Annotated in this window: 41 protein-coding genes (1 of these 41 only partly in view); 12 read left to right on the top strand and 29 right to left on the bottom strand. The window is 40.5% G+C overall.

The window, feature by feature from the left end; genetic code table 11:
* Positions 1-96: 96 nt before the first annotated feature.
* From RM553_RS05330 to RM553_RS05320, 3 genes are all read left to right on the top strand, one after another.
* Positions 97-474, top strand: coding sequence for a GxxExxY protein (locus RM553_RS05330; protein ID WP_311533925.1), 378 nt, complete (start codon positions 97-99; stop codon positions 472-474).
* A 273-nt stretch (positions 475-747) separates the two neighbouring features.
* On the top strand, positions 748-2,088 hold the full coding sequence (dgt, locus tag RM553_RS05325) for a dGTP triphosphohydrolase (RefSeq protein WP_311533924.1): 1,341 nt from the start codon (positions 748-750) through the stop codon (positions 2,086-2,088).
* A gap of 26 nt (positions 2,089-2,114) precedes the next feature.
* The gene (locus RM553_RS05320; protein ID WP_311533923.1) at positions 2,115-2,711 is read left to right on the top strand and encodes a TMEM175 family protein; all 597 of its coding nucleotides are present in this window, start codon (positions 2,115-2,117) and stop codon (positions 2,709-2,711) included.
* Here RM553_RS05320 and RM553_RS05315 read toward each other — a convergent pair.
* Positions 2,708-3,715, bottom strand: coding sequence for a DUF3078 domain-containing protein (locus RM553_RS05315; RefSeq protein WP_311533922.1), 1,008 nt, complete (start codon positions 3,713-3,715; stop codon positions 2,708-2,710). The two genes, RM553_RS05320 and RM553_RS05315, sit on opposite strands and share 4 nt — an antisense overlap.
* A 36-nt stretch (positions 3,716-3,751) precedes the next feature.
* Complete coding sequence (locus tag RM553_RS05310; protein WP_311533921.1) at positions 3,752-5,521, bottom strand: 1-deoxy-D-xylulose-5-phosphate synthase; 1,770 nt, start codon at positions 5,519-5,521, stop codon at positions 3,752-3,754.
* A gap of 160 nt (positions 5,522-5,681) precedes the next feature.
* Here RM553_RS05310 and RM553_RS05305 point away from each other — a divergent pair, with 160 nt between their 5' ends.
* The 6 genes from RM553_RS05305 (at position 5,682) to RM553_RS05280 (ending at position 18,210) form a co-directional block, all read left to right on the top strand.
* Positions 5,682-6,131, top strand: a complete 450-nt coding sequence (locus RM553_RS05305; RefSeq protein ID WP_311533920.1) for a nucleoside deaminase — start codon at positions 5,682-5,684, stop codon at positions 6,129-6,131.
* Positions 6,132-6,210: 79 nt separating this feature from the next.
* The gene (locus RM553_RS05300; protein ID WP_311533919.1) at positions 6,211-8,328 is read left to right on the top strand and encodes a thioredoxin domain-containing protein; all 2,118 of its coding nucleotides are present in this window, start codon (positions 6,211-6,213) and stop codon (positions 8,326-8,328) included.
* Positions 8,329-8,898: 570 nt separating this feature from the next.
* Positions 8,899-12,036, top strand: a complete 3,138-nt coding sequence (locus RM553_RS05295) for a SusC/RagA family TonB-linked outer membrane protein (protein WP_311533918.1) — start codon at positions 8,899-8,901, stop codon at positions 12,034-12,036.
* A gap of 9 nt (positions 12,037-12,045) precedes the next feature.
* The gene (locus tag RM553_RS05290) at positions 12,046-13,764 is read left to right on the top strand and encodes a RagB/SusD family nutrient uptake outer membrane protein (protein ID WP_311533917.1); all 1,719 of its coding nucleotides are present in this window, start codon (positions 12,046-12,048) and stop codon (positions 13,762-13,764) included.
* A gap of 92 nt (positions 13,765-13,856) precedes the next feature.
* Entirely contained in the window at positions 13,857-17,252 is a 3,396-nt protein-coding gene (locus RM553_RS05285) for a VCBS repeat-containing protein (protein WP_311533916.1), read from the top strand.
* An 88-nt stretch (positions 17,253-17,340) separates the two neighbouring features.
* Positions 17,341-18,210, top strand: a complete 870-nt coding sequence (locus tag RM553_RS05280; protein ID WP_311533915.1) for a sugar phosphate isomerase/epimerase family protein — start codon at positions 17,341-17,343, stop codon at positions 18,208-18,210.
* Between the two features lie 173 nt (positions 18,211-18,383).
* Here RM553_RS05280 and RM553_RS05275 read toward each other — a convergent pair whose 3' ends face one another.
* The 8 genes from RM553_RS05275 to RM553_RS05240 form a co-directional block, all read right to left on the bottom strand.
* Positions 18,384-19,262, bottom strand: a complete 879-nt coding sequence (locus tag RM553_RS05275; protein ID WP_311533914.1) for a glycoside hydrolase family 16 protein — start codon at positions 19,260-19,262, stop codon at positions 18,384-18,386.
* Positions 19,263-19,536: 274 nt separating this feature from the next.
* Positions 19,537-20,307 carry a glycoside hydrolase family 16 protein gene (locus RM553_RS05270; protein WP_311533913.1) on the bottom strand — a complete coding sequence of 257 codons (771 nt, stop codon included), beginning with the start codon at positions 20,305-20,307 and terminating at the stop codon, positions 19,537-19,539.
* 146 nt (positions 20,308-20,453) lie between these two features.
* The gene (gene bglX / locus RM553_RS05265; protein ID WP_311533912.1) at positions 20,454-22,733 is read right to left on the bottom strand and encodes a beta-glucosidase BglX; all 2,280 of its coding nucleotides are present in this window, start codon (positions 22,731-22,733) and stop codon (positions 20,454-20,456) included.
* A gap of 101 nt (positions 22,734-22,834) precedes the next feature.
* On the bottom strand, positions 22,835-24,499 hold the full coding sequence (locus RM553_RS05260; RefSeq protein WP_311533911.1) for a family 16 glycosylhydrolase: 1,665 nt from the start codon (positions 24,497-24,499) through the stop codon (positions 22,835-22,837).
* 11 nt (positions 24,500-24,510) lie between these two features.
* Positions 24,511-26,562 (bottom strand): PKD domain-containing protein, encoded by a 2,052-nt coding sequence (locus RM553_RS05255; RefSeq protein WP_311533910.1) that lies wholly within the window; start codon positions 26,560-26,562, stop codon positions 24,511-24,513.
* A 29-nt stretch (positions 26,563-26,591) separates the two neighbouring features.
* Positions 26,592-28,127 (bottom strand): RagB/SusD family nutrient uptake outer membrane protein, encoded by a 1,536-nt coding sequence (locus RM553_RS05250; RefSeq protein WP_311533909.1) that lies wholly within the window; start codon positions 28,125-28,127, stop codon positions 26,592-26,594.
* Between the two features lie 27 nt (positions 28,128-28,154).
* Positions 28,155-31,265: a SusC/RagA family TonB-linked outer membrane protein gene (locus RM553_RS05245; RefSeq protein ID WP_311533908.1), complete on the bottom strand. Its 3,111-nt coding sequence runs from the start codon at positions 31,263-31,265 to the stop codon at positions 28,155-28,157.
* A gap of 242 nt (positions 31,266-31,507) precedes the next feature.
* A complete protein-coding gene (locus tag RM553_RS05240; protein ID WP_311533907.1) occupies positions 31,508-34,300 on the bottom strand; it encodes a triple tyrosine motif-containing protein in 2,793 nt (930 codons plus the stop codon).
* Between the two features lie 220 nt (positions 34,301-34,520).
* Between RM553_RS05240 and RM553_RS05235 the strand changes: the two genes are divergently transcribed.
* Together RM553_RS05235 and RM553_RS05230 are read left to right on the top strand one after the other, a co-directional pair.
* Complete coding sequence (locus tag RM553_RS05235; protein WP_311533906.1) at positions 34,521-38,114, top strand: bifunctional metallophosphoesterase/BamA family protein; 3,594 nt, start codon at positions 34,521-34,523, stop codon at positions 38,112-38,114.
* A gap of 31 nt (positions 38,115-38,145) precedes the next feature.
* Entirely contained in the window at positions 38,146-39,510 is a 1,365-nt protein-coding gene (locus RM553_RS05230) for a mercuric reductase (protein ID WP_311533905.1), read from the top strand.
* Here RM553_RS05230 and RM553_RS05225 read toward each other — a convergent pair.
* The 5 genes from RM553_RS05225 to RM553_RS05205 form a co-directional block, all read right to left on the bottom strand.
* Positions 39,505-40,173 carry a haloacid dehalogenase type II gene (locus RM553_RS05225; RefSeq protein ID WP_311533904.1) on the bottom strand — a complete coding sequence of 223 codons (669 nt, stop codon included), beginning with the start codon at positions 40,171-40,173 and terminating at the stop codon, positions 39,505-39,507. The two genes, RM553_RS05230 and RM553_RS05225, sit on opposite strands and share 6 nt — an antisense overlap.
* On the bottom strand, positions 40,166-40,873 hold the full coding sequence (locus RM553_RS05220; protein WP_311533903.1) for a TIGR04283 family arsenosugar biosynthesis glycosyltransferase: 708 nt from the start codon (positions 40,871-40,873) through the stop codon (positions 40,166-40,168). The genes RM553_RS05225 and RM553_RS05220 overlap by 8 nt, the downstream gene beginning before the upstream one ends.
* Complete coding sequence (locus RM553_RS05215; protein ID WP_311533902.1) at positions 40,870-42,312, bottom strand: dihydrolipoyl dehydrogenase family protein; 1,443 nt, start codon at positions 42,310-42,312, stop codon at positions 40,870-40,872. Before RM553_RS05215 ends, RM553_RS05220 begins: the two co-directional genes overlap by 4 nt.
* A gap of 171 nt (positions 42,313-42,483) precedes the next feature.
* Positions 42,484-43,029 carry a lipid-binding SYLF domain-containing protein gene (locus RM553_RS05210; protein ID WP_311533901.1) on the bottom strand — a complete coding sequence of 182 codons (546 nt, stop codon included), beginning with the start codon at positions 43,027-43,029 and terminating at the stop codon, positions 42,484-42,486.
* Between the two features lie 97 nt (positions 43,030-43,126).
* A complete protein-coding gene (locus tag RM553_RS05205) occupies positions 43,127-43,705 on the bottom strand; it encodes a lipid-binding SYLF domain-containing protein (protein ID WP_311533900.1) in 579 nt (192 codons plus the stop codon).
* 397 nt (positions 43,706-44,102) lie between these two features.
* Here RM553_RS05205 and RM553_RS05200 point away from each other — a divergent pair, with 397 nt between their 5' ends.
* Positions 44,103-44,243, top strand: a complete 141-nt coding sequence (locus RM553_RS05200) for a hypothetical protein (RefSeq protein ID WP_311533899.1) — start codon at positions 44,103-44,105, stop codon at positions 44,241-44,243.
* 491 nt (positions 44,244-44,734) lie between these two features.
* Here RM553_RS05200 and RM553_RS05195 read toward each other — a convergent pair whose 3' ends face one another.
* From RM553_RS05195 to mobB, 14 genes are all read right to left on the bottom strand, one after another.
* A complete protein-coding gene (locus RM553_RS05195; protein WP_311533898.1) occupies positions 44,735-46,906 on the bottom strand; it encodes a peptidase domain-containing ABC transporter in 2,172 nt (723 codons plus the stop codon).
* 225 nt (positions 46,907-47,131) lie between these two features.
* Positions 47,132-47,290 carry a hypothetical protein gene (locus RM553_RS05190; RefSeq protein ID WP_311533897.1) on the bottom strand — a complete coding sequence of 53 codons (159 nt, stop codon included), beginning with the start codon at positions 47,288-47,290 and terminating at the stop codon, positions 47,132-47,134.
* 194 nt (positions 47,291-47,484) lie between these two features.
* On the bottom strand, positions 47,485-47,643 hold the full coding sequence (locus RM553_RS05185; protein WP_311533896.1) for a hypothetical protein: 159 nt from the start codon (positions 47,641-47,643) through the stop codon (positions 47,485-47,487).
* Between the two features lie 20 nt (positions 47,644-47,663).
* On the bottom strand, positions 47,664-47,837 hold the full coding sequence (locus RM553_RS05180) for a hypothetical protein (RefSeq protein ID WP_311533895.1): 174 nt from the start codon (positions 47,835-47,837) through the stop codon (positions 47,664-47,666).
* Between the two features lie 46 nt (positions 47,838-47,883).
* Complete coding sequence (locus tag RM553_RS05175; RefSeq protein ID WP_311533894.1) at positions 47,884-48,243, bottom strand: HTH domain-containing protein; 360 nt, start codon at positions 48,241-48,243, stop codon at positions 47,884-47,886.
* A 37-nt stretch (positions 48,244-48,280) separates the two neighbouring features.
* Positions 48,281-49,426, bottom strand: a complete 1,146-nt coding sequence (locus RM553_RS05170) for an HlyD family secretion protein (RefSeq protein ID WP_311533893.1) — start codon at positions 49,424-49,426, stop codon at positions 48,281-48,283.
* Positions 49,427-50,072: 646 nt separating this feature from the next.
* On the bottom strand, positions 50,073-50,516 hold the full coding sequence (locus RM553_RS05165) for a hypothetical protein (protein ID WP_311533892.1): 444 nt from the start codon (positions 50,514-50,516) through the stop codon (positions 50,073-50,075).
* Positions 50,517-50,922: 406 nt separating this feature from the next.
* A complete protein-coding gene (locus RM553_RS05160) occupies positions 50,923-51,597 on the bottom strand; it encodes a response regulator (RefSeq protein WP_311533891.1) in 675 nt (224 codons plus the stop codon).
* A 4-nt stretch (positions 51,598-51,601) separates the two neighbouring features.
* Positions 51,602-53,524 (bottom strand): tetratricopeptide repeat-containing sensor histidine kinase, encoded by a 1,923-nt coding sequence (locus RM553_RS05155; protein ID WP_311533890.1) that lies wholly within the window; start codon positions 53,522-53,524, stop codon positions 51,602-51,604.
* A 180-nt stretch (positions 53,525-53,704) separates the two neighbouring features.
* Complete coding sequence (locus tag RM553_RS05150) at positions 53,705-53,866, bottom strand: hypothetical protein (RefSeq protein WP_311533889.1); 162 nt, start codon at positions 53,864-53,866, stop codon at positions 53,705-53,707.
* A 234-nt stretch (positions 53,867-54,100) separates the two neighbouring features.
* Positions 54,101-54,829, bottom strand: coding sequence for a LytR/AlgR family response regulator transcription factor (locus RM553_RS05145; RefSeq protein WP_311533888.1), 729 nt, complete (start codon positions 54,827-54,829; stop codon positions 54,101-54,103).
* Positions 54,830-54,901: 72 nt separating this feature from the next.
* The gene (locus RM553_RS05140) at positions 54,902-55,744 is read right to left on the bottom strand and encodes a M57 family metalloprotease (protein ID WP_311533887.1); all 843 of its coding nucleotides are present in this window, start codon (positions 55,742-55,744) and stop codon (positions 54,902-54,904) included.
* A 149-nt stretch (positions 55,745-55,893) separates the two neighbouring features.
* Complete coding sequence (locus RM553_RS05135; RefSeq protein WP_311533886.1) at positions 55,894-57,489, bottom strand: type IV secretory system conjugative DNA transfer family protein; 1,596 nt, start codon at positions 57,487-57,489, stop codon at positions 55,894-55,896.
* A gap of 10 nt (positions 57,490-57,499) precedes the next feature.
* Positions 57,500-57,671, bottom strand: partial view of a MobB family relaxase gene (mobB, locus tag RM553_RS05130; RefSeq protein WP_311533885.1) — the 3' end only. It continues 857 nt past the right edge of the window; only the last 172 of its 1,029 coding nucleotides appear in the window; the start codon falls outside the window, past its right edge; its stop codon occupies positions 57,500-57,502.

Here is a 57,671-nt window from a genome sequence, read left to right as displayed (position 1 = left end):
AATCTGCGGGAAAATAGAAATGAAAAACTTCCTCCCGCAGAAAGCGCAGAGGAGCGCAGAAAAGTAGCAGATTTCACAAAGAAATCAATACGCCTCATGAATGAAAATGAGATATCCTATAAAATAAGAGGGGCTATTTTTAAAGTCTATAATGAACTCGGTCCGGGTTTGTTAGAATCTGTTTATGTCGCCGCATTGCAACATGAACTTAGAAAAGAAAATTTAAAAGTCCTTAAGGAAGTTCCTGTTCCTGTATTTTATGACAACGAGAAATTGGAGGTAGGTTTTAGATTGGATTTATTGGTAAACAATAGAGTAATAGTTGAAGTAAAATCTGTTGAAAATTTAGCAGAAGTCCATCATAAGCAAGTGATCACTTATTTAAAATTGACAAATCTAAAACTTGCCATCTTAGTCAATTTCAATGTTAGTAATATATCAGCAGGGATATATAGAAAAGTAAACGGGCTTTAGGAATTGTTTCCCGCAGACTACGCAGATAAGCGCAGAAATTTAATCCGCTTTTCATTAATCAATCTGCGAAAATTAGCGGAATCTGCGGGAAAATAGAAACGAAAAACTTCCTCCCGCAGAAAGCGCAGAGGAGCGCAGAATAATGGGTAGCGTTCCAGGAACTCGTCCGCAGGAAAATTAATAAAAGCTTCCCTTATAATTTTACTATTTTTGGTCTTCGGAATAACATATCTTCCGAACACCTCAATTGTTAACACCTTTACTGAAAATTGAATGAACTGGGAACAACTTTTATCCTTAAAAAGATTTGGAGACACTCATAAAAGGTTAAGAAAGGAACAAGACGAAACCCGGCTTGGCTTTGAAGTAGATTACGACAGGATCATTTTTTCTTCAGCCTTCCGAAGCCTCCAGGATAAAACACAGGTGATCCCGCTTTCCAAAACAGATTTTGTGCACACCCGCTTAACCCACAGCCTGGAAGTTTCGGTTGTGGGAAGGTCCCTGGGCAGGCTTGCCGGGCAGAAAATCCTGGAAAAGCATCCGCACCTTTCCACCATTCATGGGTACCAGATGAACGATTTTGGTGCTATTGTAGCTGCCGCGGCCCTGGCGCATGATATAGGAAACCCGCCTTTTGGACATTCCGGGGAAAAAGCGATTGGCGAATATTTTAGTCATGGTAACGGCAGGCGATTTAAAGATCAATTAGTGCCTTCAGAATACCAGGATCTGGTGAAATTTGAAGGAAATGCCAATGGCTTCAGGATACTTACTGAAAATCGCCCCGGCATCAACGGTGGATTGCGGCTCTCTTATGCCACTCTTGGCGCCTTTATGAAATACCCCAAAGGCTCCCTTCCGCATAAACCAACAGCAAATATCGGCGACAAAAAGTTTGGATTTTTTCAGACGGAAAAAGAAACTTTTAAGGAGGTGGCAGAAGAGCTGGGGCTAAAGCAAATAAGGACAGGCGAAAATTTGAGTTTTGCCAGGCATCCCTTGGCTTTTCTGGTTGAAGCGGCCGATGATATTTGCTATACTATTATCGATTTTGAAGATGGGATTAACCTTGGCCTGATTGATGAAGAATATGCCCTGGAATACCTCATCAAACTGGTAAAAAACAGTATAAATACTTCCAAATACCACAGCCTGACTTCTACGGCAGACCGGCTTAGTTATTTACGCGCACTCGCCATTAACACCCTTATCACCGAAGCCGTGGAAATTTTTCTTGCCAATGAAGAGGCTATTTTGGCGGGAGACTTCCATAAATCCCTTTTTGATAACAGCAGTTACGAGGCACAAATAAAAGACATTATCAAGATAAGCGTGGAGAAAATATATCAAAGCGAAGAAGTAATCAGTAAGGAAATTGCGGGTTACAAGATGCTTTCCCTTCTGCTGGATACCTATACGCAGGCTTTTCTTCCAGAGGATTCTTCCGACTCTAATTATCATAAGCTGGTAAAAAGTTCGGTCCCGAAATTGCAAATTTCAGAAGATCAGTCCGTTTATGAAAGTCTGCTGCAAATTTGCTCTTATACTGCCTCCCTAACTGACGGTTTTACTGTAGCTTCATTTGAGAAATTTATGGGCCTGCGCATTTAGGGAAGGATTAATTTAATTTCAGATTTATGAAAAAGGGAAGAATGGAGGCCTTTAGCGATGGTGTTCTGGCCATTGTTATTACCATTATGGTTCTTGAAATAAAAGTACCTCATGGAAATAATATTACCAATCTGGAGCCGCTGATTCCCGTATTTCTAAGCTATGTGCTGAGCTTTATCTATATTGGTATTTATTGGAATAATCACCACCACATGATTCATGCTGCAGAGAAGGTTACAGGTGCCGTCCTTTGGGCAAACCTTCATCTTCTCTTCTGGCTCTCCCTTATTCCATTTGTCACCGGTTGGGTGGGAGAAAATCACTTCAGCCCAATCCCAATGGCACTTTATGGGTTTATACTATTTATGGCCGCAGTAGCCTATTTTATACTTCAGCAAATAATAATTCGCAGCCAAGGGAAGAAATCAATCCTCGCAAAAGCTATTGGAAGGGATATAAAAGGCAAGTTATCTACTGTGCTCTATCTTGTTGCAATAGCTTCATGTTTTATTCATCCGCTTATTGCAGGTATCATCTATATTTTGGTTGCGTTAATGTGGCTTATCCCAGATAAAAGAATTGAACGCAGCATGAATGGATCCTATGAAGAGGAACATGTTTAGAATTCATAGACCACTCCCACCCCAAGGGTTTGTTTAAACTGTACCCGTGGGCCAAAAGTTTCCAGGTCTCCGTCATCATCCACATCTTCCTTATATTTTACATCATCGTCATATCGCAGATGGGAGCCTATACTGGCCTTTATAAAATCATTCACCTTCAGATTCACGTTTAATTGCCAGTCTACATCTACATTTCCAAAATTATTCAGATAATCGGAATAAAGACTTAGCCTGTTTTTGACGTTTACATTCTCGAAAACCTCCTTTTCAAAATTACTTGTCACCAAAAAACCAAATTCTGTCCTTACCATTTCGCCTTCTTCCACAATATTGCCTTCTTCATCTCTCACAGCACCGGTAACCCCAAACATTCCTTCATTTGCCAGACGTTGGTCCAGTACAAATGTAGATTTTTGGGTAACTGGCGAAATATACACGGTCAATTCTTCTTCAGGATGGGAATATTCGGCCCCAACCCCAAGGAACAGATAGGCCGGTGCCATGAATTTCGAAATAGGATTAGATTTTTCCGGATATTTATACCCGTTGGAAAATTGCGTGTTAAAATCAAGTTTTGCAGAATAAAACCAGTTGGAAGTAGAATCCGGCCGATATCCAAAAGTAGAACTTAGCAAAAGCTCATCTTCCGTTTTTCGTATTTCCCTGCCTTCCTGGGCATTTAATCCATAACGGATTACCGCGGAATTACTCCATTTGGTAAGTGCTTTTTTATAATTTCTTTCAAAATTACCATGGATTAATGCGGATACGGAATTGTTCCCCCCGCTGTTCCAGTTCACAAAGGCCACCTCGCTAAAATCCAGCCCAACGGCGTTTTCTTCATTCCAGTAAGTAGCCACATCAGTTGAGGCGGTGTCCTGCTGGACCTGAAGCGTATCTATAACTTCTGTCGTATCTATGGCTCTTTTAAAATGAGGAAATTTTGAAGCATAAGTGTTTAGTGAAATTAGGCACAGAAAAAGGCCTATCAAGCTGATTTTCATTTTATTTAAATTCTCGGAATTGCAAAAATATAAATTTTAAAGCATTGAGTTTAATACACTCCTTATATTTTCAACGCTTATTCCGGCAATTTCTTGTAATTCTTTTACAGTTCCATGTTCAATAAATTCATCAGGCACCCCAAGACGCATAATTTCACCCTTATATTTTTTAGCCGAAGCATATTCAAGCACTGCGCTACCAAAACCTCCGGCCATAGCCCCGTCTTCAACAGTAAGGATCTTTTTGTATTCTGAAAAGATCTCCTGAAGCAGAAGTTTGTCCAGGGGTTTTATAAAAATCATATCATAATGCCCAATTTTCCCTTCTTCAGATATTTTTGAAATTGCTTCGGAAACATTCTCTGTCATCTTACCAATGCTCAAAACGGCAATTTCCGAACCTTTGCGCAGGCAGTTCCCTTTCCCGATTTCCATTTGCTGAAAAGGCAATTCCCATTCCGCCGCCACACCACGCCCCCGTGGATACCTGATCGCCAAAGGATGCTTTAGCTGAAGCTGTGCCGTAAATAACAAATTTCGTAACTGGATTTCGTTGGAAGGCGCTGCGATCATCATATTGGGAATACAGCGCAGGTATGGAATATCATATAAGCCATGGTGGGTTGCACCGTCTTCCCCAACCAGGCCGGCCCGATCTATACAAAAAACCACCGGCAAATCCTGCAGGGCCACATCGTGAATTAACTGATCGTATGCCCGTTGGAGGAACGTGGAATAAACAGCACAAAAAACCGTAAAACCCTGCGTGGCCATTCCCGCTGAAAGGGTTACCGCATGTTGCTCGGCTATTCCCACATCAAAAGCCCTTTCAGGAAATGCCTGCATCATATATTTAAGGGAACTACCCGTTGGCATGGCAGGCGTAATTCCTATAATTTTCTCATTCCGCTTCGCCAGTTCAACCAGGGTAAGCCCAAATACATCCTGGTATTTTAAGGGTAAACCTTCCGTATCATAATTGAGGAGCTCTCCTGTATCCGGTTCAAATTTTCCGGGGGCATGATATTTTACCTGGTCCTCTTCCGCTTTTTTAAGGCCTTTCCCTTTTGTGGTAATAACATGTAAAAATTTAGGGCCTTCAATCGCTTTTAATTCATCAAAAACTTCCAGTAAAGCTTTCAGGTCATGTCCGTCTACCGGGCCGTAATATTTAAAATTCAGCGCTTCAATAATATTGTCCTGTGCGGGTTTATGCCCAACCCTAGCTTTGGTGAGGTATTGCTTTAACGCACCTACGCTTGGATCAATCCCTATGGCGTTATCGTTTAAAACCACCAGCAGGTTTGCTTTGGAAACCCCGGCATGGTTAAGCCCTTCAAAAGCCATCCCGCTGGCTATGGAAGCGTCACCAATCACTGCAATATGCTGTTTGTAAACCTCCCCTTTTAACCGGGAAGCAATAGCCATTCCCAGGGCCGCAGAAATTGAAGTGGAAGAATGTCCTGTTCCAAAAGTATCATAAATACTTTCCTGGCGTTTGGGAAACCCGCTTATTCCATTAAGCCTGCGGTTAGTGTCGAAAATATCCTGGCGCCCGGTTAAAATTTTATGTCCGTATGCCTGGTGGCCCACATCCCAAACCAGTAAATCTTGAGGGGTGTTAAAAGCGTAATGCAGGGCAATGGTCAACTCCACCACGCCCAGGCTGGCCCCCAGGTGTCCTTCTTTGGCAGCAACAATATCAATAATAAATTTCCGCAGTTCTGCCGCAAGCGGCTTCAGTTGGTCCTTTGGGAGTTTCCTGAGATCCCCGGGTGAATTTATTTTTTTGAGAAGATCTGCCATATGCTGCATATTTGGATATAAGCGCGTTAAAATAAGCCATACAAAAATAGGAGCAGAAATCGGATTGATAAAGTTATGGCCGGAAAAGAATATTAAAAAAGCAGCCTTTGCTATTAAGCTATAATTTTTACCTTTCCAAAAAGAAATTAAAACCCAGGGTATGCTAACTCCTCTTGATGACGAATTTTTTATGAAAAAAGCTTTGGAAGAAGCCCGCACGGCTTTTGATAAAGGGGAAATCCCTGTGGGAGTGGTGGTGGCGGTAAAAAACAAGATCATTGCGCGCGGCCATAATCTTACCGAAATTTTGAATGATGTTACCGCGCATGCCGAAATGCAGGCCATAACCGCCGCCGCCAATTATTTGGGTGGAAAATACCTGCGGGACTGCACCATGTATGTAACCCTGGAACCCTGCCAGATGTGCGCAGGTGCTTTATACTGGAGCCAGCTTTCCAAACTGGTTTATGCCGCGAACGACCTGCAACGCGGCTACCGCACTATGGGCGCACAGCTGCATCCAAAAACACAAGTAAAATCCGGAATTCTGGAAAAAGAAGCTTCAGAACTGCTGAAACGCTTTTTTGTTCAGAAACGAAATCTGAATTAACAATAAACGTTCTTCTTCATTGCAGCCATTATCTTTATATTTATTCCGAAGAAAACTGCAGGGATATAAATGCGCCGCTATGACTTTTAGACTTCTTACCCTTATTTGCCTGTACCTTTCTGTTATTTTTAGTTTTAGCAGTTGCGCTGAAAAGAAAAATCCTGAAGCAGAAAAGAAACAAAATCGTTTAGCAGAAGCCAGCAGCCCTTATCTTATAGAACATGCCGATAATCCTGTGGACTGGTATGAATGGGGCCCGGAAGCTTTAGAAAAAGCAGAAAAGGAAGACAAGCCCATTATTATAAGCATTGGTTACGCTGCCTGCCACTGGTGCCATGTAATGGAGGAAGAAACTTTTATGGATTCCTCTGTAGCCGCTGTTATGAACAAAAATTTCATCTCTATTAAAGTAGACCGGGAAGAGCGCCCGGATATTGACAATATTTATATGAATGCGGCCCAGCTGTTAAATGGCAGCGGAGGATGGCCCCTGAATGCTGTCGCGCTTCCCAATGGAAAACCCTTTTTTGCCGGCACTTACTTTTCCAACCAGGACTGGAAAAATATACTCCAGGAGATTTCCCGCGCATACAAAGAAAATAAAGCGGAGCTTACAGGAACTGCCGATGCCCTCACAAGGGGAATAAGATCTGTTAACAACCTGCAACAGCTGGAAACCAATACTTCCGTATTTTCAGAAGAAGATTATGTTGCTATAATCCAAAACTGGAAAAATGCCTGGGATCCTGAAAACGGAGGTTACCAAGGCTCCCAAAAATTCCCCCTTCCCGTTGCCTGGGACGCGCTGCTGCAGTACTATTATCTTAGCGGGGATACAGAAACCATGGAGATGCTAAAAACCACTTTAGACCATATGGCCAGGGGTGGGATCTATGACCAGCTGGGAGGTGGTTTTGCCCGTTATACCACAGATACTGACTGGCGATATCCTCATTTTGAGAAAATGCTTTATGATAACGCCCAGTTGATCAGCCTGTATTCCAACGCATATAAAATCACTAAAAAAGAAGAATATAAAAATATTGTTGAAGAAAGTATTGCATTTGTTGAGCGGGAATTGTCAAATTCTGAAGGTGGCTTTTATTCTTCTATTAATGCAGACAGTGAAGGAGAGGAAGGTAAATATTATGTATGGACTTCCGGAGAAATAAAAAATAATCTTTCACCGGCAGAAGCAAAGGTGATTTTGGATTTCTACAATTTTGAAAATTACGGCAACTGGGAAAAAGGAAAAAATATCCTGTTCCGGAGATTTTCTGAAGAAGAATTTTCTGAAAAAAATGGGCTGGATCATAATCAATTTTCTGCCACTCTCGCAAAAGCTGAAGAAAAACTGGAAAAACTGAGAGAAAAGAGAAAAAAGCCAAGCATTGATGATAAAAGCCTTACCTCCTGGAACGCTTTAATGACAGATGCTTACCTGGATGCCTATACTGCCCTTGAGAAAGAGCAATACCTGGAAAAGGCCTTGGCCACCGCTTCTTTTTTAGATAAAAACATGTGGCGCAAAGATGGCGGGTTATGGAGAAATTACAAAAATGGGAATAAAAGCATCAGGGCTTTTCTTGATGATTATGCTTTGCTTGGTCAGGCCTGCCTTAGTCTATACCAGGTAACTTTCAATTTAAAATGGCTAAAAAAAGCTGAAGCCCTTACTACCTATTCCATAGAAAAATTCCAGGACGAAAAATCCGGAATGTTCTATTTCACAGAAAAAGAAGAAGACGGGCTGGTAGTCCGCAATATGGAGCTGGAAGATTCAGTATTGCCCTCTTCCAACGCCGTAACCGCGGGTAACCTTTTAAACTTGGGCATATTGCTGGAAAACGAAGAATACCTGGAAATGAGCAGGACCATGTTATCACAAATGCAAAAGCAGCTAAAATCAGGCCCTGCTTCTTACGCAAATTGGATAAAGCTCCTCGGAAAGAACACCTATGGCTATTATGAAATTGCCATAATGGGTGAAAAAGCCGTGGAAAAAAATAAATACCTCCAGAGGGAATATTTACCTGTTGCGGTTTTTATGGGAGGGAGAGAAGAGAACCTGCCCCTGCTTAAGGGAAAACTTTCTCCTGGAGAAAACCTTATTTATGTATGCGAAAACAGGACCTGTAAGTACCCTGTACAAACTGTTAAGGAAGCTCTTGAGCTCCTACAAAAACCTGTTTTTTAAAATAAACACCTGCAACTCCAGTACTGTTTAAAAAAACACCAGTAAATTTTCTACTTCTCTGCTACATTCATGCTCAAATCTCATTATCAATAATTTATAAATCAGGTTTTAACAAGATTGAAATATTCTTATTACAAAATGATAAGATAATATTAACACACCTGCGATAAACTGCATAAATTTCATATCTATAAATTATTGTGCTATATTTAGCAATATATATATAAAGGGCTTTAAATAATTATGAATATGAAAAACAGACCACTTTGTCGGGACAAAAATCTTAAATCGGAAAGCAGATAAAAGATTCCTTAAGAAAGATTCTTTAACCAGAAAACTTAATTTTATCCAAAATTTTAAACTATAGAATTTGAATGAATATTGCCTAAAGATCAATATTGGAAATGAAAACATAAATCTATCTCGAAATCGTTGTAGCAGACCATTTCTAAACTAACCATTATTTCCTGATGATCAGGATGATTACAAAACCTGCGATATTCATTACAAAAATTCTGCATTAACCATTTTAATTAATCAAAAACCAAGGGACTAACTAAAAATTAAATTATGAACAAAAAGGTTAAAATCAATCCCACAGGCCGGTCTTCAGGGATTAAATATCTTCAGGCTGGCTTAATCATCTTCGCACTTCTGGCAGGCTTCTGTATACCCGAAGTTTATGCCTTTAAAGGACCAGGGAATTTACAGCACGAGGTAAGCGGTACCGTAATTGATGAAAATGGTTCTCCGCTTCCCGGGGTAAGTGTATTCATCCAGGGCACCTCAACCGGTGTGGCTACAGACTTTGACGGAAATTATTCTATTTCGGCAGATGATGATGCTATCCTGGTATTTAGTTACGTAGGTTTTGGCACCCAGGAAATCCCCGTTAACGGACGAGCAGTTATAGATGTTGTAATGGCTGAAGATGCTGCGGCCCTAAGTGAAGTTGTTGTTACAGGTTACAGCAGCCAGAGCACCAGGGATATTACAGGTTCTGTTTCTGTAGTGGATTCTGAAAACCTGGAAGCTGTTTCTCCTCTAAACGTAGAAGAAGCCTTACAGGGCCAAAGTTCTGGTGTTGTAGTAGGAAATCAGGGAGGTCCCGGCCAGGGAGCTGTGGTGCGTATTCGTGGTTACGGTACTATAAACGGCAACGACCCTCTTTACATTATAGATGGCACACCAACAGGAGCGGGATTAACAGATATAAATCCTAATGATATTGAGTCTATTCAGATTCTAAAAGATGCCTCCTCTGCTGCAATATATGGTAACCGTGCGGCAAACGGGGTTATTATTATAACTACTAAAGGCGGAAAGCGCGGACAAAAGGTAAGATTTAATGCTAATGCTTACGTTGGAGTAGATTTTATTCCAGACTCCGTTTTTCCTGATATGGCTTCTCCACAACAACTGGCAGACGCAATATGGGAAGCCGCTGCAAATGATGGTACAGGCTTCCCGAGCAATCAGCAATTTGGAAGCGGGCCAGAGCCTGTAATCCCAAATTACCTCTTCCCACGTGGTGCGCAAACTGCTGATGAAAGTTTGTACAGTTATCCCGATAACAGGATTACCAGGTCTAATCCTGAAGGCACGGACTGGTTTGACGAGTATTTTAATCCCGCCACCACCAAAAATTTTAATGTAAGTGCAGCCGGCGGTTCTGAAAATGCCAGCTTCTTTATGTCATTAAGCGCTTTAGACCAGGAAGGTACAGGCTACGCCACCAATTATTCCCGTTATACACTAAGGGCTAATTCCAGTTTTGATGTAACAGACAACTTCAGGGTTGGGGAGAATCTTACTCTATCGTATTCAGATCAAACAATTCCTCCGGGAGTAGATGTAAATGATGGTACCATCACCAACCTTTACAGAATTCATCCTTTAATTCCCGTGAGGGACGTAGGAGGTAATTTTGCCGGCGTATGGGTACAGGGGTTAGGTAATGCCGATAACCCCATTGCGAATGCTGCGAGAAACAAAGACAATGGTATTCTAAGTTTCAGGGCCCTGGGAAATTTTTATGGAGAGGTAGATATTCTAGAAGATCTTACCTTTAAATCTAATCTTGGTTTCGACCTGGAATCTACCAACACCACTAACTTTGCGCCTGCGATTTTAGAAGCAGAAGCCCCTACAGACAACCTTCTAACAGAAAGTTCTTCCTTCTTCAGGACCTATACCTGGTTTAATACCTTAACCTATGATAAAATCTTCGATGAGCACAGCTTTAATGTGCTGGCAGGGACAGAATATCATAAAGAATGGTTTAGGAATTTCAGCGCGAACCGAGGCGGTTTCTTGTTTGATGATGTGGAAAATATAAGGTACCTGGATTTAGGTACGCAGGCTTACTCTGGTTCTGGCAATGGGTATATATCTGCGTACTTTTCAGCTTTTGGAAAAATCGACTATAAATATAACGACACTTATTTGCTTAGTGCGACTGTACGGTACGATAGTTCTTCCCTTTTTCAGAAGGATAACAGGGACGGTGTATTCCCTTCCTTTAGTGCCGGCTGGAGAATTAGCAATGAAGCTTTTATGGAAGACTCCAATGTCTTTACAGACCTTATGCTGAAAGCCGGTTATGGAATTGTGGCTAACAACGGTAATATTTCCACCTCTGCCACAGTAAACACTTATTCTCCAAATAACGATTATTATGCCTATCCCACCAGCATAAATAGTGTTGCATCTGGTTATGGGCTGAACGCCAGGGGAAATCCAGATTTGGAATGGGAAACAACCACCACCATCAATATTGGTATTAATTCCAGGTTATTCAACACTTTAAATTTTGATTTTGAGTACTATAATGCTGATACCGAGGATATGTTATTGTTTGTTCCAAGTGATCCAACCATTTATGGATTAACAAACGGAACAACCCAAAACCTTGGAAAAATGAACAACACAGGTTTTGATGCTGCCTTATCCTATAACAGCCTGGGAGAATCAGATTTCAACTTTAACGTGGGCTTAAATGTTTCAGCTTATAAAAATGAAGTGGAATACCTAAACCCAGATAACCGGGAAACCTTTATACAGGGAGACCGTGTAAGGGACCAGCTTCCTAATAGGACTATGGCAGGACAACCGCTGGCTTCTTTTTACGGAAAAGTCTTTACCGGGATAGAAAATGGCAGGATGCAGTTCGCAAATGATGGAGAAACCACTTTTATTGGTAATCCGCATCCCGATTTTACTTACGGGCTTACCTTTAACGGAGATTATAAGAATTTCGACTTTTCATTATTGGTGCAGGGTTCACAGGGAAATGATATTTATAACTTCCTGAAATTCTTTACAGATTTCAATACTTTTCCAGGAGGAAAAAGTGTAGATTTCGTAAATTCAAACGGTCTGCCAGACTTAACCAATGATGCTGCCATAATACTGAATGAATCGGCACCTTCTTCTTACTATGTTGAAGATGGTTCTTATGCAAGATTAAAAAACATCCTTATTGGGTATTCTTTACCTGAAAGCACCGTACAGAGCATTGGTGCAGAGAAAATAAGGGTTTACATACAGGGAAAAAATTTAATTACTATTACTGATTACTCCGGACTGGATCCCGAGGTGAACCTTAGAAATGCCCCAGGCACCAATGCCAACCTTACTATTGGGCTGGACAGCGGGGTTTATCCTATAGACAGATCAGTTATACTTGGCTTAAACGTTTCATTATAAATTTTTACTATGAAAAAAATATTTGGATTATTAATGTGTACAGTACTTATATGGTCCTGTAATGATGAGTTAGATGTGCCCATTCAATCGGTAATTTCGGGCTCAGATGTACCACTAAATTCGAGGTTCATCAACACCCAGGTAATAGCCGCTTACGCTATGCTGGACGGGAACCAGGCAAATGACAACGTTTGGCGTGCAGCCGCATCTAACTGGGTTTATGGTGAAGTTGCCGCAGACAATGCGTACAAAGGAAGTGATGCCGGTGACCAATCTGAAATAACCGCATTCGAAACCTATGCCGCTGCGGCAAGAAATTCTTACGTAGACTACAAGTGGGTCTCTATTTTTGAAGGGGTTTCACGTACCAATATTGCCATAAATGCCATACAGGGCGGCCTGGAAGCCGGAACATTAACCGAGGAACAAGCCAATGAGTTTCTTGGAGAAATGAGGTTCTTAAGAGGCCATTACCATTTTGAGGCAAAGAAAATGTTTGGAAATGTTCCCTATATTGATGAAACCACCACGGAAAGCACCACCAATATGGGAGTGGATGTTTGGGCCAGAATAGAAGAAGATTTTCAATTTGCCGTAGACAACCTGGAACCTTTAAGCACAAGGGTTGGCGGAGCAAATTCCTGGAATGCTAAAGCTTATCTTGCAAAAGCCCATATGTACCAGTTAGATTATGATGCTGCTAAACCTCTCCTGGAGGATATTATTAATAACGGCCCTTATGCATTGAACACCTATTTTCATGATAACTTTAATGCAGAAACCAATAACAGTGTAGAATCGGTTTTTGCCGTGCAAAATGCCGTTAACGATGGTAGTAACAACAGTAGTAATGCTGCGTGGGGGGAAGTTCTGAATTTTCCCAACGGAAGTCCTATAGGTGGTGGATGTTGTGGATTCATGCAGCCTTCACATAACCTTGTTAACGCGTATAAAACAGATGCATCTGGATTGCCTTTGTTAGATACCTTTAATGAATCCAATATTAATAACGTAGACCCACAGGACGATTCCCCGAGTGGCTTTGCTGATGATGAGACTTTTGTTGAGGAGCCTGGAAACCTGGACCCAAGGTTAGACTGGACCGTGGGAAGAAAAGGAATTCCTTTTTTGGGCTGGGGTGATTTTCCTGGTTTGGCATGGATAAGGGATCCTGCCAACGGGGGGCCATACGTTTCAAAAAAGATCGTATATAGCGCAGACCAGGCTGGTTCTGTAAACTCCCTTACAGGATGGAACACCGCCATAAACTCCATCAATACAAATATTATCCGTTATGCCGAAATTCTTCTATGGCGTGCAGAAATTGCCGCTGCAGAAGGAGACCTTACCATGGCAGCCAATCTGGTAGACCAGGTAAGAGCGCGGGCCGCAAATCCGGATACCTGGGTTATGGACGACGATGGTACACCGGCTGCAAATTATGAGATCAGCTTATATTCTGAAAACGGAGGTTTCCCAGACCAGGAATTTGCAGAAAAAGCCGTGATGTTCGAATACAGGTTAGAAACAGCATTAGAAGGCCACAGGTTTTTTGATCTGGTACGCAGGGGAAAAGCAGAAGAAGTTTTGAATGAGTATCTTGACGAGAATGATACCCGTTCTTATCTTCAGGGTGCCTCGTACAGCCCTACAGCAGCTGTTTTCCCTATTCCACAACCTGCCATAGATCTAAGTGGCGGTGTACTGGAACAGAATCCAGGATACTAAAACAGAAGTCTACAAAGATAATTAGCCAACGGAGTTTATTTACATAAGCTCTGTTGGCTTTTAAAAAATCTACTGAATTAATTCCCACGCTCATGCCCTGCAGAATAAAAATTCTTTTAGCGATTCTGGCCTTTGGTTGCGTACAATCTTCCTGTTCAGATAAAAAAAGGGGAGAACCCACGCAATTTCAAAAACTCGATCGGGATCAAACAGGTATTTCTTTCAAGAACTCTATTAAGGAGAATGACAGCCTTAATTTTTTTACATATTCTTACATATACCTTGGTGGTGGTCTCGCAGCAGGGGATATTAATAACGATGGCCTTACCGACTTATTTTTTACCGGCAATATGGTGCCCAATAAACTTTACCTTAATACAGGCAACCTTAGCTTTAAAGATATTACTGAAGAGGCCGGAGTGGCGGGGGACAAAAGATGGTTCACAGGAGTTACCATGGCCGATGTAAACAATGATGGCTTTCTGGATATCTACTGTTCTGTTGGTGGAATGGATAAACCCCAAAAAAATATTCTATACATTAATAATACAGACGGCACTTTTACAGATAAAGCAGCCGAGTATGGAGTTGATGATGAAGGCAACAGTATACAGGCTACCTTTTTTGACTATGACCTGGACGGGGACCTGGATCTTTATGTGGCAAATTACCCGCCTACGGCTTTTAGTGCCAATAACGCATTTTATAAATTTAAAACAGAAAACGTAAAAGACATTGAAACAGATCATTTATACAGAAATGATGGCGGGCATTTCACTAATGTCACCGATGCATCCGGATTAAGGTCTTTTGGCCTAACCCTGAGTGCAACCGTTGGCGATCTTAATGAAGATGGCTGGCCAGACCTTTATGTTTCCAATGATTTTAGTACGCCTGATTATCTTTACCTTAACAACCAGGACGGCACTTTTAAAGAAGTGGTGAAAGATGCCACCCGACAAACATCTTTCTACGGAATGGGTGCTGATATTGGGGACTACAACAATGATGGCTTCCTGGATATTCTACAGGTAGATATGGCCCCAAAAAACAACCGCAGGGCCAAGTCCAATATGTCCAGTATGAACCCAAATATTTTCTGGAGCACTGTTAACAGCGGGTTCCACTACCAATATATGCAGAATACCCTGCAAACCCATTCGGGGGTGATAAACAAGAATATCCCCCAATATAACAATACTTCCCGCCTGGCGGGTTTATCTTCTACAGACTGGAGCTGGGGGCCACTTTTTGCCGATTTTGACAATGACGGTCTCAAAGACGTTTTTGTTTCCAACGGCACCAGAAGGGAAATCAACAACCGCGATTTCTTCAATAAACTGGCGCAAGATCCTAATAAAAGAGACAGTCTGCTTCAAAAAAACCTGGCCATTCCTTCAGAAAAAATAGATAATTTTATTTTTCGGAATAAAGGGGACCTCACTTTTGAAAGGACAAACGAAAAATGGGGAATATCCTTCAAAGGCTTTTCAAATGGTTCTGTTTACGTGGACCTGGATAATGATGGTGACCTTGAAATCGTCACCAACAATATAGATGATTATGCTTCCGTATTTAAAAACAACAATATCAACAAAAATAACTACCTGGATTTTCAGCTGAAGGGACCGCAAAAAAACCTGAATGGTCTAGGAACGAGAATTTATGTGACTACCTCTAAAGACACCCAAATGCAGGAACTTACACTTACCCGCGGTTTCCAGTCTTCCATAGCTCCTAAACTTCATTTTGGGGTTGGAAAAGAAGACAGAGTACAGGAAGTCAAGGTGATCTGGCCCGATAAAAAAACGCAAATTCTTAAGGAAGTACCGGTAAATAAACTCATGGAGCTTGATTATACCAATTCAACTATTGCAGAAAATAAGAACCTGAAGAAAGAGCCTCCATTATTTACAACCGTTTCTGCCGATTCCCTCGGGCTACATCATAAACACATAGAAAATTTATACAACGACTTCGATAAAGAAATTCTTCTGCCACACAAGACATCCATGTTTGGGCCGGCACTTGCCGTTGGGGACCTTAACGGGGACGGGCTGGACGATATGTATATTGGCGGAGCATCCGGTTACACGGCAGGTATTTATTTTCAGAATAAAAATGGTTTTGAAAAGCAAAATTTTCCAGATATCACCAAGGACAAAAAATATGAAGATTTAGGGGCACTTATATTTGATGCAGACAATGACGGGGATAAAGATCTGTACGTGGTGAGCGGTGGAAATGAATTCCACAAAGATTCTGAAAGATTACAGGACCGGCTTTATGTTAACGAGAACGGGCAATTCAAGAAATCTCTTACTGCCCTGCCCCGAATGATCACCAGCGGATCACGGGTTTATGCCGAAGATTTCGATAAAGATGGGGACATAGACCTGTTTGTTGGTGGCAGGCTGGTACCAGGCAACTATCCCGCCCCTGCTGATAGTTATTTACTTGAAAACAAATCCAGCAAAGGCATTCCTAAATTTGAAAATATCACCGATGCAGCAGCTCCGGGCTTCAAAAAATTGGGCCTGGTAACCAGTGCCAGCTGGACAGATTTTGATGGTGATGGGTGGACAGATCTTATTATTGCCGGGGAATGGATGCCATTAAAAGTCTTTAAAAACCAGGAGGGAAAATTTACTGATATAACACGGCAAATGGGCCTGGAAGAAACCACTGGATGGTGGTTTAGCCTTAAAGCTGGTGATTTTGACCAGGATGGTGACATGGATTTTATTGCGGGAAACCTCGGCCTAAATTATAAATACCAGGCGAAAGAAAAAGAAACTTTCGACATCTACTTCTACGACTTCGATAACAATAATGAGAAAGACATTGTATTAAGTTATTTTAATGACGGGGAGAAATTCCCGGTAAGGGGCAGGGAATGTTCCTCTCAGCAAATGCCAGGCATAAAATATAAGTTTAAGAATTACCAGTCCTTTTCAGAAGCAACTCTTGAAGATATTTATACTGAAGAGTACTTAGAAGATGCGTTACATTACCAGGTAAAATCTTTCGCAAGCCTGTATATTGAGAATTCAGAAGGTGGTTTTAAATTACATAAATTACCTGTGGAAGCACAGGTCTCCAGCATTAATCAGGTACTTATAGAAGATTTTGATTATGATGGCTATCCTGATGCGTTAATTGCAGGAAACCTCTATAGTTCAGAAATTGAGACTCCCCGCGCAGATGCCGGGATTGGATTATTTCTTAAAGGAAATGGAAAAGGAGGCTTTAATCCTGTCCCTGCCAGAAATAGCGGCTTTTTTGTACCGGGAGACGTAAAAGACATGGCAATGCTTAACACTCCCATAGGAAGATTTGTAGTAGCTGCAAAAAATAATGATTCTATTCAGATAATAAAATTGAATAAAAAGCAAAACACTCTTCTCACTTCAGGGAAAGAAGAACGCAAAAAGAACCTGAAAAATCAGGATGCCATAACTCAGAATATTCAGTTTTTGAGCAATTAAATCCGTTAAAAACCCCAACTGAAAAAGAAAAATTTTAAAAATAAGATTAAATTCTGAAGTTTTTATTAGAAGAACCAAAACCAATATTATGATACATAGAAGAACATTTCTCAAACAATCCGGCCTTGCCATTGCGGCCACCACTCTTTTGCCCGGCAATATCTTTGCCAGCACGGTTAAACAAAAAGTGGGATTGCAGCTATATTCCATGCGGGAATCCCTTCCTCAGGATGTAAAAGGAACCCTTGAAAAAATAGCAAAAGTGGGCTTTAAAGAAGTTGAAACTTACGGCTATTCCAAGGAAAATGCTTTTTGGGGCACCAGTCTTAAAGAATTTAAAAAGATACTTGATGACAACGGACTAGCCACCCCCAGCGGGCATTATGGAATGGATCCCTACCTGAAGGAAAACGGTGCAAAAGACGAACTTATGATGGCCATAGACGCGGCCAATACCCTGGAACAAAAATATGTTATCATTCCTTACCTTTCTGAAGGATTAAGGAACAACTACGGCAGGCTTGCCGATAAATTGAATGAAGCCGGAGAAGTTTGTAAAAAAGCAGGTTTAAAACTAGCCTATCACAACCATGATTTTGAATTCGACAAATTTGATGGGGAAACAGCATATGAAATAATGCTAAGAAACACAGAAAAAGACCTTGTATCTTTTGAAATGGATATTTATTGGGTGGTAAGAGCAGGAACAGATCCTGTAGCTTTAATTGAAAAATATCCCGGCAGGTTTCCACTATGGCATGTTAAAGACATGAGCAAAACCAATCCTGAATTAAATACCGAGATTGGAAATGGCTCTATAGATTACAACAAGATCTTTGATTATCAGAAAAAATCAGGGGCAAAACACCTTATCCTGGAGCAGGAAAATTTTGAAATAGAGCCCTATAAAAGCTTGGATGAAAGTTATAATTATATTCAACAGGAGCTATTAGGTTAGATTTAAACCGGCTATAAGAAAGAGTTTCTATTGCTGAAGCTAAAACAAAATAAACTTTAGCAATAGAAAGCCTTTCTTCCGCTTCCCGGCATTCTAACCAACGCGCACGGCATTTCAGCTACTTTGATATGATAATTATTTCTGCGGAAAAATTTCTTACCAGCTCTCCTCTTCTATTGCGTTACAAGTACCCAGTCCACTAAAACCTTTGCTTTTCCATCCTTAATAAGCTTTACCGTGGATTCAGGGATTCCCGGATATGGCTCCTCCACACCATTGGTTTTTTCGGGATAGGCACCTCCCAAAGCCAGGTTTAAGATCAGGTATTTAGGATTATCAAAAGCCCAGTTTCCGTAATGCTCTATCATCTCCCTTGTTGCCCTATAGACCAATCTACCGTCAACCTTAAAATTTAATCCCTGAGGACTCCAGTCAACAGAATATACATGCCACCCGGTCACATCCTGCCCTTCGGGAAAGTAATATTTATTTACCAGCGGCGTCTCTCCCGAGTAACCTGGGCCGTGCAGTGCCACTCCAATCCAGTCGGTTTCGCCCACGTATTCCATGATGTCAATTTCACCTGTGTCCGGCCAGTTTCCACCCCCAAGTGCCCAGAAGGCGGGCCAAAAACCTGAACCTGCAGGCAATTTCATCCTGGCAGCCGCAGTACCATAAGTAAACATTACTTTATCCCTGGTATTGATCCTTCCGGAGATAAAATCGAAATTTTTACCATTAATAGTTCCAGAATTTGGGGCATAAAGGGCCTTTAAAATTAAAGCGCCATTTTTTGCACCTCCCGCTTCTTCTCCCTTCGCCATATAAATAGTAGCGGAAGAATCTATATACATCTGTTGCTCATTATTAACATGAAAATCGGAGCCCACGATGTTCCATTTTTTATGATCAAGTTCCGCATCAGAAAAATCCTCAAAAAACAGGGTATCTGTATCTTTTTGAACATTCTCATATATGGGTTGAGCCTGTAGCATTTCGGCGGCTAACAAAGCCGTGATCAAAAATAAAATCTGTAGATAAATATTACGCATGTTTCATAGGTTTAGAATTACGTATTCACTGGAAAAACAGTCGAAATCTTAAAGGACTATAACTGGCAGTTTGATTTCAAATTACCCAAAGTGCTATAAAAAACCTCCCAAAAGATTACTCCTGCAAGGTTTTTTTTAACCTTGTAGGTGGTTATAGCACTAAAAATACACCTACAGGGTTTTTAAACCCTGCAGGACTTTCCATTTAATCCAGTAATAGTTTTGTGACAAGACTGATAGTTAAAAAGGATTAAACTTTTCCGGAACTTCAGCTTTACAGTTCTGTCACTTTTATATAATCCACATAATATTTCTGCGGAAAAATGGAATCGTCTACTTCCGGGCCGCCAAAATTGCCACCCACAGCCATATTGATCAGGAAATAAAATGGTTTTCTGAAAGGATAATGTTCCTCATCATATTCGTCCGGTACAAAATTGTAAACGGAATTACCATCTACAAAAAATTCCATATTCTCAGCAGTCCAGATAACTTTAAAAATATGGTATCCTTCTTCTATATTGTTGATATTCGTCTTTTTTGAGCTGGCATTTTCCCCGTGATGCGCGGGATAATGCAGCGTGGTATACACCGTATTCGGCTCGCGGCCCACATATTCCATAATATCTATTTCTCCGGAAGCAGGCCACCCAACCTCAGCAATATCATGCCCCAGCATCCATAATGCCGGCCAGATTCCCTGCCCCGTTGCTACTTTTGCCCTAACTTCAATTTCACCATACTGAAACTCCACTTTGTCTTTGGAATTTATCTTTCCGGAATAATATTTATTGTCTTTTTTCACGGCTTCTATCACCAGTTTCCCATCTTCCACCGTCACATACTGTCGATCGTAAATTTGCCGCTCGTTATTTCCCCAACCACAAAGATTCGGGCAGCCGTCGCCTTCTTCATAGCTCCAGTTTTTCATATTAAGCTCATTTCCATCAAAATGTTCTTCAAAAATTACTTTTTGGGCATTTACTGAAAATGTAAATAATGTCAGTATCAAAGCTGCTAACCAAAATTCACTGTTTTTCATCATAATTACTTTTATTTAAACCTCAATCATAATATCTCCAAATAATGTTAAACCCGCGTAAGGGATAGAAGCAACTACCCCGCCTCGCCGAAGGCAGGCGTGTAGTGCGCATAGCCCGGCCGAAGGCTACGCCATAAAAATACAGGCCATTATTGATTCAGAGTAAATCCTGCTTTTTTGAGATATTTTGAATTTCCGCCGATGAAAACATTGAAATCCCCGGCTTCAGATTGCCATTTTTTATTTGCACTGTAAAACTCCAGCATCTTTTCGTTAATGCTGAATTCCACAATTTTAGACTCTCCAGGAGCAAGTTCGATCATTTTAAAGCCTTTAAGCTCCTTTACAGGGCGTGCTTTACTGGCCACAATATCCTGCAGGTACAGCTGCACCACTTCCTTCCCGGCACGTTTACCCGAATTTGTTACAGAAATGCTTGCTGTAATTTGCCCATTTTCGCCCATCTCTTCGGAAGATAGCTGCAAAACGCCATATTCAAAAGTGGTGTAGCTCAAGCCGTAGCCAAATGGATACAGCGCTTCCTTGCCAACATCGGTATAACTTGAAAAAGTCACGTGCTGTTCACTGTACGGCCTGCCCGTGCTCTGCTGATTGTAATACAGCGGCTCCTGCCCCACTGCCTTGGGAAAAGACACGGGAAGTTTTCCGGAAGGATTGTATTTCCCGAATAAAACATCGGCAATAGCATTACCACTTTCAGATCCCAGCTGCCAGGCTTCGACAATTGCAGGAATATTTTCGGCAGCCCAGGAAATCTCCATCGGCCGACCGTTAATTAGCACCAAAGCAATGTTCTTATTCACCTTATAAATCTCCTGCAGCAATTCCTGCTGAAGCCCTGCCAGGCCAATTTTCGCCTGACTCCTTCCTTCTCCCGCCTGAAAAGCGTCTTCCCCCAAAACCATAATAACCAAATCTGCTTTTTTGGCTTTTTCTATAGCTTCAGCAAAACCAGAACGATCGGTTTTATTAATTTCAAGCGGCATTAAAAAACTTCTTTCCCCCATGCCCAGTTTGGCACCTTCAGCATAAGTGATATTAACATTTTTTCCAGCCGCAGCTTTTATTCCTTCCACTACTGAAACTGCGGAATTGGGTTCTGCCTGTGCTCTCCAGTTTCCGATAGGCGAATCTTTATCGTTTGCCAAAGGACCGATAATCGCAATATTTTTAACCGAAGTTTTTATGGGAAGAACGTTATTTTCATTTTTTAAAAGCACAATGGATTTCCTGGCAATATCACGCGCCACTTCACGATGCTCTTTATAAGAAATCTCTTTAGCCAAATCCGAATCGGTATAGCGATAAGGATCCTCAAAAAGGCCCATTTTGAACTTTACGCGAAGAATTCTCTTTACAGCTTCATTGATAAGGCTTTCGTCAATCCTGCCTTCCTGCACCAATTCCATCAGGCTGGATTCGTACGCGCCACCTTCCATATCCATATCACTACCGGCTTTTATTGCGATTTCTGCAGCCTGTTTTTTATCTCTGGCAAAACCATGATAGATCATTTCGGTAATCGAGCCCCAGTCAGAAACCACAAATCCGTCCCAGTTCCAATCGCCTTTCAGGATATCGCGCTGCAGCATTTTATTTCCGGTTGCGGGCGTTCCATCTATGGTATTAAAGGAATTCATAAAAGTTGCCACCCCTGCATCTGCCGCAGCTTTAAAAGGAGGTAAAATCATATTATGAAGTTCATATTCCCCTATATTAACCGTATTGTAATCGCGGCCGGCTTCCGCAAAACCGTAACCGGCAAAGTGTTTGGCAGTCGCCGCTATAGTGGTGCTGTCGGCAAGATCATCTCCCTGATAACCTTTTACTTTTGCAACCGCAACAAGAGAAGTGAGGTAAGGATCTTCACCCGAGCCTTCCATAATCCTTCCCCAACGGGCATCGCGGGAAACGTCTATCATAGGTGAAAATGTCCAGTTTACACCATCGGCCACAGATTCAATTGCGGCAATCCGCGCAGATTTTTCCATGGCATCCAAATCCCAGCTCGCGGTTTCCCCCAGCGGAACAGGAAACATGGTTTTATAACCATGGATCACATCGTAACCAAACATCAGCGGGATTTTGATCCTGGAATTTTCCATCACCAGCTTTTGCGCTTCCCTTGTAGCATCTACAGAAAGCACATTAAGCATGGAACCTACCAAACCCTTTTTTAGTCTTTCTTCCTTCTGTTTATTCCCCATTTCTGAAGCCGGTCCTGTTAAATCCCAACTCCCGTTGTACTGCACAAGTTGGCCGATTTTTTCTTCCAGCGTCATCATAAAAAGAATGGAATCTACCTTGGATTCTACATTTTTTACGGAGCTTGGGATTTTTGAGTCCTGGGCAAAACCAGCAAGCTGAACGAACAGCAGCAAGACAAGAAATATGCTATTTTTCTTCATATTTGATTAATAAAAAGCCTGTTTAAAATTTTATGCAACTTCTATCCTGAATCACTTCAGAAGAAAAAGCTTTTTTAAACAGGCCTGTATTTAATTATTTTCTATTGATAAACCCTTACATAATCAATTTCCATGGAGGCTTCCTGGAATGCAGGATCTATTTCTCCCCCAAGATTACCGCCCATGGCAACATTTAGAATCAAAAAGAAATCTTTATTAAATGGTGTAGACGCATCATTCTCAAAAGTAAAATACACCTCGCCATCTAACAGGAAAGTAATCCTATCTTCTGTCCATTCGGCTTCATAAACATGGAATTCAGAAGTGGCGTTTTGAATTTGGGTATCGCCTACTACCGCATTGCCGCCGGAATTTCCGGGGTAATGCAATGCTGAAGATGTTCTGCCCGGATTATTTCCAACCCATTCCATAATATCCACTTCCCCGGTGGCGGGCCAGCCAACCTCATCAAAATCGGCGCCCAACATCCAGATTGCAGGCCAGGTCCCCCCGCCTTCCGGCATCTTTGCGCGCACCTCTACTCTCCCATAGGTAAATTCAAAATTGTCCATTGTATTAATACGGGCAGACGTAAAATCGAAGCCGCTTTCTGCCTCTCTTCTGGCCGTAATTACAAGGTTTCCATCCACAACTTCAGCATTATCTTCAGTATAATACTGGCGTTCGTTATTTCCCCAGCCGTTCTGGCCATTACCTATCTCAAAATTCCACATCCCGGTATTTAGGGCATCGCCGTCAAATTCGTCAGACCATAACAGGTCTTCAAACTGGGTTTCAAACTCCTCTTCTTCTCCGCCTCCCTCTTGTTGTTCGTCAAACGGAGTGGTGGTAAATTTAAGATACCATGCCAGTGCAGGGTCATTCCCCATAATGGCTCGTACGTGCATTGTAGTTTCAGTAATGGAAAGGATCTCATAAGTACTTGCTCCAATGTAGTAGCTCATAAATCCACCATTTGAAAAGTTTATTGCAGTACCGGTAGTTTGTCCTTCTGTTAAGCCTGAACCGGAAGGCGATAAAGAAACGTTCATGGCTCCTCCACTGTCATAATCAAGACATTCATCTTCGGCACCTGTTCCGCCAAAATCTGGCGAATAAGCTGCATTAAAGAAGGTCTGGCCGTTATTGTTGTAATTATAAACTATATTCCCGCCATTCATGCTGAAGGTAAGCTCATCTGTATAGAAGCAGGAACTAATATCTTCTCCGGCTTTTTCAAAAGGCCCCGCTGCGTAGTATGAAGGATTGTTCATGTTTTCACCGGTAGCAGGCCCCACACCCAGGTGAGCAGGTTGTGACGCAGCAACATACCAGGTTTTGCTGTCACCACCGGTAAGCAGTTGTTCAACTTCAGGATTACTGAAGTCACTAAAAACGGTAACTTCTGTGGTAGTATTTGTGGAAGCCCCTGCTGTACCATATGCAACAACCGTAACAATATAGTCATTCACTCCATTTTCACTATAGGAGTGAGTAGTGGTTCCGTCGAAGGAGACCTCTTCAGAGCCGTCTCCATACATGAACTTATAGGTCATGGCATTTTCGGCAGTTACGGTGAAGTTTACGTTCCCGCTTCCGTCTCCATTCGGCATTTCTTCACTTTGCCCAACCACCTGCGCATTGACATCCAGGTTTGAGGGGGCGGTGATTTCTCCCAGCTCATAATCTTCCTCGGCGCAGCTAACACTGAGTAAAATTAGAAAAAAGAGGAAAAATATGTTTTTGAAATTTATTGTGCTTTTCATGTGTTTGCTTTTTAATTATGAAAATATACGTTGGTGACATACACATTCGCTGCTCCCGAAGGTGAAGCTGAATAAATGAGCTGCCCTAAATGCGCTCTTCCTGCAAGATTTTCAAATTGAGAAAGAGGGATTTCCAGGCTTACCCATTCATTTTGAGCAGGATTTTCAATTGTGACTTCGTGTTCTGTATCATCACCGCCTCCATAGACGCCGTCAGGCCCTAGATCAACCAGTTTTACCCTGAAGGAAGTTGCATCTTCAGTATAAAAATCTGTATGAAAATATGCCATTTCTGAAGCATCAATAGGGTTGGCGATGGTTTCTATCCCCACATAATTGAGATTGTAGTAACGTTTTGCCAGTCTGCCATCGAAGGTCACTTCTTCATAATCGGAAACTGACCAATCGGTTCTCCAGGTATCTACCGCAATATTTTCATCAATATCACTGAAGAGGGAAATATAGGTGGTGTCTCCAATCCTGATATCGTCGTAGTAGGAGGTAGTTCCCTCCCCCGGATTTCCGAAGTCATAGAATATAATTACCCGGTCGTAATCCACAGCAGGATCAAAGGCTTCAAAAGTGCTAAGATCAAAACTTAGTTCCTCCCACTCTTCAGAAGTAGTTGTATTCTGGATAACTTCTACAAAAACGGTTGGATTGCCACCGCCTTCAGGAGCTGATGCCGAATTTTCGAATTTCAGCAAAACAGGCACACCTGCTTCGGGAGACCATACCTTCATTTTAACCGTGGTACCGTTTGAAAAATCAAGAGGTTGGTCTAAATCGAGTGACATCCCGGCCCAGGTTTCTGCCCCGCTGCCCTCGTTGAGTTCTGCTACATTAGCGCTTGAATTGATTCCTGAAGGATCGGGGTTTGCCACCACTCCCCCGGTGGTACCACCAAATCCACTCCAGGTATAGCTAAGGTTTTCCGCCTCGAAAGTTAGAGGCAGTTCTGTAAATTCCAATTGGGTGGTTTTGATGTTATCGAAATAGTAAATTTCGCCTGTTCCCGGTATATTAAAATTAAAGAACAACACGATGCGGCCGTACTCCTGGGAAGGATCTATGCTGCTAAGATCAAAAACCAGCGTTTCCCACGCTTCACTCACTGTGGTAGTAGCGGTAAATTCTGCTGCAATATCTGCATTATCACGGTTTTCCACCTTAAAAATAACATCTGCTCCGGCCACTGGAGACCATACGTCCATACTTATATATTGTGTAGTTGAAAAATCTATTGGCTCGTCAAGTACGATCTGCGTACCCGCCCAGGTTTCGGAACCTTCGGGTTTAGTGTACGAAGCCACCATGGTACTGGTGTTCACTCCGCTAGGATCAGGGTTTTCCACGATTGGTGCTCCTGCGCCTTCCCCGCCACCAAAGTTGATGAAGGTATAGTTGAGTGTTGGAGATTCGAATGTAATTGGCAAAAACAGTGGGTCGGAAATAACAATTTCCTCTGTGACTTCGGTTGTTGCCGCACCACCACTTAAGGCTACCACACGTACTGTGTAGGTGCCAACGCTTGAATAGGTATAGGAAACATTTTCTCCGGCCATTAAAGGCAAGGGCTCTTCATCTTCACCCTCCCCGAAATAAACCTCATACATCGCGGCATTTTCTGCGGTTGCAGAAACCGAAATGGTATAATTATCATCAGGATCCCGGGTTATGGTGGCCTCAAGGTTTTCAGGTGGCAAGAACGAAACGGTTAAAGACTGCGTCCCCTGCGCGGTTTCTCCAGCGAGGTTTTTACCCGTTACGGTGACTTCATATTCCCCTTCTGCATAGACATGTTCTATTTGCTCTCCCGCCTTGATTTCCGTAGAAACAGGGGAGCCATCCCCAAAATCTACCTCGTAAAGGTTGGCACCTTGCCCGGTTGGAATTACCGTAACTAACCCGGAGTTATCCTGAGTGATCTGGAAATTAGCGCCTAAATTGGATGGAGCGGCCAAACCTTCAAGATCTGCCCCCAGGCTATCATCGTCCCTGTCGCAGCTTACAATAGCAGTACTAACAAAAACGGCTATTATTATTCTAAAGATATTTTTCATACTGTTCATTTACTGTTGGATAATTCCATTTATTGATAAGCAGGGTCTTGCTCTAATTGGGTATTATTTAAATCCTGTAAGGGAATCGGCAGCTTATCGTGCTTTCCTTCCACATATCCTTTAAACTGCAAATATTCTGCAGCTAGACCTGCTCTCTGGAGATCAAACCAGCGATGGCCTTCTCCCGCCAGTTCCAGCCTTCTTTCCCTAAGGATGTTTTCAAAAGTTGCGGGAATAGATTCCTCACCAACCCTGTCTCTAACGGCGTCCAATAGTGCCTGGGCCCTGTTGGAATCACCGCCACCTCTTACCAAAGCTTCTGCTTCCAAAAGGTAAGTATCGGCTAATCTTATATCATAGAAATTCTGCGGCCAGTTAAGTTCAAAATTACCTCCTCCTGTGGAACGGTCTTCCTGTTCCCCGGCAAATTTCTTCAGAAAATAGCCTGTATTTTGGTAGCTTTCTTCATAGGATACAATTCCCAGTTGGGCAAGGCTGTCAAGGTTACTAATGGTATACTTGTACCTATTGTCGTAGCTGCCATCGCTATAAATAAAAGCATCAGCCAACTGTTGTGTTGGTATATTGAAACCCCAGCCTGCAATAAAATCGGGCGCACCCTGGTCCTGCTCAAGGACATTGTACCCACGGGGGGCTGACATTTGATTTAGCAGGTTGCCTTCTGTACAACCAATACAGCCCCAGTCGCCCCAATTTGAAGCTGAAGTATGGATAACTTCAAATATTGACTCTTCATTAAACTGATTTTCATTCTGGAAAAGGTCACCGAAGTTATCAAGAAGACGATAACCATACTGACTGGTGCCACCAGGGGTTCCATTTACCTCCTGAAGTTGTTGTGCAGCCTCCCCGAATCTTTCAAGGTGTAGATAAACTTTTCCTAATAAAGCCTTTCCGGCACCTTGTGTGGCCCTTCCAGCCTCAGTTGCCAAATCTATCTCTGTGGGCAAATTAGGAATAGCTTCTACTAGATCCTGCTCTATTAAGGCGAAAACTTCGGAACGATCTACCTGTAGTGCATTACCTAATTCACTAACGGCAACAGGTTCAGTAAACAAAGGAATACTTTCAAATAACCTGATCAAATCAAAATAGTAGTACGCTCTAAGAAACTTCATCTCTGCCTCGAACCTGCTTCTCAATTCCTCATCCATTTCTGTATTTGGCAATTTAGATAGCAGTACGTTTGCCCTGTAGATTCCGGAATAACTTCTTCTCCACAATTCTTCCTGTGGTCCAGTGGCAGGGTCTAAGGTGTAACTGGACCATGCCTGGATAGCCGGAACATCCTGGGAGTTTCCACCTCCCGCATAAAAATCATCTGAGGCAACATTTAAGGCAAATTCTTTTGCTACATAATTGCCACCTATCCATCCTACCGGATCATATGCTGCAACCAACCCGTTGTAGGCTTCCTCTGCATTACGGTAGTAGTTGGATTCCAGGCTTTGCCCTCTTGGTTCAACTTCCAGATAATCCTCACTACACGCAATCAAAGTAGCTGCTGAAACAACGGCTGCTACATATTTCATTATTTTTTTCATAATCATACCTTTTAAAATTTTTTACAATTAAAAACCAATTGATGCCCCAAGCATAAAAGACCTTGCCTGCGGATATATACCTCTGTCTATACTTAATACACCACCTCCAATTTCGGGATCGAAACCAGAGTATTTTGTAAAGGTGAAAAGGTTCTCGCTCATTACATACACCCTCACTTTTTCAAAGCCTACGGTAGAAAGAACACTTTCGGGCAGACTATATCCTATTTGAGCAGTTTTAATTCTGAAGTAATCCCCGTCTTCCAGATAAAAATCGGAAGGATTGCTATAGTTATTATTAGGATCATCATTCGTCATTCTTGGAAAGGAATCTGAAGTTCCCGGGCCTGTCCATCTGTCCAGAGCCTTAGCAGGATAATTTGCATTTGCAATATCCAGCCTGCGCAGCCCCTGGAATATCTGGTTTCCGGCGACACCCTGGCCAAATACAGTAAAGTCAAAATTTTTGTAGTACCCGTTTATTGTAATACCATAAGACCAGTTAGGAGTTGGGTCGCCAATAAAAACCCGGTCCTCTTCATTAATAGAACCGTTTCCATCGGTATCCTGCCACCTAAAATCCCCTGGCACAGCATTTGGCTGAATTAACTGCCCTTCAGCATTTGTATAATTATTAATTTCTTCCTGAGTCTGGAATATCCCCAAAGTCTTAAAACCATAGAAGGAATTTACCGCTTCCCCTACAGCGGTCCTGGTAATAGGGAAGGTACTGGATTGAAATGCTTCACCGCCGTCAAGATATTCCTGGCCGTCACCTAAAAAGGTTACTTCATTGTGTAGATAAGAGGCATTTGCATTAGCAGAAAAGCCGAAATCCTCCCCGCTTAATGAATACCCCAAATTCATTTCTACCCCCGTGTTTTCCATGTCCCCAACGTTTCTGGCCGGATTCCCGATAACCCCTGCAAATGCAGGAATTCGTGGATATAGTAAGATGTCTGTTGTTTCTTTTCTATACCAATCCACTTCAAGTGAAAAACCATCTAAAAACCGTGACTCAAATCCTATGTTTAACTGGCTGGTTTCTTCCCACTTGAGATCCGGGTTAGCCGGTGCATCGGGGCTATATCCAACATCGTAGCTGCCAAGCTGATCTCCAAAAGCATAATTTCTTCCGGAACCAATAGTAGAAAGAAAAGCCAGATCTCCAACGTTATCGTTACCCACAACGCCATAACTACCTCTCAATTTAAAGAAGCTAACCGGATTGTTAGTCCCCCAGAAATTTTCTCTGGAAGCCACCCAACCTACAGATGCTGAAGGAAAGATACCATACTTGTTATTGGCACCAAACCTCGAAGACCCGTCTCTACGAATTATCCCGCTAAACAGGTATTTTTCACCGTAGTTATAGTTTATTCTACCAAAAAGAGAAGCAACTTTATGTGGCACATTTTCATATCCGTTTGCAACTATATCATCTTCAGGCACATCGAAGTTCAATGAAGCATCATCAAAATTATCAACGGGAATGCCATATTTGGTTACACTTAATCCTTTGGCTTCATTTTCTTTATATGCTCCCTGGCCTAAAAGTATAGTAAAATCATGTTCTCCAATTTGATCTGAATAAGAGATCGTATTCTCTAGATTATAATCGAGTTTATTATTGCTACTTCTGGTAAAAGAAGTTTGAGCAGTACTTGTAGAAGCATTTAAATAGTTGATGGGCGTGAATGACTCATCCCCCCAATAAGATAATTTTACACCAAGGTTAGAACGGAATACCAATCCTTCCACAGGCTCCGCCTCTACAAAAGCGTTTCCTACGAAATTGTCACTGTACCCAAAGTTTCCAAGACGGGTTTGAATATATGCCAGAGGGTTTATAATTTCCTGAGCAACGTTTTGGGAAATACCATAAGGATTTCCATTGGCATCACGAATAAAAGGTAGATCCTGGTTGTACGGGAACTGTCCCAGCCTCTCAGGATCGGTCACGATTACGGGTGTAAGAGGATCTAAATTAATGGCTGAACTCAGCGGCCCACCATATTCACTATTGGTATTTCCAATTCCAACACTTTTATTTCTTGAATATCCAAAATTTTCCCCGAAGGTTAACCATGGGGTGATGTTATGTGTAGAGTTTAAACGTATGTTAGTACGTTCATAGTTGGAAATATCTGTTGCCACAATACCTTCTTCCTCAAGATATCCAAAAGAGAAATAAAAGCTGGAAACATCGCTGCCCCCGCTAAGGCTAAGCTCATGGTTCTGGCGAAAAGCTGAATCGTTAAAAATTACATCCTGCCAGTCTGTACCCGTCCCAAAGGAGCTAAGATCAGAAAAAACTATATCCCCACCATCATTTATACTGGCTTCATTACGCAAGGCTGCATACTCGGTGGCGTTGGTCAAATTTATGCGATCTGCCGGTTCTGAAAATCCCGCGTAGGTGTTGTAGCTAAGCTTCATCCTACCTTCTTTACCAGATTTTGTGGTTACAAGAATTACCCCACTGGCTGCCCTTGCCCCGTATATGGCCTGGGATGCTGCATCCTTTAAAACTTCTATGGAAGCAATATCAGATTGATTCAAGTAATTAATACCACCATTATCAACCACAACTCCATCAACAATCCACAAAGGATCATTATTATTTAAAGTAGTAATCCCCCGCACCCTTATTGTAGCACCAGAACCAGGCTGTCCACTGGATGCAGCAACGGTTAATCCGGAAGTACGGCCTTGCAGAGCTTCTCCTACGGTATTTATCGGTAGTGTTTCAAGATCTGAAGCATTGACACTGGAGATGGCTCCTGTTACCACACTTTTTTTCTGGGTACCATACCCCACTACTACCACTTCCTCAAGGTCACTTTGATTTTCCTCCAAAGTTACATCAAGCGTTTGGGCCTCATTAATAACAAATTCCTTGTTATTGAAACCTATGTAAGAAAAGACAAGAGTATCATTAATTTCCACATCTACAGAATAATTTCCATCGAAATCTGTAGTTGTACCAGTACTTTTGTTTTTCACCAATACATTTACCCCCAGGAGTGGCAGGTTATTCTCGTCTGTCACCGTACCCTGTACCGGGACAGTTTGAGAAAACACAGAAAATAAGCCACCCCAAAATAAGGTCATTAAAAGACAAGTAAATTTCTTCATGTTGAATGATTGTTAAAAATTACAATGCAATATATTAATAGAACGTTAAGCAAATACCTTTAGAGCCTTTACAAAAAGTCTACATTTCAGAAAATGACAAAATAATGAGTCCGATATTGCTAAAAATTCAAATAATACACGGTGTAGCAAGCAACTTGAAAACATCGGCTTTATTTGAAAAATTTTATTTAGAAATTAGCTTGTAGAGGTAATGTAGAGTTTTTTTTGAGAGCTGTTAAGTTTCAGATAGCCAGTATATAGTCGGTGAGATTGAGATTTCTGCCTAAATTCATCTTTTTTCGCAAACGATATCGTTTAATCTCCACACTCTTCACCGATATGTTGAGTAAAGGTGCTATTTCCTTTGAAGACAAATTTAACCGGAGGTAGGCACATAATTTAAGATCGTTGGAAGTAAGCTCAGGATGTTTCTGCTTCATCTTATGGAAGAAATCCTTATCGGCATTGCTGAAGGCTTTTTTGAAGAATTTCCAGTTATCTTCTTCACTTATATCCTTATCTATTGTTTTAATAACAGATTTAACTTTGGAAGATTCAGATTCCTGAAGCCGGTTTTTAATTTCAGAAAGAAACTCATTTTTCTTAATGAGGCTCATTGTGGAGGCAGCAAGTTCCCTGTTTTTATTCTCCATATCCTGCTCCAATCTTTCATTTTCCAACTTAATAATTTTCTGCTCCGCTTCAAGATTCTGCATCCTCAGCGCTTTTTCATTCTCTTCCACCTGCTTCCTGTGCTGCCTTTGGGAGATTAGGTGCATACCATATAAGATAAACAGGAATACGATAAAGTAAATCAGGAATGCCCAATAGCTGAGATACCATGACCTGTTAACAGTAAAATTATAGGATGATATCCCTGTTTCACCTGCTCCCACTTTTGCTTTTACCTCAAAAGTGTAGTCCCCAAAGGAAAGGTTTTTAAAGCTTGCAGTGGCCACATCTTCCCATTCACTCCACCTGTCACTTAAACCTTTAAGCCGGTAACTGTAAACCGGCGCCAGAAATTTCTTATAAACCGGCGTGCTAAACCTGAACATCACATTATTGCTTTTATAATGCAATTCTGCCTCACGGTTAGGGTTAAGCTCTTCCCAGCTTTCATCCAGCCTGGAGCTGGCAATCTCATCAATGCGCACGTCATAAAGGTTGTCATGTTCAGTAACATGATTAAATTTCAGATATCCGTTAGATACGCCCAGGAGAAAATCCCCGTCATTTAACCTGCTAATATTTTCATATCCCAGGGTAATATTCCGGAATTCCCTTGAAATATAAACAGGATTGTACCGGTAATCATCGCTTAGGTCCGCCACCTCTATGTTGAAGAGCGCATCCTCGCCAAAGCCCCAGATTTTGCCAGTGCCATCTTCCACAATTCTTCCGGTAAGTCTGCTGGTTTCTTTCAACAGATTTCCAAGCCGGGAATTTGCAATAAATGAATCCTCTTCCCTGTTGTATTTTAAAATCCTTTCTTTTGAAGAAAAATAAAGGGAGTCGTCAAATTTAAAAATGCAGGAAGTAATTGCCGGCCCGGCACTAACCTTGTAATTCTTCATCTTTGCCGCAGCAGTCAGGGAATCGTTCAGCAGCATCCGGAAGACCCCTTTATGCTCATTGCTTATCCATACTTCCCCATTCTCCTCTGTAACAATAAATTTGGAAGAATGCGGAAAATCTACCAGCATCGGCAGGTCTTTATAACTACCGCCACCTTCCCTTTTAAGAAAACTTATTCCATTATAATGTCCCTGAATATAAAATCCCTCTTTGGAAGGAAGAGCCCTTACCAGCCAGGTACCCAGCCTGTCGGAAATTTTTCTGGCACTAAAATCTTTAACAAGAAAGGTACCGGTGTTATGACCACAAAACAGGTCACCATCTATTTTTTGCAAGCTCCATACCTGGCCGTTAGTACCTTCTATAAGCTTAAATTTTTCCTCATTCCCTTCTCTGTAATACAAGCCCTGATTAGTCCCCAAATAAAGATAATCATCATCCTGATAAGAGCAATATACAGAACCTATGTCTCCTTTATTATCCCCGAAAATTGAAAAAGATGAATCCAGGTTCACCACACTTAAGCCGTTATCGAGCCCCGCCCATATATTTTGTTCCTTATCTACAAATAGGCTCAATATGGTGTTGTTTAACAAAACATTCCCCTGTTCAAAATGATGAAGCACCTCGCCGGAAGCGGTGGTATGGTAAATCCCTTCCCCTACTGTTCCTAAAACCAGCTCCCCATTGGATAGCTGAACAGCGGAAAGTATCCCGGCCTCCTTCATAAGGCTGCTTAATTCTGAAAAAACAGGTTGTAAAACATCATTGCTCCATAACAAAAATTCTCCCTGCCCGCTTATAATCAAAAGTCCATTCTCCTGCCGGAAAACTTCCATAATCTCTATAGGTCCAATTTCCCCTTGAGGCACCACTAAAACAGGTTTAGCATTAGTAATAGTAAATAATCCTTCATCAGCCAGCTGAAAGTAAATTTTACCATCCTCTTTTAATAAATTGGTTACAGGTTTTGAAGCAGGGTTCGGCAGAAGACTGATTTTATCTGCACCCGGATCATAAAGATAGATCCCAGAAAAACTCCTGAAGAGAACATAGCCATTACTTTCCTCGATATCCCAAAACTGTTCCCCATCAACCATAGGCCGTGGGAAAATACCGTTTAGGCTTTTGTAACCGAGTTCCCCTAAACTATCTTTTTTCCAATAGCCCACCTCCATATAAGCGCCGGTGTAAATACGCTCATCCACAACTTTAACCGACCGTACAATGGTTTTATTGGGAACGGGATAAAGATTCCAGTCCTCTCCGGTGAACTCCAAAAGACCCATCCCATTGGCTATATAAATATTCCTGTTGCCGCCCTGGGAAATCATCCAGTTTTGATTTCCAGCCCCATAATTATTAGGATGATAATTTACTACCGGCGGCAATTCCTGCCCGCGACCGGGTAGTGAAAGAAGAAGACAAAGAAAAATTAAGTATTGTAAAAATTTCAAATTTCTATTCGTAACATTCATTTTAGGCAAACAATGGCGGTAACAGCAAATTAACAAGAATTATTCTATGGGATGAACAATTTGGCTTTCGTTTTTAGGAAATCTTTAATAATTATGTCCATAGTAAATGTTATAGACAGTTAAAATTTCTCTCTTTTCTGAATTTTTTTCCAAACTTCGCTCAATTAAGAAACACCCAATTTCAATAATAGGCTTTTATATGCTAAATGCTGTAAATGGATTAAAATCCTGCTCCTTCTTCCTTGCTTTATTTCTGATATTCAATTCTGCACAAGCGCAGGAAGATACTGCTACTGCCCAAAAAGAAATTTCCCACGTACTTTATTTCACTGCCAATACCGGGCTGAAAAATTCAAAATCACAGTTGATCTTTAAACAGATAGTTGATGCTTCCCGGCATGATGAAAATGCCAGCCTTGTCGTCCTGGGGAATATCACTGAAAAAGGCTATCCAAGCGATAAAGAAGAAAGGGAGACGGTAAAGAAAACTTTAAAAGAAGAGCTGTTAAAGCCGCTTCAAAATTTTAATGGAAATGTAATTTTTAATCCGGGCACAAATGAGTGGCGCAAAGGTGGCGGCCAGGAAAACCTGGACGACATGGAATCTTTTCTTCAGGACAATGCCGATGTGGAATTCTGGCCTAATGACGGCTGCCCGATAGAATCGGAAACATTGAGTGATGAAGTTGAATTAATGATGGTGGACTCACAGTGGTTCCTGGAAGACTGGGATGACCATCCTTATATCAACAACAAATGCGAAATCAAGACCCGGGAAGAATTTTTCCTGGAATTTCGGGATAACCTGAAGGATGAGCAGAATAAAACTATCATTTTGGCCATGCATCATCCGGTAATAACCAACACCAGGCACGGGTTTATAGACCGCACCGGTGGTTTTTCCAATGAATCTTTCTACAGCCTGGCCATGCAGGAACTAAGAGGAAGGGCAGAAACCCTGGCAAGCCTCTACAATGATGTGATTTTTGTTTCAGGGAGTGACAGGAACCTCCAGTTCCTGCAAGATGATGGGATTCCGCAGGTTATAAGTGGTGCCGCTGCCAAAACCGAACCTGCCAAAGTCCATGATGAAGAAAGCTTTGCTTCCGAAGAAAATGGATATGCCAAAATCACGGTTTTTAAAGACCGAAGCTCTGTAGTCCGTTTTTATGCGGCCAGGCCAGAAGGTCCGGAACTTTTGGCTACCAGAACTCTGAAGAGGGAACGGCCCCGGCTGGAGGATATGAAGTACCAACCGCGCGAAAACTTTGAAGAAAATTTCACCTCTTCTATTTATAAACCAGAGGAGACTAAAAGGACGGGGTTCTATAAATGGCTTTGGGGCGATCATTACCGCGATGTTTACAGCTCACCCTTAAATGCACCGGTACTTTTTTTAGATGATTTGCCGGGCAATCCCAAACCTATTGCCGTAGGTGGCGGCCATCAATCAAGATCCATACGTTTAATTGATGAGGATGAGCATGAATATACCTTAAGGGAGATGCGCAAAAGCGCGGTACAGTTCCTCCAGCATATGGTAAAAACCCATTATGTTGAAGAAATTGCCGATAGCACGGTTGCAGAAAGTATTATCCAGGATTTTTACACTACCGCACATCCCTACGCTCCTTTTGCGGTGCAGGAGCTGTCTGAAGATCTTGGACTATTTCATTCAAATCCCAAAATTTATTATGTCCCGAAGCAGGAAGAATTGGGCATCTACAATGAAGACTACGGAGATAAGCTCTATATGCTCGAAGAACATGTGGGAGACGAGAATAAAGACTTTGAAACCTTTGGCGCCCCCGATGATATTATAAGCACTTCAGATCTTTTACTGGAGTTACAGGATACAAAAGATTCTTATGTAGATGAGGATACATACCTGCGTGCCAGGATATTTGACATGCTTATAGGAGACTGGGACCGCCATGAAGACCAATGGAGGTGGGCGCAGTTTGAACAGGAAGACGGCAAGTTAATGTACAAGCCTATCGCGCGGGACAGGGACCAGGCTTTTCCCCGCTATGACGGGCCAATAACCCGGATAATCCAAATGGGAATCCCGGAAATGCGGTCTATGCAAACTTTTACCGGAGATGTAATTAAAGATCCCAAGTGGTTTAATGAAGCTGCGTACCACATTGATAAAGCCATTATTCAAAATGCCGATTGGCAGGAATGGAAAGAGCAGGTAAATTATATTCAACAGACGCTGACAGATGAAAAAATTGATGACGCTTTTGCCAGCCTGCCTAAAGATGTTCAGGATGAAAGCATCCGGGAAATAAAGGAAAATCTGAAAAAACGAAGGGAGAAACTACTACAAATTACCCGGGATTATTATAATTATTTTCAGGAGTTTCAGGTAATTACGGGAACTGAAGAAGATGATGAATTCCTGATTACCCGCAAAGACAACGGAGTAACAGAAGTTAAGATAAAAAGTGAGGGAGAAATTGTTTTTGAGAATTCTTACAACAGGGATGAAACTGAAGAAATCTGGATTTATGGTATGGATGGTGAAGACAGGTTCAGAATTGAAGGAAAAGGAAACCATCTTATTAAACTGAAGATACTGGGTGGAGAGGAAAATGATACTTATGATTTTCAGAACACCAGGAAAGCAAAACTCTACGATTACAAAACCAGGGAAAACACTATTTTAACCCCTTCGGCCAACAAAATGTTGGTTGACAGCTACGACATTAACACTTATGATCCTGCAAAAAGAAGGGTTACCAAAAACATTCTTTTCCCGACTGTAGATTTTGATACCAATGCCGGATTAAAACTTGGGCTGGCAAACACCTTTACAAAATACGGCCTGTTGCGTAATCCTTTCACTGAGCAGCATAAGATTAGCGCGTTTTATTACTTTGCCACAAAAGGTTTTGATGTCTCCTACTCCGGCGAATTCGCCCATCTTTTTTATAACTGGAACCTGGGGATAGATGCACGCTACACGAGTCCTAATTACACCTTAAACTTTTTCGGCTTCGGGAATGAGTCTTTTTACGACGATGATGCCGTAGACCGCGATTATAACCGCGTGAGGATACAACAATGGAGTTTTGCTCCTTCCCTTATCTGGCGGAATGAAACAGGAGCAAGTTTTTACGTTCAACCCAGGATAGAATCTATGGAAGTAAAAGCTGACAATAATGAATTTGTAAACCAGTTTTTTGACCAGGAAAATGACCTTTTCGACACTCAATATTATGCCAGTGGGGAAATAGGATTTAATTACAAAAATAAACCCAGCGAACTTGCTTACCCCCGCCGTGGGATGGAAGCGAATATAGTCACCGGTTACAGACAGAATATTGACGAACATGATAATGCTTTTGGTTACCTGCAACCTTCTGTTTCTATAGATTATCCGCTACATGAAAGCGGAATTGTGGTTTTAGCCACTAAAATTGGCGGAGAAATGATCTTTGGAGACGAATATGAATTTTATGACGGCGCCACCATTGGCGGTAAAAGAACCTTGCGCGGTTACCGAAATCAGCGGTTTAATGGCAAATATTCTTTTTACCAGACAACCGATTTACGTACCGGGATTGCCCGTCTGGAAACGCATTACATCCCCGTGAACCTGGGAGTGAGCCTTGGTTTTGACTACGGCCGTGTTTGGAGCGAAAATTCCGATTCCAGCAGATGGCACAACAGTTACGGCGGCTCTGTATTTGTAAATGCCTTCTACGCTATTACCGGCGGGATAGGTTATTATGTGAGTGATGAAAATACCAGCAGGATCATTTTCAACCTTGGATTCCAGTTCTAAAACTTCAACAGGAACATGAAAAAATGAGATTATGAAATTTGACGCAATTATTCTAGGATCGGGACAGGCAGGAAATCCGCTTGCAGCAAGTTTGGCTAAAAATGGCCAAAAAGTAGCTATAGTTGAAAAAGGAAAATTTGGAGGTACCTGTGTAAATACAGGCTGTACACCTACCAAATCCTACATCGCCAGCGCAAGAAGGGCTTTTGTTACCAAAAACAGCAGCAATCATGGCGTTGAAGTGCAGGGCGATGTAAGTATTAATCTGAAACAAATAAAAAAACGTAAAGAAGAAATTATAGGGGAATCCAGGTCCGGGATTGAAAAAATGCTTGAAGAAAATGAGCAAATAAGCGTTTACCGCGGAATTGCAAACTTCAGAGATAACCATAGTTTAGAAGTAAACGGAGAGGTGATTTCCGCAGAAAAGATTTTTATAAATACCGGGGCCCGTTCCAGGATACCTTCAGAATTTGAAAATATTCACTATTACACGAACGAAGGAATGCTGGAACTGGAAGAAATCCCGGAGCACCTCATCATCGTTGGCGGAGGCTATATAGGCCTGGAATTTGCCCAGATGTTCAGGCGCTTTGGCAGCAAAGTAAGTATCCTGGACCATGGCAGCAGGTTAATGAAGCAGGAAGACGAAGATATTTCAGAAGCCATTAAAGATATTCTCGAAAAAGAAGACATTAAAATTTATTTTAACGCCAAAATAGAAGAAGCTACAGCAAATAAGACTGAGGTATTCATTAATATAAAGGGTTCCGAAGAAAAAATAAGCGGCTCACACCTGCTCGTAGCCACAGGAAGAATTCCTAATACGGATAACCTGGGACTGGAGAATACCGATGTTGAGCTGGACGAGAAGGGATATATTAAGGTAAATGAGCAGTTGCAAACATCAGTCCGGCATATTTGGGCTTTGGGAGACTGCAATGGCGAAGGTGCTTTTACGCATACCTCTTTTAACGATTACCAGATTGTAAATGACCATCTCTTCGGAAATTCAAGCAGGAAACTCTCTGACCGCTTTACCTGTTACGCGGCGTATATTGATCCACCTCTGGCGCGCGTGGGAATGAATGAAAAAATGATAAAAGAAAAAGGCATAAAGGCGGAAATTGCCAGCATGCCCATGAATAAAATCTCTCGGGCTAAGGAAATGGGAGAAACTGAAGGGATATTAAAGATCTACATTGAAGCAGCAACTAAAAAAATCCTCGGCGCCAGCTTTCTCGGGACCAGGGCAGATGAATATATTCACGGCATAATAGACGCCATGTATGCGGGCACGCCCTACACCACCATCAGGGATGCCGTCCATATCCATCCCACGGTAAGCGAATTGATCCCCAGCATGCTGGAATCTCCTGAAAAACTGGAATTATAGGAGCTTTTCGGCTAAAGCTGTTATAGAAGGTTTTTGTAGATCCGGTTTCTTCGCTAAGGGATAAAGGCTTTTCCCGGCTCTTTCAATAAAGGCGGTTTGTAAACCGGCATTTTTCGCACCAGCAATATCCCAGCCATGTGCTGCCACCATCATCGCATTTTCTGCGGAAGTACCCGTTTGCTCAAGCACAAAGTTATACGTGGATGCATGCGGTTTATATTTTTTCACTACTTCTACGCTCCAAATGTGCTCAAAAAACTGGTCTATCTTAGCGAATTTCAGCTGCTCCGTTGCAACCGATGGTTTACCGTTAGTGAGTGCCACCAGCGTTAAACCTTGCTTTTGCAATATTTCAAGGCCCTTTGCCACATCGGGATAAGGAGGAAGTCGCTTTACCGGCTCCAGGACCTCCTTTATTTCTTCTTCGGAAAAGAAAAAATTCCATTTTTTAGCTAACATTTGAAACGTAGCTGCGGCCACTTCAGAAAAATCATGATATTCCCCGGTAATAGTTTCCACTAAAGAATATTGGAGCAGCATCGGGAACCAGGCATCAAAGGCATTTTTGTTCTCCAAAGCAGCATTCACCGATTCTTTGAGCGGGCTCATGTCCAATAGTGTCTCATTTACATCAAAAATCAGTAACCGCGGTCTCTTATCCATGTTTTTGTTCTTTTAGTTTTGCTGAAGAATTCCAGTCTTTATAGAATCGTTTAAGGCTGTTAGCTGAAAAACCGATATGGTAAAGCCCTACCAGAAAAACGTCCAGAAAAAACTGCTTTACCGGCCCGGCTTCTACAAACCTTCTTGCTGAAGTTACCACCCCAAAGGGTAATTTTACAAATTTTCCTTCCCGCTTCAGCCGAAACTGTATCTCGATATCTTCCATAAAAGATAAGGGTTTGTATCCTTTAATCTTTTTAAAAACAGAATGACGGATAAAAATCGCATGGTCCCCATAAGTAAAAAAAGAACTGTTGATCTTGCTAAGTCCAGTATAAAAAGATAAAATCCAGTGCTTATGGTCAAACTTCAGGAAAAAACTGCCACCTGCAAGGGACTTATTTGCCATAACGGCTTCTATTTTAAGAAGTGAATTCTCTGGTAAAAAAGTATCGGCATGTAAAAACAGGAGAATTTCACCTTTCGCCATTGCAGCCCCGGCATTCATCTGGTGGCTCCTTCCTTTCCTGGAAATACAGGTCTTTACTTCAGGAAATGAACCAACAATCTGCATAGTTGCATCATTACTCCCGCCATCTACCACAATAATTTCAAATTCCCCATGTAGGGAAAGCGTGTGTTTTAAAACCTCAGCAATATGAGAAGCTTCGTTGAGAACAGGAATAATTATGGAAATCATCTTTTTCCAAATTTATAGAAACCCCGGGCAATTTTTTTCATCCAGGGTTTCAGGTCTTTCAGGATCCTGTTCCTTACCACGATCTTGTGCATATTTGCTGCCGTGGGATAAGGATAAATTTTATCCATAAGTTGTTTTATGGTGATTCCGGCGGAATTTGCCAATACCAGCTCCTGGAAAATTTCTCCCGCACCAGGCGCCAGGATACTCCCACCAAGGACCTTGGCAGAAGCTGAATTGAATTTCTTCTTTTCAATAAACAGCAGTATTTTCCCATCCTGAAAGTTGGCAGTCACCGCTCGGTCGCTTTCCCTAAAGTCATTTTCCAGGCGCTCATAGGGAATTTCCTTTTCTTTTAGCTGTTCTTCGCTCCATCCAAAGGTGGCCACTTCTGGATCTGTAAAGGTTACCCAGGAAAAATGACTAAAATCGAGTTTTTTCTTAACCGGGGAAAGGAAATTGTTCAGCAACAACATATTGTGCATTTCTGCCGCGTGGGAAAATTTCATGTTGCCGGCGGCATCCCCACTTACAAAAACATTTTTATTGGTGGTTTGAAGCTTCCTGTTGAGCTTGATCTTATTTCCATCGGTTTCTATTCCCGCGGCTTCCAGATTAAGATCATCAAAATCTAATTCCCGCCCCAGCCCCATAAAAACAGCATCTGCAGGAATTTCCTTTTTTTCTCCACCTGATGTTTTTATTACTGCTTCGGAAGAGGAAAGAATTTCTTCAATTTCGGCATTCAGAAGAAAATCAATATTCTCCTGCTCCAGTTTTTTCTGAAGTGCATTGCTGATAAACGGATCTTCCTTTTTTAAAATACTACTGCTCCTGTCAATTATTGTAACCCTGGAACCAAGCCTGGAAAATGCCTGCCCCAATTCTATACTTACCGGCCCGGCCCCTAAAAAGATAAAATTTGCAGGCAAAGAGGCAAGCTGGAAAACATCTTCATTTGTATAGCAACTAATGAGATCCGCACCTTTAATATTAATTTTCCTGGGAGAAGAGCCGGTGGCGATAACAATGTTTTTTGCCCTGTAATTTTTCTCATTAATTTCGATACTGCTACGGGAAATAAACTTAGCTGTGCCCAGGATAATGTGCAAACCCTTCTTCCGCAGATAATCTGCATTTTCGTGCTGCCGTATAACTTTCTGCCTTTGCCTCACATACTCCATTATCTTTGGCAAACTGATTTTCCCATTTACTTCCAGTCCAAATTCCTGTGCCTTTTGAGCCTGGTGTATTGTTTTCGAGGCATTTATGAAACTTTTACTGGGAACGCAGCCGGTATTAAGGCATTCTCCTCCAATTTTTTCGGAAGTTTTATCTATGAGCAAAACTTTAAACCCAAACTCCAGCATGCCCATCGCAATGCCAAGGCCGCCCGAGCCGGATCCAATAACAATAAGATCATATTTCTTTTCCTTCATCGGGACTATGGTTACTAACTCTACCTATTGATCAGCCGAACCTGCTTAAAACATCAATATCTGCCAAATTTTTGGGCGCAACTAAATCTTAAACAACTATTCATATTGATAAAAAAAGCCGGTTTACAAATAGAAACCGGCTTTAAATCATTCTTCTACAAAAGAGTTATTTTAGTCTGCATCGCGATATTCAAACTTTTGGCCACCTACAGAAACTCCTGCCATGGCACCGGCTTTTGGCATTATTGCAACACCAACACCATCCTGAAAATCTACAGATTTAGACCTGCCTTTTTCAATAATTACGGCGGAAGCATTCGCGGTTAACTCATAGTCCCCACTTTTAAAGTCTTCCAAGGCCGAGTCTGTTTGAAAAAATATTACTTCCCTGTAAGCTTTTCCTCCAATCTGAAATCCTATATCCAGTTGTTTCATTTCGGTGTAACCTTCCACGGTTCCGTTGTCATAAAGCACCCCGTTACCGGACGCTCCTCCCAGGATGTAAGCTCCTTTTCCTACATTAGGAAAAATAGCGTAACCCGCAGAAGTCTGGAACATTTCCTGCAAATCTGGTTGCGCCTCTATCATCGCTTCCTGCGCTTTTTGGGCATCATTTACAAGTTTGTCTGGCGAGGTGGACATAGAACCACAGCCCGTGATCCCCAACACCATTAAGAACAACATTGGTATAGATAGTTTCTTGGCAATTGTTTTCATAATAAAATTATTTTTGGTTTCAGACGAATTTAAAAACCATATACCGCGAATCCTGTTAACCAATTGTTATTTCACGAAAGTTTAGCGTCTTCCAGGACTAATTTTCGGCACGATATTCAAATTTTTGTCCTCCTACCGAAATTTCGATCATTGCACCTGCTTTAGGCATGGTAACAATTGCCCTTCCTTCTTTAAAAGTTATGCTTTTTGCCTCTCCTTTTTCCAGAATAACCGCTGAAGCACTTCCGGACAAACTGTATTCGCCGTCTTTAAACTCTTCCAATTCATCCTGAGTCTGGAAAAGTATGGCCTGCCGGTATGCCTGGCCTCCAAACTGAAGCCCAATATTTACCTGTCTTAATTCAGCAAATCCCTGCACTTCTCCGTTTTCGAACAGCACACCGTTTCCCGCGGCTCCCCCAAGAATATAAGCTCCCGCGCCAACATTAGGAAAGATCACATATCCTGCTGCCTTTTCAAAAAGGTCTCCCAGGTTTTCACTATTCTGGATAAAGGCGGCTTTGGAATCTTTCGCATCATTAATCAGTTTATCTTTCTTATCCTGATTTACGATCGCTTCGGAATCATCATCGGTTTGCGCGCTCATTAGCCCCGTGAAAAAAATCAGGCCTAATACCAGTAAATTCCTGTACAGTTTTTTCTTAAATGTTCTCATTTCAATATGTTTTTGGATTTTACTTCAAGTTAAAAACCCCGGAACTGAAATGCTGTTAAGCTTCTGTTATTTTAGAAGATACCAGAAAAAAAGCCGCATCGGGACGATACGGCCATTAAAGTTGTAGCCTCACCAGGGATATACAACCCCTCATGGAGAGTCCAATATTACTAGGATTAACCTTATTAATCTTCAAAATGTTGACGATCTGCGAACTTTTATCACTGATTTTGAACTTGTAATCTCAAAAATAAATAATTTAATCCAAACAAGATGTATATACACTCAAAGTGTTACTTAGTAAGTAAGAGAATATTCCCTATCAACACTTTTAATAGCCCCCATTCGTAACTGCCTCGTTGAAGAACCGGAAATTTCCGGACAAAGTGTTTCGCATATGGAGCAGAACAAGCCCTTGGAAGATGATAAGCTGGAACGGGTGGCCAAGGCGTTGGGTGTTTCTAAAAAAGCAATAGAGAATTTAGCGAGGAAAAATCTTCAACAAGATCTAAAAGGACTCCGAAGGAACTACCATTAATGTCAGCCCAATCTTTAAATACAATTGTACCTTTGATCCGCTTGATAAGCTTTTAGAAGTTTATCAAGAAAACAAATATTTTACGAGCGCGTGGGGTAAGCTGAGAAAGTCAAGGTTTCGTATTTGGAGAAGCTGAAAAAAATAAAATCCCCTCCATGGGTTGTTGTCTTCTTTAGGAACTGTAAATGCATAAACTATAACTTCACTTAATAATACTTATTTATGCAAATAATCTTAGAAAATTTTTAGTGACCCTTACGGTAAAACTCGAACCAATTAATAGAATACTTAAGTAGTGGATATGTTGGCTTCAAAGAAAAACTCAAATTATTATTTAATGTTGTTTTCTCTGGGGTCGGGTAAACGATCAGATCTGCTAAGATGCTCTTTATTGGTATTTAAGCTCCCGTTAGGACGGTTACGTTGGTGGAAGGCAATCCGCTGAGGGTAGTAATAACCATCTCCCTAAGAAACAAGAAATAATAATAAAATCAGTTTTTAATAAATTCCTCCATAACCGGCATTTGCTGTTGCCATAATTGGTAATAATTTTCTTGTTTTTCAAAAAGTTCTAAGTGGTTTCCTTCTTCTATGACTTTGCCCTCTTCTAACACTACAATTTTATCGGCATTAACCACGGTACTCAACCGATGGGCAATTAAAATTATTGTCTTCTGCTGACTACGAAGTTCATCTATAGTATTTTGAATATAATTTTCTGAAGAGCTATCCAAAGAGGAAGTTGCTTCATCCAAGACTAATATCTCCGGTTGTTTATAAAGAGCCCTGGCTATAGCAATACGTTGTTTTTGACCACCTGATAAAGTTGCGCCATTTTCCCCTAAATAGGTGCCGAAACCATTAGAAAGTTTTTCTACAAATTCTAAGATACCAATACTTTTACAAATATGAATAATCCTTTCCATATCTGGCTCAAACTCACCAATTGCAATGTTTTCTACAACATTTCCCGCAAACAGATCAATTTTTTGCGGCACTACCGATACCAATTTACGAAGACTTCCATTCTCAATATAATTTAAATCTGAATCTCCGATGAGAATATTTCCTTTTTGGATAGGGTAGAGATTTTGGAGTAAAGAAATTAATGTAGATTTTCCCGAACCGCTTTCCCCTACAATGGCGGTTATTTTTCCGTGTGGGATTTTTAAGTTGAAATTTTTATAAACTTCTACCCGTGATCCATATCTAAATGCCACATTTTTAAAATGGATGTCCCCAATATTTTCTTTTTTAAGTTCCATTTTGTTCTCAGATTCTTCCCTTTCCAAATCCATAATTTCAAATAGCCTGTCCGCAGCGATCAAAGCGTTTTGGATCTGTTTATTGGCTCCAATCAGTTGAGCCACAGGCCCAGTTAAATAGCCAACTATGGCATAAAAAGATAAAAGCTCCCCCGGAGTGATTTCCCTCGCAATCACATAATAAGAACCCGCCCATAAAAGGATAATTGTAAACAACCGGGCAATAAATTGCGAACTGGAACCGGAAAATACACTATTGAGGGCCGACTTATACCCCACATGCAGCAGATTAACAAATCTGGTTTCGGTCTGAATATTGGCAAAATCTTCCAGACCAAACCTTTTTACAGTTCCTACGCTGTTCAGGGATTCAACGAATTGGCTTTCCAGATCAGCAGATCGTTCCATAATTTTACGCTCCGTTTTCTTATTAAGCCTGTTGGTGACAAAATAAATAATAGTGTAAAATGGTATAATCAGCAACATAATAGCCGCGAGTTTCCAGTAATAAGCAAACATGAGCGCGAATGAAAAAACGATAATCATTATATTTACCGTTAAATTAAGTGCCACGCCGTTGATAAAATTCCTGATCTTCACTGCGTCGTTGATACGGGATATAATTTCACCCACGCGCATGGTGTCAAAAAACTGCTGCGGAAGCTTCAGGAGGTGTTTGTAATAACCTAAAATAAGCCTTACATCTATTTGCTGCCCCGTTTTGATTAAAAAGATGTCTTTGAAGACACTAATTATTACTTGAAGCCCTAACAGAATAAGCATTATCACACTTAAAAGGTTGAGTAAATTAGTGTTACCTCCTACCAAAACATAATCGGTGATTTTTTGAATATAAATAGAAGTGGAAAATCCCAGTAAGGTATAAATAACGGCTCCAACAAACGCCTGGACCAATACAAATTTATGAGGTTTTAGCAGAAACCAGAAACGTTTAAAAACTGATACTTTCTGATTACCGCTGGAGAATGGCTCATCTGGTAACAACAATACCAAAACACCCGTCCATTCTTTTTTAAATTCTTCATGGGATTTCTTGTGCATTTTCCCATCCCCGGGATCCATGACTTTAACATGGCTTTTTGTTACCTCATAAATTACAATATAGTGTTGTAACCTCTCCTTTACTATCACATGGGCTATAGCAGGTTTGGGTATTTTAAATAGACTGTCGAAATCTCCCCGCACCCCTTTAGCTTCAAAACCTAATTTTTGAGCTGCTTCCAGTAAGCCAAGGACATTGGTGCCTTTCTTATCGGTACTTGCGTATTGCCTGACCCTGGCGATAGGGATTTGTAATTTGTAGTGTGCGGATATAGAAGCCAGACAGGCCGCTCCACAATCTGTGATATCATGCTGTTTGATAGTGGTTTTTGCCAAAATAGGTAATTTATGTTAGGATGGCAAAGTAGAAATGTTTACTGCAATTAATATGCGGAGAACCTGGAATTATCATACAATTAAAAAGAGGTTAAACTCTACAGCTTAACCTCTTTTTGTGATCCAATTGAGTACTAATTGTTGGGAGTCAAAGTATCAACTGGGTTATAAGGGCCAGTTCCCATTTTAGTAATGTCGATAATCTACATGATGAAAATTACACCTTTAAGGCCTGAGTGCTACTCCAATAAAACGAAAAGATATTATTGCTGACCTTACTGCTGATCCTATTGCATATCCTAGGCTGTATGAGCCAGGAGCCGCTTCTGGAGAATCACTTCCACCGTTTATTGTAATTAATTCATTATGGTTAAGATTTTTCATAATATTGTTTTAAGTTTTAAACTGTTTTTTATAAAGATTCGTTTTAGAATTAATGGGGGTTGTTCCATCCATGAAATGCATTTTCTAGGAAATAAAAAAAAGCACTTATTAAAATAGTAATTGAAACTATAAGACCAAAAATCTCTATATAATTTAAAGATTTCAGTTTTCTGAAAATTTTTGAAAGCCCCATCTTATACTGCTGGTTCATTTCCAATGAGGCCATCCCAAATACCTCTATAAATGCTAAATTTTGTTCTAATTTCCCAGTCCAAAAAATCCTTGATGGGGCCTCCGCCAGATATCGCTTTTATCTCAGAGGGTTCTAATTCTCGTAAATGTAAATTTTTCATGTTGTAGTTTATTTAAAAAATTATCTTGGATTATTCCACCCGTGTAATGCTTGTTCAGCAGCATAGTCTATTGCGGCACCTACTGCAATAATAGCTGATGCAGCCCCAATAATAGTCAATATTCCAATTGCACCACCTTCGATTTCCTTTGTTTCAATATAACTTAATTCTTCAACTCCTACTAAATTTCTCATAATTAAAAATTTTTAAGTGATTAAACGGTAATTTCCAAAACAATCATTATGCGCATATTTTTGTTTTGATATTGCTAATATACTTTTGGTCACCGCACAATCCTTGCAGGGAGTTTTTTTCCTGTAAAAAATAAGAGCCTGCAAAAATTTCTGTTAGCTCATTATTGGAGATAACTGATACGGAAATATTTACATTAAGCTGAAAATCTTTACAGTAATAGTAAGTTTTGCTTTTCCGGCTGTAACAAATAGAAGCTTCCAAGTCTTTTAGCTGTTCCAATAGGTTATATACCAATCTTTCGCTAATATTCATTTTTTCTGAAAGTTCACCGGGAGTACCGGTGTTTTCCGCTTTGATCATCTCGTGGAGGTGTTGCAGCCTTTCCAGGTTTTTTAAAGTTTTCATAGGTTAAATATTTAGGTGTAGTTTGGATTCTCTAATTTTATGTGTTGGCAGGGTTTAGCCAGTCATCAACATTGTCGTATAATAATTGGTATAGGGAGCGTTCTGCTAAGATAAAGCGCGCGTTAAGGGTCATTCCCTTTTTTATTTTTCCTTCCACCCCATTCTTTAAGCTTAGATGCTCTTGTTTTATAAGGCACCGGATTTTAAAGACCGGTTTATTTTCCGATAGCTCAATATCTTTGCTAATTTCTACGATTTCACCATCTGCCAAGCCCCACTGGTTATAATTATATGCATCAATTTGGAAGATCACCCTTTTCTTCGGGTCTATGAGCCCAATATCTGCAGGGCTTATATAGCATTCGGCTATTAGATTAGTGTCGGGAGATATTTCTGAGATTTTGGTGCCTGGGGATATATAACTGCCCTTGCTGAATTGGGTTGTATTCATCAATACCCCGGAAGTGGGAGCGGTTATATAGAAATGAGATTTGTTTTCTATAAGTTGATTTCTGTTACTGTATAATTCCTCTAAAGCATCTTTATAAGTAATCAAATCTTTTTGCCATGAATTTTTCTGCTGTTTTTTAAATGAAGAGATATCGCTAAGTGCCAGATTGTATTCAGCTTGTATGGATTCAAATTCTGCCGCAGCGATCACCCCCTTTTCAAATAAAGATTTGTTCCTTTCAAAATTTAACTGGAGTTGTTGCAAACGGGTTTGCAGTTTTCTTAGCTTCTGTTTGTACTCCAGAAAATCAGCTTGATATTTAGCCGATTCTACATCTCCAAAATTGATATTTGTCCTGCTCGCCAATTTTTCCAGATCTCTAATAAATAGTTCTAACTCTTTGGATTGTGAATTCGAATATTCTAGTTGCTCGTCTATAATTTTGCTTTCAATAATCAACAGCGTATCACCTTTAATCACTTCTTTATTATCTTCTAAAGCAGAAAACTGGATACGCCCTGCGTTTATAGTGGAAACTATAATACGGTCTTTAGCGGGTTTTACAATCCCGGCCGAGGAGGTATATACATCAACATTAATAAAAGGAAGGGATATTAAAGCAACCAGTATGGCAATCAAAAATATGCTATAAATAATCTTGCTCTTTATAGTATGCCTGAACTTGAAAACTTCAGCCGTGTTTTCAATAATTTCTTTTGGAAATATTTTCATTTGTCAATAATGATAAAAAGGATATTCGCAGGAAAAAATCGTGCGGACGTTTAATTTTCCGAGCAAACCAGATCTCGAACAGCGATGGCTGTTGTGAGGAAGCTTTAAATCCCCCTATAGTTTTTGAAAGAACAACAATCTCACTGGGAATTGAAACACATGAGGTAATACACAAACATCCTCCCAGGAGCATAATTTTAAAAATACTCATTAAACCTTGATTTCAATTGCGACGCAATTTCTATAGAATCCATAAATGAGTTAAAAAATCAACCATACAATATTTATGGTTCAACCGTAATATTTCATGAAAATTGGCAGTAAATGTGCTTAAAATTTTACACTAAATCTATTCTTAGTTTTTAGTCGCTTAATACCTCCACAGAAACTAGTAATAAAAGACGTAAAATAGTATCCCGAAACTGTTCGGTCTAAAGCAGTAGACCCTCAACGAAGAAATGGGCATATAAGCAAAGTGGTTCCAATATTAAGTGGAGTACGACTATTGGAGGATCTATTACAACGTATCTTTTAAGCTTTTGCCGGGTCCCTGAAAGGACTCCTTATTAATAAGGAAACTGAAAATGTTTTGACCAGGAGCTTTTAAAGAGTGAAGGGATACTTAAAGCCATGGATCCGGATGGTTTTAGTCTTTGGAAACCTCTAATAGCACATAAGATTGACTTCTAATTGGTTCCGTTCCTGGTGCACCAACTTCAAATTTTACATAAATTCTATCTTCATCCCTGTAAACATTGTTTATCTTGATTTCACTACAGCAAAAATTTTCCGTTTCTGAAATAACAATTATGAGTATCTTATTTTCAAAATCAAAATTAAGCTTTCTAAATTCTTCTGATTGCTCAAAATTAACACGTTCCATCTGATCAACTAGAACGCTCCATCCAGATCTGTTTTCATAATCCAAGTATGTTTCATTAATGCTCTCATCTTCATTAACACTGAAGTGTCCTTTTTGAATTATCGTGTATGGTATAATTCTGTCCTCCATAGACACTGGATTATCATTATTACAGCCATATAGAAGGGTTGTAATTATTAATGCTATCACTATCTTTTTAAATTTCATAATTAAGAATTTAAGTAATTTCTGCCCATCATAAATATCAGGATAGAAAAAGTTTCCAACTATTCTGAAACAAGGAATCTCCATTTATTTACGGAAACCAAGTCATAATAGTTCATTTTGTTTGAACAATGCTTTTGAATATTCTAACTCGATATAAATAAACCGATCTTTATATAGAAGTACAAAGATCGGTTGAAGAAAAGAGTATTAGTATTATGTCCATGTTTGAGAGTAACCTTTCAAACCTAAATTTAATGGAAAAATCACGGAAGATGTACCATAAGTTGTATTCATTCCAACTTTAACAAAGAAGTAGTTCATTCAACTGGGTCAATATTGTCTGATATTGGGGTAGTGTCAAAATCAAAATCTTTTAAATTAAATTCATGGGACATTTCAGCTATTACTACAAAAACCCTAACTGTCTTGCTTTTTCAATTAATGCCAAATCACCTCCTTTATCCAGACCAAATACCTCCCGCATATTTTTCTTTCTCTTCTCTATAGCAGCTAAAGAAAGCGGAACAATATCTTCAAGTTCTTTGGTCCTTACTCCCTTGGAGAGATGGTAGAGAATGCTCCTGTCATTATTATCCAAAGCTACATCCTGTACAATTTGTTTTCTCAGAAGTAATCTTATCGTTTGACTATAATGAATTCGGTCATCCAAAAGATCCTTAAAAGCTATTTTTAAATCTTCAGGAGAAACGTCGCTTTTGATTAAAAATGCCTCGGGGTTTATAGTACGCAGAATATTATATAACCTATGGTTTTCATTATGCATTGTCATCACAACGATTTTTGATTCCGGTGAAATTTCGCGGATTTTAACTCCCAATTCATCACCTGAAAAAATTCCCAGCGTTTCAGCAACAGGCAGGCTTATATCAAGAAAAATAAAATGATAAGGTGAGTTTTGTGCTTTTGATATTTCAATACTCTGGTAGGCCTCTTCAATATTCCTGCGTTTTTCAATAAATAGCTTCAGATCACCATCCTCCATATCTTTAAGAATATTTTCATAGCTATCAGCAATAATTGGATGGTCATCAATAATTAAAACTTTTATTTTTTTGCTCATACTACTATGTTAATGGTATTTCCAATTCTATTTTAGTTCCTTCCTCTCCGGAGTTAACTTTCAACTTCCCGCCCAAATCTTTTGCTCTGGATTGCATATTAGAAAGCCCTATACCTTTTGCACTTTTTTCCGTATCAAAACCACATCCATCATCCACTACTTCCATTTCTAACGATTTATCTGCTATACTAAAAGATATGAAAACATTGCTTGCCTGTGCGTACTTAATTATGTTTGAGAGAGACTCCTGTAAAATTCTATATACATGAATTTTAACCTTATTTGCTATTTCATCCCAGTTTATATCATCCCCTAGAATTAATTCGCCCTTGAAGTTACCTAATTTTTGTTTTTCCTCCCAAAGCTCGTGTAGGATTTGAACAAAGCTTACTCCGGATTCAAATTTTGCAGAATTTAATTTATGGGAAACCTCCCGAATATCATTCTCTACGGCCTTCATTTCTTTAATAAATTCTTTTCTCTTTGATTTTGATTCCGGATCTTCTTTATCCTGCAGCATTTCCAGGCTCAGCCTAATTCCAAAAAACTTACTTAAGATACCATCATGTAATTCAGCAGATATTCTGCTTTTTGCTTCATTTTTTGCCTGCTCCACTTTATCTTGGGAAGTCAATAAGAGATTATAAATTTCTTCATTTGCAGCCTGTTGTACCCTCTGAAGTTGCAACTCTTTATTTTTAGCCTTCTGATCCCTTATTATATATAGGAGAATAGCAATTAAAAAGAAGCCTGAAGCTCCAGCAATTATCCATTTTCTTTCAGCTGTTAAATTTTCATTTTCTTCAATAAATTCATCTGTTTCAAACCTTATTCTGGCAAACTTATTACGAATAGATCGCTCTTCCTTTTGTAAACTATCACTTAGATCAATATATTCCTCTAAGTAACTTTTTCCATTTTCAGCATCTATTTCAGATAAAAGAAGTAGAGCAGATAAAATATCTCCATAACTCTTAGAAGATTTGGCTAAAGATAAAGCTTCATTAGCATGTATGTAAGCATTCACAGTATCTTTAGTTGAAGATAAATATTCAGCATAATGAAGGTTGTTTATTACTAATCCAGCCGTATGATGAATACTATCCCTTACACGTAGTGAGTGTAAAAGTAATTCCTCTGAGTTTTGGGGATTTCCATTTTTAAAATGGGTATATCCAAGATTATCCAGGAGCATTGCATATAAACGGGGATTTTTTTCTAATAGATTTCCAGTAGTAAGCGCCTCTTCAAACTTTTTTATAGCTGCAGAGTATTGTGCTTGATTCTCATAAACAACTCCAATATTGTTTAAAGCATTTGCTTCCTTGATAGGATCTTCTAATTCTTTTACATATTCCAGAGCTTTTTTATGATACTGAAGTGACTTGTTGTAATCCTCAAGTTCATTAAAGATAATTCCTAAATTGTTATAAGCACTATATAATAAATTAGATTTACCTAAAGGTTTTAATAATCTTAAGGCATTAGCTGTATTTACTTCTCCACCAATGTAATCCTTCACCTTTGTTTGCATTATTGCCATATTTAGCAACATTTTTCCTTGAAGAAGGTCTTTATTTAAGAATGAATACAATTTTTCAGATTCGCTATAATAGTAGTAAGCACTGTCAATTCGATCATGCTCATAATAAAAACTTGCTAAATCCCAGAAGGCTTCAGCTATTTTTGCACTATCCATCTGCTGATGTGAAATTCGTACAATTCTTCTATTCCAAGTTCGAAAGTTTACCGAATCTTTATTTAGATAGTAATCATAGGAAATTTTATAAATAACCGATCTCTTTAAAGAATCATTTTTAATAGAATTTATTTTCTCTATTGATTGTGTTTCCAAAAAGTAAGATAAACTCACTTTATTTTCAAGGTAATTATAAAATATTTCGTTTTTCCCATTTACATTTTCCACCTTATCTGACCTTACTCTCTCATTATTACAGGAAGTGAAGATTATAAATTGTAAAAATAGATATGCATTAATTAAATTTTTCAGAATATTTTTTTTATAAAACTAAGCATAATTATAATGTCAAAAAGCCTAAAAAGTAATACTATTTAATAGCAATACTTTTTAGGCTTTAATCTATGATTAATCATCTTTTCCTACTGGTTCATTTCCCTGATCTCCCGTATCTCCGAAAGTTTGGGTAGTTATATTTGAATCTTTATCATCTGGTATTTCCTCTGGTTCACAAGCATAGATTGATACTGATAAAAGCAATAAAGATAATAGACGTAGTGTAATTTTCATTTGGAAAAATTTTTAAGTTTGACATTAACAGATGCCGGTAAACCGGTCTGCTTTAAAATTTTTCCAGGCCTGGATTAAAACTACCTTTTGTTAAAGGCGGCTTAAAAGAATTCTTAATTTATGTTAACGGTGTAAATTTAGGTGAGTTCCTCTTTTTCTCTGGTGCTAAAAGGATAAGAAGTAGTGAATGACCCAATTACAGGAGTAGCTGTAATGATTTGAAGGGTAAGTAGTTTAATCTGGAGAAATAATATTATCAGCGGTTAATTTGGACTTTACCATTTCTACATTTTTCTTATAAGATTTAGAGAAAGGTAGCTTGATATTCGAATGCAGGTAAACCTTGTTTTTACCAAAATTTATCCTGGTGACTTTCTCGGTGTTTATCACATAACTGTTATGGATACGAACAAAATTTTCGGGCAGCAATTCTTCATAATATTTAAGGGTTTTAAACCCCGGCACTTTATAGATTGAAGAAAGATGAAAATCTGTATTGTTGTTATCCGCCTGCATATAGATCACCTCACTTAAATCGAGAAAATGATAATCGGAATAAGATTTAAGACAAATTTTACGAGTTTCGGATTTATTGTTGTTCCGGCGATATTTAACCAGGGTTTTCACCACCTCTACCGGCGCTAAAGGCTTTAAAAGATAATCCACAAAACCGTTTTTCAAAGCTTCATAAGCAAAGCCTTTTTTGCCGGAAACCCCTATAAAAGAAGGTAATTCAGGAAGGTACTGATGGAGTTCTGCAATAAAATTTAAAGGAATATCCGCTGAGCTGTAACTATCAAAATCAACAAATACCAGGTTTGGAGGATTTTTAAGTATTACCTCGTAAGCCTCATTGTTGGAGATAGCATCTCCTAGCAGCAGGTAATCCGGGTAATTCTGTAAAGCACCTTTTACCTCTCCTACGGCCTCTTCATTTCCCCCGAGAATAGCGTATGTTATCATATATAGCTTTAAAGCAGGGGAGGAAGCCCCTATCCGGCTTCCTCCCCATCCTAACTATCTAACATTAACTAATCAATAAAGATAATTTAGAGCAACTTCATCATAGTACCCGAAGTTCCCATCTTCGTTAGCACTAAAACATGCGAGCATTACGGAGTTAGCATCATATCCTGTGGGGGTATTAGGAATATGCACTGCTCCATCGGGGCTGGCGGATTCACCGGACTGACCGCAACTCTGCCTGCTAAACCAATCGGTATGTCTTAGTCCTACCGAATGACCGACTTCATGTGTCAGCACATGTTCGTTTGTAGCCGTACTATAGCCTTCCATTCCAGAAAATATCTGTACATATTTGTATGGATTCCCGTTGCTTGGAAAACCGGCTACTCCTCCTGCTTCCCCATTGGAATTTTGATAAACCACGATATCATATGGCTGATAGTTGGTTCCAAAAGTCAGGGTGAAATTCAATCCTATATTCAGAGCGTTATAGTTATTGATTGCTCTTTGCAGGGCGCTTCTTTGCTTAGAAGTCAGGCCCTGACCTGAATTGGCAGTAAATCCAATTACATTAATTGTTCTCGGGCTGGAAACCAGGTTGTACGTGCGATATTGTTTACTTGAAATATTTTCAGTACTCATTTTAGAAAGCTGAGCGGGATCCATAAGGATATCTCCTTCGATAAGTAAAGATTCTTTAGAGGATCCGTCGGGCAGCAGGAAATCGATAACTTCCACATTTTCCTTATTGAAATGAAGCTTTGCGATATCATCTAAAGTTTCTTTCGAAAGCTTCGTCTCTTTTAATGAAGATGATTCCGCAGGCTCTTGCGTAACAGTATCTTCTTTTTCACAAGAAGAAAACAAGGCTGCCATTGCTAACATTCCGAGGTAAATTTTTGATTTTTTCATAAGTAGGTTTTGATTAATAATACTTCATAAAACTATATGTTTTGCAATGGCTTAGCCAGAATTCAACCCTACTAAAAATATGGTTTCCCGTAATTAACATTTTCACCCGAAGGTGCTTTACATGCTCTCTGAGAAAGTAAAACTTAAAATCAGGTTTGAAAAATATTTTCAATATCTGTAAATATTTCATCAAAGCATTTTTTCAAAATTTCCTGAGGAACATTTTCCCTATCAAACAGAGACCTCTTGATCTTTTCCAGCTTAAAATCCATAACCTTTTCCTCCCCATCCGCATACACCACGAACTCTCCCGGCTTCAAAGAAAAAAACCGGCTTGCCCTGATTTTGAACACTTCCCGCTCTCCCGTAGTAACACGGGTATCAAAGTCAAGGCTATGGCTACGATTTACACTGGTCGTAGGTTGTTTTACCAGTTCAAAAAAGCGTTCATAGTACCTGGCCGTATCGGGATCATTGGCCTTTCCAAAAAACTGGTAAGAGAGGTTGCTTAAAATAGCCTTGCTCGCCTTTTCCCCGTATATCAGGTCGTTCTGGATCTTATCCTGCATCACGTAAAGGGTAGCGATGTCATAACTTCGAAGTGTCGCCGGAACCCGGTGCATATTTAATAACCTGATGGTAGGTGCTTCTTCCATCAGCACAAATGAAGATTCACGGTTGCGCGTACACATTTGTTTGATCACGGTATGCATGATGGTGGCGATAATTGGAGAATACGCGGAATCATACTTGGGATTGTTCACCACGGAGATTACCGCAGGATTTTCGGGGTTATTAATATCCAGGGGCACTTGATCCCCGGAGAGTACGTAAAAGATCTTTTCGGTGGTAATTTTCTTAAGGGCGTTGGCCAGGGTACTTTTTACCCCGGCGGTTTGCCTTTCGGAATTCTTGCCCTGGATAAAAGCACTGGCCATCGCTTTGGAAGTCTGGTTCCCGGAGAGAAAAGCAATCAGGCTATCGGTATCCAGCAGCTGGTATATGGCAATCAGGTGCGGCAGCGTACAATATTCCGGGTAATCCGTGCGCAGGCGCCAGATAATCCCTCCTAGCAGTCCTTCCACGGCATCATTAAAGAATTTGGAAGAACCGAAGCTGCCGTTTTCTTTCTGTTCCAAAAGGTTTTCCAGTAATACCCTGGAGACCTCATTGACGCTTTCCTCGTTGGGCAGGTAACGCGGTGCGATTGGATTTACCCGGTGGACGATCTTATCAAAAGATATGATATAGAAAGGAATGTCTCCATCCTTAAATAATGGGTAAGCCATCTCGGTCAATTCAAAATCCTTATAATCATGGATGATCCCGGAGAACTTATACCTGCGGAAATGCTGCAAAAAAGGGTAGACCACGCTCTCTGTTTTCCCGCTGCCGGCAGCCCCGATAATAGAAACCCCGCGTCGCACATTGGCAATAGAGAACCTGCCACTGGCAGTTTTAAATTTGACCCTATACTTCTCCCCTGCCTTTTCCTCAAAGGTTTCCTTTCCGAAGAACACGTAAAGGGCGACATTGATCAGGAGCAACGGACATCCGTAACAGATGATCAATCGCAGTTGTTCCCCTTGCGGGTAGCGAAAATTTAACAGCCACAATAGCAATCCCAGCAGCAAAAGGTTTAGCCAGAAACCATATTTCGAATATTTATGAAGGGCCAGAAAGCCTCCCCCGGCAAAACACCAAAACGCCAGGACCACCAAAGGATGAAAAAGATTAATTAACATAACGATTAATTTATATTCCGATTGAACCTGATTTTAAAGCGATCTCCACTCCCCGCTTTAAGCTTTTAAAAGTTTTTAAAGCCAGCTGCACCTTACTGGTGGGAATGGAAGGCACATTTGGTAAACCTGTAGCACGAAGCATTTGGAATGCGATTCGTTTTTCTGAAGTGGGTAATTTTGTT

Source organism: Autumnicola tepida (assembly GCF_031846485.1).
Taxonomy (GTDB): domain Bacteria; phylum Bacteroidota; class Bacteroidia; order Flavobacteriales; family Flavobacteriaceae; genus Autumnicola; species Autumnicola tepida.
Note: the sequence above shows the minus strand (reverse complement) of the source record. Positions and strands in the feature narration are given on the sequence as shown.

Coding starts and splice junctions, on each gene's coding strand:
- RM553_RS05260 (WP_311533911.1), bottom strand. CDS start 24,499: ATGAAAAGCACAATAAATTTCAAAAACATATTTTTCCTCTTTTTTCTA.
- RM553_RS05290 (WP_311533917.1), top strand. CDS start 12,046: ATGAAAAAAATATTTGGATTATTAATGTGTACAGTACTTATATGGTCC.
- RM553_RS05160 (WP_311533891.1), bottom strand. CDS start 51,597: ATGAGCAAAAAAATAAAAGTTTTAATTATTGATGACCATCCAATTATT.
- RM553_RS05300 (WP_311533919.1), top strand. CDS start 6,211: ATGACTTTTAGACTTCTTACCCTTATTTGCCTGTACCTTTCTGTTATT.
- RM553_RS05310 (WP_311533921.1), bottom strand. CDS start 5,521: ATGGCAGATCTTCTCAAAAAAATAAATTCACCCGGGGATCTCAGGAAA.
- RM553_RS05200 (WP_311533899.1), top strand. CDS start 44,103: ATGGAGCAGAACAAGCCCTTGGAAGATGATAAGCTGGAACGGGTGGCC.
- RM553_RS05305 (WP_311533920.1), top strand. CDS start 5,682: ATGCTAACTCCTCTTGATGACGAATTTTTTATGAAAAAAGCTTTGGAA.
- RM553_RS05220 (WP_311533903.1), bottom strand. CDS start 40,873: ATGATTTCCATAATTATTCCTGTTCTCAACGAAGCTTCTCATATTGCT.
- RM553_RS05235 (WP_311533906.1), top strand. CDS start 34,521: ATGCTAAATGCTGTAAATGGATTAAAATCCTGCTCCTTCTTCCTTGCT.
- RM553_RS05320 (WP_311533923.1), top strand. CDS start 2,115: ATGAAAAAGGGAAGAATGGAGGCCTTTAGCGATGGTGTTCTGGCCATT.
- RM553_RS05275 (WP_311533914.1), bottom strand. CDS start 19,262: ATGCGTAATATTTATCTACAGATTTTATTTTTGATCACGGCTTTGTTA.
- RM553_RS05175 (WP_311533894.1), bottom strand. CDS start 48,243: ATGAAAACTTTAAAAAACCTGGAAAGGCTGCAACACCTCCACGAGATG.
- RM553_RS05230 (WP_311533905.1), top strand. CDS start 38,146: ATGAAATTTGACGCAATTATTCTAGGATCGGGACAGGCAGGAAATCCG.
- RM553_RS05180 (WP_311533895.1), bottom strand. CDS start 47,837: ATGAGAAATTTAGTAGGAGTTGAAGAATTAAGTTATATTGAAACAAAG.
- RM553_RS05315 (WP_311533922.1), bottom strand. CDS start 3,715: ATGAAAATCAGCTTGATAGGCCTTTTTCTGTGCCTAATTTCACTAAAC.
- bglX (WP_311533912.1), bottom strand. CDS start 22,733: ATGAAGAAAAATAGCATATTTCTTGTCTTGCTGCTGTTCGTTCAGCTT.
- dgt (WP_311533924.1), top strand. CDS start 748: ATGAACTGGGAACAACTTTTATCCTTAAAAAGATTTGGAGACACTCAT.
- RM553_RS05280 (WP_311533915.1), top strand. CDS start 17,341: ATGATACATAGAAGAACATTTCTCAAACAATCCGGCCTTGCCATTGCG.
- RM553_RS05165 (WP_311533892.1), bottom strand. CDS start 50,516: ATGAAATTTAAAAAGATAGTGATAGCATTAATAATTACAACCCTTCTA.
- RM553_RS05215 (WP_311533902.1), bottom strand. CDS start 42,312: ATGAAGGAAAAGAAATATGATCTTATTGTTATTGGATCCGGCTCGGGC.
- RM553_RS05295 (WP_311533918.1), top strand. CDS start 8,899: ATGAACAAAAAGGTTAAAATCAATCCCACAGGCCGGTCTTCAGGGATT.
- RM553_RS05245 (WP_311533908.1), bottom strand. CDS start 31,265: ATGAAGAAATTTACTTGTCTTTTAATGACCTTATTTTGGGGTGGCTTA.
- RM553_RS05285 (WP_311533916.1), top strand. CDS start 13,857: ATGCCCTGCAGAATAAAAATTCTTTTAGCGATTCTGGCCTTTGGTTGC.
- RM553_RS05170 (WP_311533893.1), bottom strand. CDS start 49,426: ATGAAAATATTTCCAAAAGAAATTATTGAAAACACGGCTGAAGTTTTC.
- RM553_RS05270 (WP_311533913.1), bottom strand. CDS start 20,307: ATGATGAAAAACAGTGAATTTTGGTTAGCAGCTTTGATACTGACATTA.
- RM553_RS05150 (WP_311533889.1), bottom strand. CDS start 53,866: ATGAAAATTACACTACGTCTATTATCTTTATTGCTTTTATCAGTATCA.
- RM553_RS05210 (WP_311533901.1), bottom strand. CDS start 43,029: ATGAAAACAATTGCCAAGAAACTATCTATACCAATGTTGTTCTTAATG.
- RM553_RS05135 (WP_311533886.1), bottom strand. CDS start 57,489: ATGTTAATTAATCTTTTTCATCCTTTGGTGGTCCTGGCGTTTTGGTGT.
- RM553_RS05255 (WP_311533910.1), bottom strand. CDS start 26,562: ATGAAAAATATCTTTAGAATAATAATAGCCGTTTTTGTTAGTACTGCT.
- RM553_RS05205 (WP_311533900.1), bottom strand. CDS start 43,705: ATGAGAACATTTAAGAAAAAACTGTACAGGAATTTACTGGTATTAGGC.
- RM553_RS05330 (WP_311533925.1), top strand. CDS start 97: ATGAATGAAAATGAGATATCCTATAAAATAAGAGGGGCTATTTTTAAA.
- RM553_RS05225 (WP_311533904.1), bottom strand. CDS start 40,173: ATGGATAAGAGACCGCGGTTACTGATTTTTGATGTAAATGAGACACTA.
- RM553_RS05140 (WP_311533887.1), bottom strand. CDS start 55,744: ATGAAAAAATCAAAAATTTACCTCGGAATGTTAGCAATGGCAGCCTTG.
- RM553_RS05250 (WP_311533909.1), bottom strand. CDS start 28,127: ATGAAAAAAATAATGAAATATGTAGCAGCCGTTGTTTCAGCAGCTACT.
- RM553_RS05190 (WP_311533897.1), bottom strand. CDS start 47,290: ATGAAAAATCTTAACCATAATGAATTAATTACAATAAACGGTGGAAGT.
- RM553_RS05185 (WP_311533896.1), bottom strand. CDS start 47,643: ATGAAAAATTTACATTTACGAGAATTAGAACCCTCTGAGATAAAAGCG.
- RM553_RS05145 (WP_311533888.1), bottom strand. CDS start 54,829: ATGATAACATACGCTATTCTCGGGGGAAATGAAGAGGCCGTAGGAGAG.